This window comes from Tropicimonas sp., assembly GCF_047971885.1.
In the GTDB taxonomy this organism is placed as follows: domain Bacteria; phylum Pseudomonadota; class Alphaproteobacteria; order Rhodobacterales; family Rhodobacteraceae; genus Tropicimonas.
Map to the genome: position 1 here is coordinate 1 of NZ_JBKEAE010000062.1, position 56,985 is coordinate 56,985.

Genomic DNA, 56,985 nt, shown 5'->3' on the forward strand with positions numbered 1-56,985 from the left:
TCCATCGACTGCCCGACGCTGGTCGAGCTCGAGGACCAGCCGGACCGCTGGGTCGATCTTCACTGGCATTCCGGCCTTCATCCGGCGATCTACACCGTCACGCTGGAAATGACGATTTCAAACGACGCGGGCGTTCTCGGGCGCATTTGCACATTGATCGGAGAGCAGAAGGCCAATATCTCCGACTTACATTTTATTGACCGGAAACCGGACTATTATCGCCTCGAAATCGACGTCGACCTGCGCGATGTGGAGCATCTGCACATGGTTCTGACGGCGCTGGAGGCAGACAATGACGTTGCCCAGGTCGCACGGGTTCGCAGGGCCGCACGAAAACCGGCTGACGCGGCCTGAAACCTTTGGGAGGTCTTGAAGCGTGGTCTTCAAGCGAAGAGACAGGCGGAGCTGGTCGCGCATTGTCGCCGAAACGATCTGGCCGCGCGGCGGGTGGGGGCGTGCGGCGCTCTACATCAAGCACCGCATCCGCCGTCTTCCCGACACGCCGCACCGCATCGCGCGCGGCATCTTTTCGGGGGTCTTCGTCTCGTTCACGCCCTTCTACGGCCTGCACTTCCTGACCGCTTTCCTTGTTGCCCGTCTGATCGGCGGCAACGCTCTTGCTGCAATGCTGGCGACATTCGTCGGCAATCCGGTCACCTTCCCCTTCATAGCCGCGATCTCGCTCAAGCTCGGCTACTGGCTCCTGGGGCTGAAGCCGGATTCGAAATTCCAGCACGAGCTACAGGCGCATCTTGGATCGGACCGGTTTCAGGAGCACATGAACTCCAACCTGATGACCAAGTTCTCGGGTGCCTTCGCCGATCTGTGGAACAATTTCGAGGCGCTGTTCACCGACGACTTCGCCAACTGGCATCGCCTGTATATCTTCTATCACGAAGTGTTCCTGCCGTTCCTCGTCGGCGGGATCATCCCGGGCATCATTGCCGGGCTGATTGCCTATTACCTCACCCTGCCGGTGATCGCCGCCTACCAGAACCGGCGGCAGAAACGGTTGCGGCGCAAGGCGGAAAAGCTGCGGGCGGCGAAGCAGAACCTGCCACACCCACGCTGAGCGATTGTATCAGGTAAAGCGGTTGTCGCGCGGGAAACCGTGCGGCGGCTGGCGGCCGACGCCGGCGCGCTTGCCGATCCACTGGCTCAGGTTCCGCTCGTGGCGCGTCTGGCCGTTCGGCATCAGCCATTTCAGCCCCTCGCCCAGATCGAAGGTGGTGATATCCGACAACCCGCCGTCAAGCTCCAGCATGCCCTGCTTGCCGCGTGCCTGGTTGTATTTCTGGATGCGAACCCCCTTGCCGCGCCCCATTTCAGGCAGTTCCCCGACCGGAAAAATCAGGAACTTGCGGTTCTGGCTGATGACGGCCACATGATCGCCCTCCACCCGCTTGCAGATAACGGCACGCCCGTCGTCGCGAACGTTGAGCACCTGCTTGCCGGCGCGGGTCTGGGCCAGAACCTCGTCGCTCGGCACAACGAACCCGTCGCCCGCGGCCGAGGCGACCAGCAGCTTTTCACCCGGGCGGTAAATCAGCAGCGCCACGATCTCGGCTTCGTTGGGCAGATCGACCATCAGCCGGACCGGCTCGCCCATGCCACGCCCGCCAGGTAATGCCGCCGCCGACAGGGTATAGAAGCGCCCGTTCGTGCCGAAGACCAGCAGTCTGTCGGTGGTTTCGGCGTGAATCTGGAACCGCCCCTCGTCGCCGTCCTTGAACTTGAGCGCGGTGTCGGGCGCGATATGCCCCTTCATCGCCCGGATCCAGCCCATCTTCGAACAGACGACGGTGAGCGGCTCGCGGTCGATCATCGCCTCCAGCGGCACCTCCTCGACCTCGACCGCCTCGGCGAAGCGGGTCCGCCGTGCGCCGCCCTCGGCCTTCTTGCCGAACCGGGTGCGGATATCCTTCAACTCGTCGGCGATCCGTTCCCATTGCAGGCGGCGGTCGTCGAGCAGGTCCTGCAGGCCGGCGCGCTCTTCCATCAGCGCGGATTGCTCGGCAAGCAGCTCCATTTCCTCCAGCCGGCGCAGGCTGCGCAGCCGCATGTTGAGGATCGCCTCGGCCTGAACCTCGGAAAGCGAGCCCTCCTCGCCCTCGGCCAGCCGCGCCGGCGGCCGGTAATCTGCCTCGGATGTCGCGCGGACGAAATCCTGCCCCCAGGCCTCGCGCATCAGCGCATCCCTGGGTGCCTGATCGTAGCGGATGATATCGATTACCCGGTCGAGGTTCAGGAAGGCGATGATGAATCCTTCCAGCACCTCGAGCCGGTGGTCGATCTTCTCCATCCGGTGCTGGGACCGGCGAAGCAGAACCTCCTGCCGGTGGTCGAGGAAGGCGCGCAGCACCTCCTTGAGCGAGCAGACCCTGGGTGTGCGCCCGTCGATCAGCACGTTCATGTTCATCGAAAACCGGGTCTCCAGTTCGGAGTTCCGGTAAAGCATGTTCATCAGCACGTCGGGGTCGACATTGCGCGAGCGCGGCTCGAGCACGATGCGGATATCTTCGGCGCTCTCGTCGCGGACATCGGCGAGGATCGGCACCTTCTTGGTCTGGATCGTCTCGGCGAGCTTCTCGATCAGCTTCGATTTCTGGACCTGATAGGGGATCTCGGTCACCACGACCTGCCACTGGCCGCGCCCCAGATCCTCGACCCACCAGCGGCAGCGCAGACGGAACGCCCCGCGCCCGGTGCGATAGGTTTCCGCGATGCTCTCGGGCGGCTCGACGATCACCCCGCCGGTGGGAAAATCGGGGCCGGGAATATAATTCAGCAGCGTGTCGTCGCGTGCGTCGGGTGTCCTGATCAGGTGCAGACAGGCACCGACAAGCTCGTCGATATTGTGTGGCGGGATATTGGTCGCCATTCCCACCGCGATACCGCTCGCCCCGTTGGCCAGAAGGTTGGGAAAGGCCGCCGGCAGGACCACCGGTTCGGTCAGCGTGCCGTCGTAATTGTCGCGGAAATCGACCGAATCCTCGGCCAGCCCCTCCATCAGCGCCTCGGCGGCGGCGGTCAGGCGCGCCTCGGTATAGCGCGGGGCGGCCGGATTGTCGCCGTCGATATTGCCGAAGTTGCCCTGTCCGTCGACCAGCGGGTAGCGGATGACGAAATCCTGCGCCAGGCGTGCCATCGCGTCATAGATCGCGGCATCGCCGTGGGGGTGGTAATTGCCCATCACATCGCCCGAGATCTTGGCCGATTTGCGATAGGCGCCGGTCGAGGTCAGGCGAAGTTCGCGCATCGCATAGAGGATGCGGCGATGCACCGGCTTCAGCCCGTCGCGCGCATCTGGCAGCGCCCGGTGCATGATGGTCGAAAGCGCATAGGTCAGATAGCGCTCGCCAATGGCGCGCCGCAACGGCTCGGCACTCGTCTGATGCCCGATGTTGGGGTTGTCTGCCTCTTCGCTCATACATGCTGTGTACCGAAGGCGCGCCTGAGGAACAAGCGCAACGATCACCCGCAGGCGGCCCGCTATGCGCGGGCCTCTGCCAGGCGATCGTGCTAGATTGCAGCCCCAAATGGATTTTACCGATTCTCTTTTTTGGGGACAGACCTGAATGCTTGGACGATATGTGGCCGGAACCCTGCTGATTCTCGGTGTTGCCATGCTGGTTGTTCCGGACCGGCCGAGGCAGGCACCGCCACAGACGGCACGCGCCAATCCGGCACCGCCACCGCCCGCACCACAGGCCCCGGCCGCGCCGCAGGAAGTAGCCCCGCTGGCGACAGACAGCGCCGCCGCCGCAGAGCCGCAGACCCCGGAAGCGCCGGAAGCGCAGCAACCTTCCGGTATCGAGGCGGCGGTGGCCGCGGCCATGCAATCCGATACCGGCGATTTTTCCCCGGGCAGCGCCACGGTGCCGGCCGGTGACCCGGCGAGCGATGACGCGCCGGCCACCCGTGTCTGGCAGGGTCTCAGTTCGATCTCGGAAAGCATCACGGACCCCGATCTGCTTTCACCGGGCGAGACGGATCTGTTCTACGTCACCGGAGCCGAGGTCAACCTGCGTGCCGGCCCCTCCACCGATTACGGCGTGGTGACCACCCTGACGCGCGGCGAACCAGTGGAACTGTTGTCGGACCCGGGCGGCAACTGGGCCGAGATCCGCATTGCCGCCACCGGTGAGACCGGCTTCATGTCGCGCCGGTTCCTTTCCGCCTCGCCCGGCGGCTAGGCTCTTGCGTCGGCCCGGCCAGCTTGCCATGAGGCTGCGCAGGACAGGAGCGGGCGATGACACGGAAAACGATCCTGATAACGGGCTGTTCCTCGGGCATCGGCCATGCGGCGGCGCACGGGCTCGGGGCGCGGGGCTGGCGGGTTTTCGCCACCTGCCGCCAGCAGAAGGATGTCGACCGGCTGCGGCTGGAGGGGCTGGAGTGCCTGCGGCTCGACTATGCCGATCATGACAGCATGACCGCCGCCGTGGGCGAGATATTCAACCGCACCGGCGGGCGGCTGGACGCGCTGTTCAACAACGGCGCCTTCGGGCTGCCAGGCGCTGTCGAGGACCTGCCGACCGACGGGCTCAGGGCGATCTTCGAGGTCTACCTGTTCGGCTGGCACGAACTGGTCCTGCTGGTGATTCAGATGGTGCGCGCGCAGGGAGCGGTGCGCATCGTGCAGTGTTCCTCGGTTCTGGGCCTGGTTCCGATGAAATGGCGCGGGGCCTACGTCGCGACCAAATATGCGCTTGAAGGTCTGACCGACGTTCTGCGGCTCGAAATGGCCGATACCGGCATCCGGGTGATCCTGATCGAACCGGGGCCGGTGACCTCGCGCATCCGGGTCAACTCCATCCCCCATTTCGAACGCTGGATCGACTGGCGCGCCTCGCCGCGCGCGGCGCAATACGAGGCCAGCCTGCTGAAGCGGCTCTACGAGGATCGCGGGCGCGACCCGTTCGAGCTTCCGCCCGAGGCGGTGGTGCAAAAGCTGCTGCGCGCGCTGGAATCGCCCAATCCGCGCCCCCGGTATTACGTGACCACCGCCACCCACATCATGAGCGCCCTGCGGCGGCTGCTTCCGACACGCGCACTCGATGCCATCATCCAGCGGGGCTGAAACGGGGTTCGCAAAGCGCGGCGCAGGCGGTATGCCTTCGGACAGCCCCGGGAGAATGCCATGTTCAACGATCCGCTGTTCATTCTGGTCGCGATCGCGCTGCTGATCGTTCTGCTGATCCTGCTGACGGGGATCGGCGGCTTTGCCCGCGGGGGAGAGTTCAACCGCAGGCACGGCAACCGGATCATGCGCTACCGCATCGTCGCGCAGTTCGTCGCGATCCTGCTGGTGCTGCTTTTCGTCTTCATCCGCCGAGGAGGCTGACATGGTCGTGCTGAACAAGATCTACACCCGTACCGGTGATGCGGGCGACACCGCGCTCGGCAACGGAAATCGCGTGCCCAAACATGCGCCACGGGTCGAGGCCTATGGCTCGGTCGACGAATGCAACGCTACCGTCGGACTGGCCCGGCTTCATGCCAGCCCGATACTGGATGCGCGGCTGGCCGCCATCCAGAACGACCTGTTCGATCTGGGCGCCGATCTCTGCCGTCCCGAGACGGAACAGGATGCAGGGGCGGAATACCCGCCGCTGCGCATCGTGCCGGCACAGGTCGCACGGCTGGAAGCCGAGATCGACGGGATGAACGCCGCGCTTGCCGCGCTGCGCAGCTTCATCCTGCCCGGCGGCTCGCCGCTGGCGGCGCATCTGCACCTTTGCCGGACCGTCGCGCGACGCACCGAACGGCGCGCGGTCGAACTGGCCGGCAGCGAACCCATCAACGAAAACGCGGTGAAATACCTCAATCGCCTGTCGGACTGGTTCTTCGTCGCGGCGCGGGTCGCCAACGAGAACGGCGCGGCCGATGTCCTCTGGGTTCCGGGCGCAAACAGATAGATTGCGGGTACGCGCGACAAAAACGCGGCGTCCGCATCCCGTTGCAGGTCGCTTTTTGGCTGTTGCAGCGCGGAGCGCTCCGTTAAGCACATTCCCGATGCAACCGCAACGAAACCGCCGGCCCCCCGGGTTGGCCCAAAGGGAGACACGTGAATGAAGGTGCTTGTACCGGTCAAGCGCGTGATCGACTACAATGTGAAGGTCCGCGTCAAGGCGGACGGGAGCGGCGTCGATCTTGCGAATGTGAAGATGTCGATGAACCCCTTCGACGAAATCGCCGTCGAAGAGGCGATCCGGCTGAAGGAGAAGGGCGTTGCAAGCGAAGTCGTTGCCGTTTCGGTCGGCGTCAGGCAGGCGCAGGAAACGCTGCGGACCGCGCTCGCCATGGGGGCGGACCGCGCCATCCTGATCGAGGCGGCCGATGACGTGAACACTGATATCGAACCGCTTGCGGTTGCCAAGATCCTCAAGGCGGTCGTCGACGAGGAGCAGCCCGGGCTGGTTCTCTGCGGCAAGCAATCGATCGACAACGACATGAACGCCACCGGCCAGATGCTGGCCGCGCTGCTGGGATGGTCGCAGGCGACCTTTGCCTCCGAACTGGAAATCGAAGGCGACAGCGCGCAGGTCACGCGCGAGGTCGATGGCGGATTGCAGATCATCCGGGTCAAGCTGCCGACGGTGGCGACCGTGGATCTGCGCATGAACGAGCCGCGCTATGCCTCGCTGCCCAATATCATGAAGGCGAAGAAGAAGCCGCTCGATATCAGGACCGCCGCCGATCTCGGCATCGACACCGCGCCGCGCCTCGAAATACTCAAAACCTCCGAGCCCGACGAGCGCAAGGCGGGTGTGATCGTCGGCTCGGTCGACGAGCTTCTGGTGAAACTCAGGGACGACACGGGGATTATCTGATGGCGGTTCTTCTTCTTGCCGAGGTGACAAATGGCGAACTGGCGCTGGACGCCACCTCGAAGGCCCTGACGGCGGCAAAACAGCTTGGCGATGTCACCGTGCTCTGTGCCGGTGCCTCGGCTGCGGCGGCGGGCGATGCAGCGGCGAAGCTCGACGGTGTGACCAGGGTCCTGGTCGCCGAGGACGCCTCGCTCGGCCATCGCCTGGCGGAACCCACGGCGGCGCTGATCGTCGGGATCGCGGGCGATTACAGCCATATCGTCGCCCCGGCGACGACCGACGCCAAGAACGTGATGCCGCGCGTGGCCGCGCTGCTCGACGTGATGGTGATCCCCGATGTCGTCTCGATTACCGATGCCGAGACCTTCGAGCGCCCGATCTATGCGGGCAACGCGCTCGAAACCGTGCGTTCGAAGGACGCGACCAGGGTCCTGACGATTCGCACTTCGGTCTTCGAGGCGACGGGCGACGGCGGCTCCGCCCCGGTCGAGGCAATCCCAGCGGCAGCCAATCCCGGCGTTTCGGAATGGATCGAAGACAAGGTCGCCGCCTCCGACCGACCGGAACTGACCTCGGCGCGGATCGTCGTTTCGGGCGGGCGCGGTGTCGGCTCGGAAGCGGATTTCAAGCTGATCGAACAGCTTGCCGACAAGCTCGGCGGCGCCGTCGGCGCCTCGCGCGCCGCGGTCGATTCCGGCTATGCCCCCAACGACTGGCAGGTCGGCCAGACCGGCAAGGTCGTGGCGCCCGTCCTTTACATCGCGGTCGGCATTTCGGGAGCGATCCAGCACCTTGCCGGCATGAAGGACAGCAAGGTGATCGTCGCCATCAACAAAGACGAGGAGGCGCCGATCTTCCAGGTTGCCGATTACGGGCTGGTCGCCGACCTGTTCGATGCCGTCCCCGAGATGATCGAAAAGCTCTGAACCCGCGCGCCGGAGCGGCGACACATACCCAGGACTTCGCCGGGGCCGGCAATGCCGGCCCCGCATCATTCGAGAATACGTGCGACGACCGGTGACAGCGACGCCGTGACCTGCCGGTGCAGCGGCACATTGGCGGCGCGCGCCGCAGCCGGCGCCTCGATGTCGGCATAGCCCAGGCCGGCAAGCGCGTCGTCGCGGGTTTCGGCGCCGGCCACCCCAATGACCCAGTCATCGACAAGCGGGCGAAGCTCGTCGATCATGTAGCGGTCGACGAATGCCGGGCCGCTCAGCGGGTCGGGTAAGCCGCAGCCGCCGGCCGTCGGCGCCGAAGTGCCGATCCACAACAGGACAATCGGGCCGTGGATCTGATCGATCAACTGCCTCATCCGCGCCAGCCATGCCGATTTCAGCTCGTCGACGATCAGGTCGAACTGCGCCGGGCATTGCCGGAGCAACGACGCGAGAAGATGTCCGGTAAAGGCGAAATCGGTGAAATCGACCGCCGGAAAGGCGGATTTCATCGCCGGCGATACACCGATGAAACGGTCGTTGCGTCGCGGATGCACGGTATAGAACCGGTTGGACAGGTTCTGCGCCCCCATCGCCTGAATGACCGTAAGCCGGGCGCCCGTGGCAATACCCAGAAGCTCCGGGTCCTGCACATAGAGATCGATCCCGCCGTTCACGCAGCCGAGATTCACCGCCCGGTATCCGGTTGCCCTTTCGGTCAGTTCGGGGAACGGAACCTCGACGAACCGGCCGTAGGTTTCCGTGCCGCCGAGAAATGCCACATAGGGCGCATCCAGCGCCTTCCGTGGCCCGCGAAAGCTCTGTTTCGATCTGCCATACCGGCATGGACAATAGTCAAGGGCACCATCGCCCGGATGCTCGAAAGCCATCCTGCCACCTCACACGTCTAGACTCACCCGGAATCGAGCATGCGGCCTGCCGATTTCCATTTTGCTAAGTTGACAGATTGAGACTTTTTCTATCGTTTGGGCGGATGCCGGCGGGCTTGGCTATTTTGCGCTTGCAGAATATTCTCCGCACAAACCGACATTCTCGGCAGGTGGAAAGATGGACATCAAGACCGTTGGCGTGATCGGCGCCGGACAGATGGGTAACGGCATCGCGCATGTGTTTTCGCTGGCCGGGTACGAGGTGCGCCTGAACGATATCAGTCAGGAGGCGCTCGACCGGGGCCTGGAGACAATCCGCAAGAACATGGACCGGCAGGTAGCGCGCGAGAAGATTACCGCCGGAGAGCGCGACGCCGCCCTTGGCCGTATCCATGTCACGCAGAAGCTGACCGATCTCGGGCCCACCGACCTGATCGTCGAGGCCGCTTCGGAACGCGAAACGATCAAGGCCGCGATCTTCGAGGATATACAGCCGCACCTGAAGCCCGGAACCATCCTGACCTCGAATACCTCGTCGATCTCGATCACGCGGCTGGCCAGCCGGACCGACCGGCCCGAACGTTTCATGGGCCTGCATTTCATGAACCCGGTTCCGGTGATGAAGCTGGTGGAACTGATCCGCGGCATCGCAACCGACGACGCGACCTATCAGACGATGCTGAAGGTCGTCGACAGTCTGGACAAGACCGCCGCAAGCTCCGAGGATTTCCCCGCCTTCATCGTCAACCGCATCCTGCTGCCGATGATCAACGAGGCGGTCTATACCCTCTACGAGGGCGTGGGCAACGTGCAGTCCATCGACACCGCGCTCAAGCTCGGCGCCGGACACCCGATGGGGCCGCTGGAACTGGCCGATTTCATCGGGCTCGACATCTGTCTTGCGGTGATGAACGTGCTGCACGACGGGCTGGCCGATACCAAGTACCGCCCCTGCCCGCTGCTGACCAAATATGTCGAAGCCGGCTGGCTGGGCCGCAAGACGGGCCGTGGTTTCTACGATTACCGGGGCGAGACGCCGGTTCCGACCCGGTAGAGGTCAGCGCGCGCCAAGAGCCAGGGTCCGCGCGCGCAGCCATGCCATGAAGCCGCGCGGATCGTCCCACCGGGCGGCGATTTCGGCACGGTCGATAACCGGGCCGACGATAGGCGCCTGCGGCCGGTTCAGCGCATGGACCACCTCGTAGAGAAGCAGCCCCTGCCGCAGGACCGGCGACAGGCGATTGGCTATCTGGTACCAGCGCGAGTTGCTTCCGGGAAAGAAGATCGGCTGGACATCGGCACCCGATCGTCTGATCAGCTTGGCGGTGAACGGGGTCCATTCGCGTTCGACCGCCGGGCCGAAGAAATTGTCCGACGAGGCAACGACCCCCGAAGGAAAGAGCACGATGCAGCCGCCCTTGCCGAGATGCTCCATCGCCTGATGGCGCATCTCCAGATTCTGTTGCAGCGCGTCGGCCTCGTGCGGAAAGGGAACCGGGATCATGAACCGGTCGATCTCACCCACCCCGGTCAGCAGCGAGCGCGTCAGGATCTTGTAATCGGTGCGCCGCCGCCCGATCAACTCGGCCAGAACCATTCCGTCGACCAGCCCGTGCGGATGGTTGGCGACAATCACCAGCGGGCCCTGTTGGGGAATCCGCGCGATCTGCCCGGCGGGCGTTCTGAGCGCGATCCCCATCACTCCCAGCGCCTGCTTCCAGAACGGCTGACCAGACGGCACGCCCATCGCCTCGAACTGCCGGATCAGGCGCAGCAGCCGCATCTTTCCGGTCAGAAATTCGAGCACATGGATGGTCCCGACCTGAAACCGGTTTTCGAAGGTGTTGGCATAGGACAGGCGCCGGCGGTCATAGGGCTGGTCGGCAAGGTTCTCACCGGTGCCCTGCCTGCCCGGACGGGCAGGATGCCGGTGCAGGATCACACCACTGCGTTGTGTCGATTCTTCCACGACGTCCCGCTTTCCCCGGCGAAAGCCCTAGATGCGCTCGCCGAACCTGCCGGCGACAAGATCGGCCAGGGCCCGCGCAAGCTCGCCCGCCTGCGGGCCGCTGGTCTCCACCTCAATAGTTGTTCCCTTCGATGCCGCCAACATCAAAAGGCCCATGATACTGTCGCCCGACGCGCCCAGCCCGTCCTTTCGCACCTCGGCGCTGGCGTCGAAGGCCTCGACCGTCTCGACGAATTTTGCCGATGCGCGGGCATGCAGACCCTTTTCGTTGATGATGTTCAACACCTGGATGATGGATTTCGTCATTCAGTCGCAGGTCCCGCCATTGCCGCCGAAGCTGTTGATGTATTTTCGTCCGGCATTGATCGCCGTGGCCACCGCATCGTCCACCGACATGAACCGGGATTTCGCCAGCTTGATCAGCATCGGCAGATTGGCACCGTAGAGGATCTTGCGGTCGCATTCGTTGCAGGCCTGCAACGACAGGTTGGACGGCGAACCGCCGAACATGTCGGTCACAATCACCACGCCGTCGCCCTGATCCACCTCCTCGGCGGCATCGTGGATTTCCTTCTGCTTGCTCTTGCGGTCGTGTTCGGGGGCAACGGATATGGCGCGCATGTTATCCTGCTTGCCGACGACATGTTCGACCGCGGCAAGATATTCCTTTGCCAGGCCGCCATGCGCGACAATCACGATGCCGATCAAGCTTTCGTCCCCGGTTGCACTTGCAGACCGCCGGCAGAGGCCCGGCGCTCCAGTTCCCGGTGCCTAATTGACACCTGCCACCCCGCTTCCGCAAGCGTCTTTCCAAGCCGCTCGGCCAGGGTCACGGAACGGTGTTGCCCCCCGGTACAACCGAACCCGATGGACAGGTGCGACTTGCCCTCGTCCACATAGGCCGGCAGAAGCAACTCGGTCAGGTCGCGTATCCGGCCAAAGAAATCGTCGAACCTCGGATCCCCGAGAACGAAGCGCGCAACCTCGGGCGAAAGGCCGTCGAGCCCGCGCAGGTCCGGCTCCCAGTAGGGGTTGCGCAGAAACCTGCAATCGAACACCATGTCGAGCCCGCGCGGCAAGCCGCGCTTGTACGAGAACGAATGCACCGACAGCGCAAGGCGATGCTTCGAGGGGCCGCCGAACCAGCGGTCGATCTCGGCCCGCAGGTCGTGAACCGTCAGTTCCGACGTGTCGATCACGATGTCTGCCCGCACCTGGATCGGGCGGAGCAGGTCGAACTCCCGCGCGATCCCTGTGGCCGGGCTTTCGGCCGGCGCCAGCGGATGGCGGCGGCGGGTTTCGGAATAGCGGCGCAGCAGGATTTCCGGCTGACAGTCGAGATACAGCAGTTCCACCCCGCGATCACCGAGCCGGTCGATCAGTTCGAGAAAGGCCCCGGTCGAGAAATCGCGGTTGCGCGCGTCGATTCCAAGCGCCAGCGCCGGGCCGTGCGGCGGCCCTTCCAGAAGACGCGGCACCAGAGACAGCGGCAGATTGTCGATGACCTCGTATCCCAGATCCTCCAGCGCCCGCACCGCGGTGCTGCGCCCGGCACCGGACGGCCCCGTCACCAGCACGATCCGCGCGGCGGGCGCGTCGGATTCGTATTGTGCCGGCGGGTACTGGTTCATGGATCGACGCGCCTCATCGTCAGGCATTGCAGCAGTGCTGACGCTGAATGCCCGGCAGAGGGGCGGAAAAGCAAGGTCACCTTTTGGTTCAGGATGAATATGTTGCGCAGCGGCGGCAGGCGCGCGGGCTCGGTCTGGTCGAGATCGACGGCAAGCCCGATCCGCGCCGCAGGCGTGAAGGGTAGCGCCAGAAGACCGACATGACGCGCCTCGATCCGGCCGGCGATCGCGCCGGGCGCACAGGCGATCAGAGCATCGCCGCTGCGGCGGACGATCGTCCGGTCATCCGCGACCAGCCGGGCGCCGAGCGCGATCAGATCGAGCGCGAGTTGCGATTTGCCGCTGCCCGAGGCGCCCAGGATCAGAAGCGCGGTTCCCCCGACCTCGACCGCCGACGCATGCAGGATGACATGTCCGGCAGCGTCGTCGACAGGTTCCCGGCGTTTCATCGCGGCCTGACCTTCAGACCGGAAGTCCGACGACGAAGCGCGCACCCAGCGGTTCCGAGGCGAGATCGATCTCGGTGGGCCGGACGTTCTCAGCCCAGATGACACCGCCATGCGCCTCGACGATCTGCCGGGAAATGGCCAGCCCCAGCCCCGAATGGTCGCCGAACTGGCCGGCGGGACGTTCGGAATAGAAGCGCTGGAAAATCCGCGCCAAAGCCTGTTCCGGGATGCCGGGACCGGTATCCTCGACCACGACCAGCACCCGGTTGGCGCGCCGGCGCACCCAGACGCGCACGGCATCGCCACCTTCGCAGAAACTGATCGCGTTGGTGATCAGGTTGACGAAGACCTGCGCCAGCCGTGCCTCTAGGCCGACGATTTCGATCGCGGTATCCGGAAGGTCGGTAACGAAGACGATCTCCTTTTCCTCCGCCTGGGCGCCGAAATACCCGGTCAGGTTTGCCAGCGTGCGGACCAGATCGAACCGCTCCTCGTCTTCCTTCACGAGTTCGCTGTCGAGCCGCGACGCATTGGAAATGTCGCTAACGAGCCTGTCAAGGCGCCGCACGTCATGATCGATGACATCGAGGAGCTTCTCCCGCTGGTCGCTTCGCCGGGACAGGCGCATCGCACCAACCGCCGAGCGCAGCGAGGCGAGTGGATTCTTGATTTCATGCGCCACATCGGCGGCGAACTGTTCGTTGGCGTCGATGCGGTCGTAGAGCGCGGCGACCATGCCCCGCAACGAACCCGAGAGCCTCCCGATCTCGTCGGGCCGCCCGGTCAGGTCGGGAATGCGCACCCGCCCCGGCCGGATTGTCGGGCTGTGATTGTCGCGTCCCGTCTCGGCCGCCGTGGCCAGATCGGACAGCGGATTGGCAATGGTCGAGGCGAGAAGCAGGCTGAGCCCGATCGAGACGAGAATGGCGACGACAAACATCTGCAGAATCTGCTCGCGCTCGTTGCGGACCAGAAGGTCGATCTCGCCCGCTGCCGAGGACATGGCGACAACGCCGATCGTCCTTGCACCGTCGCGGACGGCCGTGGCAACCGAAAACAGCGTCCTGCCGTCCGCGTCGTTCGCGATGCGCGTCGGAGTTTCGCCGGCGACCGCCGCACCGACCAGCCCGCCGGCCAGAGCCGCACCGTCCGCAGTCGCCTCTTCGGGAATCGTGGCCGAGAATACCCGCGCCAGGGCGACCCAGGCCGCGTTCAGGCCATCGGTTATCAGGGTCGAACGTTCCTGCGACAGAAGCGGATCGGCGGCAGCCGAACGCGCGGCGAGCCGCCGGCCCGCCGTGTCGAAGACAAAGACATCGACCCCCCGCGACAGATGGATCGCATCGAGTGTCCGCTGCGGATCGTGCCAGCCCGTATCGCCGGCCTCCGCCGGCATCGTGGCCTCGAACAGGTCGGCGATGAGCATGACCTCCGAGCGGATGGCGCTGACGTGCTGTCGCGCGATGGTGTCCTGAAACGGGTTCAGGCAGAACACCCCGCCCATCAGCACCAGAAGACCGATCAGATTGAACCCGATGATCCGGCGCGCCAGCGGCGAGCGGTTGAGCGTGAACCGCCGCAGGGCACCGCCGCGCGACCGAAGCGCCACCAGCATTTCCGGGCGCGCGCGAGGCGGCTTTCCGGCGCGGCCGTGACCTGTTTCCCCCAACGGGATTCTCCCATGTCGAACCGGCTCAATCCTCGTTGTAGCGGTAGCCGATACCGTAGAGCGTTTCGATGGCCGAAAAATCGTCATCCACCGCGCGCATCTTCTTCCTGAGCCGCTTGATATGGCTGTCGATGGTCCTGTCGTCGACATAGACCTGTTCGTCATAGGCCACATCCATGAGTTGGTCGCGGCTCTTCACGAAACCCGGCCGTTGCGCCAGCGCCTGAAGCAACAGGAATTCCGTTACCGTCAGCGACACGTCGCACCCCTTCCAGGTGACGGAATGGCGCATCGGGTCCATGACCAGATCGCCGCATTGCAGGATCCGGGCCGTCTCGCCGCCGTCGGCCGGGTCGCTGGCCGACAGATCCTGACGCCGCAGCAGGGCGCGGATACGTTCGACGAGAAGCCGTTGCGAAAACGGCTTTCTCACGTAATCGTCCGCCCCCAGGCGCAGGCCGAGCACCTCGTCGATCTCGTCGTCCTTGGAGGTCAGGAAGATCACCGGAATCGCCGATTTCTGGCGCAGCCGCTGGAGCAAGTCCATCCCGTCCATGCGCGGCATCTTGATGTCGAGCACGGCCATGTCCGGCATCTTCCGGCTGAACGCATCGAGCGCCGACTGGCCGTCGTTGTAGGTTTCGACCTCGAACCCCTCAGCCTCGAGCGTCATGGAGACGGAGGTCAGAATGTTCCTGTCGTCGTCGACAAGCGCGATGTGCGACATGGGCGTAGTCCTCGTTCGCCGCCGGAGCGGCACTGGCGATATTCGCGAAGTCCGGCCGGGGATAGGCAGAGATGCGAATCACGACCGGAATCGCAGCCAACAGAACGCGCATTTGGGAAAGGAATGATTAAATCGGGCCACACCTGCGTTTTTCGGATGCCGGTCCGATATGCAACCAACGAAAACCCGCCATTCAAAGCGCCAAAGTTATCGATGTTAGCGATAACATGAAGGTCTTGTCGCAGTCCAAAACCGATCGCGTGCTGCTATAGGGACCTCGCCGGACCAAGGGGGTTCAGGCTGGCAGGCAAGCGCCCGCCATCTGTCAAGAACAGAATGACTGCACTCAAGCGGTCCTTAGGAGCGATCAGATGACCATTGGACGTGTGAACCCGGCCCAACGCCTGGAAGATCAGGGAATCAACGGCCTCGGCAACGTATATTACAACTTCGTCGTTTCGAAGCTGATGGAAAAGGCCATCGAGAAGGGCGAAGGCCATATCGGTCTGGGCGGCACCATGCTGGTCGATACCGGCAAGTTCACGGGCAGATCGCCCCAGGACAAGCATGTCGTGCGTGACGATTTCACCGAAGGGACGATCTGGTGGGAAAACAACCGCCCGATGACGCCCGAAGGGTTCGCCAACCTCAAGGCGGACATGCTCGAACACATGAAGGGCGGGGATTACTATGTCGAGGATCTCTATGCAGATGCCGACCCCGAGCATCGCCTGAACGTCCGTATGGTGACGGAATTCGCCTGGCACGGCATCTTCATGCGTCACATGCTGCGCCGTCCGGCACGGGTCGAGCTCGACAGCTTCGTGCCCCAGCTCACCGTCATCAACTGCCCGTCGTTCAAGGCGAACCCCGAACGCCACAATTGCCGCACCGAAACGGTAATCGCGCTGAACCTCAAGGAAATGACGATCCTGATCGGCGGCACCTAATATGCCGGCGAAAACAAGAAATCCGTCTTCACCACGCTCAACTACCTGCTGCCGGGCAAGGGCGTGATGGCGATGCACTGCTCCGCCAACCACGCCTTCGGCAACCCGAACGACGCCGCGGTCTTCTTCGGCCTGTCGGGCACCGGCAAGACCACGCTGTCGGCCGACCCGAACCGCGTGCTGATCGGCGACGACGAGCACGGCTGGGATCACAAGGGTGTCTTCAACTTCGAGGGCGGCTGCTACGCCAAGACGATCAACCTCTCGCCCGAGGCCGAACCGGAAATCTATGCCACCACGCGCATGTTCGGCACCGTGATCGAGAACATGGTCTATGACGAGGATTCGCTGAAACTCGACTTCGACGACGACAGCCTGACGCCCAACATGCGCTGCGCCTATCCGTTGTTCTACATCGACAATGCCTCGGCGACCGGCGTGGCGGGCCACCCCAGGAACGTCATCATGCTGACCTGCGACGCCTTTGGTGTGCTGCCGCCGATCGCGCGGCTGTCGCCGGAGCAGGCCCAGTACCACTTCCTGTCAGGCTTCACATCGAAGGTGGCCGGCACCGAGCGGGGCGTGACCGAACCGCAGCCGACCTTCTCGACCTGCTTTGGCGCCCCCTTCATGCCGCGCCGCCCCGAGGTCTATGGCGACCTGCTGATGAAGCAGGTGAACGAGCACAAGTCGACCTGCTGGCTGGTCAACACCGGCTGGTCGGGCGGCGCCTACGGTACCGGCTCGCGGATGCCGATCAAGGCGACCCGCGGACTGCTTTCGGCCGCGCTCGACGGCTCGCTGCGCTCGGTCGCCTTCCAGAAGGATCCGTTCTTCGGCTTCGAGGTTCCGGTCGAGGTGCCCGGCATCGAAACCGACCTTCTGCACCCGCGCGACACCTGGAAGGACAAGTCGGCCTATGACGCGCAGGCCAAAAAACTGGTCGACATGTTCGCCAAGAACTTCCAGCAGTACATGCCCTACGTCTCCGACGCGGTGAAGGCGATCGCCATCGGCTGATGCTGTCGGCAGACGAAAGTCAGGTGCGGCCCGGGGTTTCCCGGGCCGTTGCCTTTACGGCAGGGCCGGACACCCCTTGCCACCCGCGACAGCCGGGATAGACTCCGGCGGATGCCGACAGAGGAGCCCAGCACGATGACAGCCGCGCGAACTGCCGCGTTTGCCGCATCTCCGTCGCGCTTGCCACCCGCAGCGCCGGGGCCAGCGCCGGGGCTCGCGACCGCGCTTTCAGCCAGAGGAGCGGGGTGAGCCAGATGTTCCTGGGACTGACCCCCGACGCCTGGCAAGCCGTCCTTCTGTCGTTGCGGGTATCGTTCTTCGCAACCGTCGTCAGCCTGCCGCTGGGGATCCTCGTCGCCCATGTGCTGGCGCGCAAGAGCTTCCCGGGCAAGCAATTGCTGAACGGCATCGTCCACCTGCCGCTGATCCTTCCGCCGGTGGTCACCGGGTATCTTCTGCTGCTGACCTTCGGCCGCCGCGGGCCGGTCGGCGCTGTTCTTGACAGGATCTTCGGCTTCACCTTCGCCTTCAACTGGACCGGCGCGGCACTGGCCGCCGGCGGCATGGCCTTTCCGCTGATGGTGCGGGCGATCCGCCTGTCGATCGAGGCGGTCGATCCGGGGCTGGAACAGGCCGCCGCCACGCTGGGCGCCTCGCGTGTCCGGGTGTTCGCGACCATTACGCTGCCGCTGGTCGTGCCGGGGATCATCACCGGCGCGATCCTCGCCTTTGCCAAGGGGATGGGCGAATTCGGCGCGACCATCACGTTCGTGTCGAACATTCCCGGCCGCACCCAGACCCTGCCGTCGGCGGTCTATGCCTTTCTCCAGGTGCCGGGCGCCGAATCCTCGGCCGCGCGGCTGGTGGTGATTTCGATCACCATCGCCATGGGGGCGCTTCTGGCGTCCGAAATCCTCGCCCGGCGGGTCGCAAGACGGATCGGCAGCCGATGACGCTCACCGTTTCGCTCGACCATCACCTGCCCGGCTTCACCCTCGACGCCAGCTTCGAGGCGCCGCCGGGGATCACTGCGCTGTTCGGTCATTCCGGCGCTGGAAAAACCACCATCGTTCAGGCGGTTTCGGGCCTGCTGCGCCCCGACCGGGGGCGGATCGCGGTGGGCGACTGGGTGGTGCTCGACACGAGCCGGGGCATCTGCCTGCCGCCGCATCGGCGCCGCGTGGGCTATGTTTTTCAGGACGGGCGGCTTTTTCCGCACATGAACGTCCGGCGCAACCTGCATTACGGGGTCAGGTTCTCGGGGCATCCGCACAACCCGGCACAGACCGACCGTATCGTCGGCATGCTGGGTATCGGCGATCTGCTCGACCGTTACCCGGCGGGGCTGTCGGGCGGCGAAAAGCAGCGTGTCGCCATCGGGCGGGCGCTGCTGGCAAACCCGCGGCTGCTGCTGCTCGACGAGCCGCTCGCCGCGCTCGACGAGGCCCGCAAGGCCGAGATCATGCCCTATCTGGAACGGATGCGCGACGAGGCCGGGGTGCCGATCCTCTATGTCAGCCATTCCGCGGCCGAGGTGGCACGGCTTGCCACCACGGTTGTCGTGCTCGACCACGGCCGGGTGGTCAACGCCGGCCCGGCCATCGAGGTCATGGCCGATCCCGCATCCGCTTCCGCCTTCGGTCCGCGCGAGACCGGTGCCCTGCTTGCGGCGCGGATCGTCGCCCGGGCCGACGACGGGCTGACCGAGCTTGCCACCTCGTCCGGGCGGCTCCATCTGCCCGGTGTCGAGGGGGCGCCGGGAACGGTGCTGCGCATCCGCATTCCGGCCCACGAGGTGATCATCGCGCGCGACCGTCCCGAGGGGCTTTCGGCGCTCAACATCCTGCCCGCGACGATCCGTGCGCTGCGGCACGGCGAAGGGCCGGGCGTCATGGTCCAGCTCGAATGCGGCAACGATCTGCTGTTGGCGAGGATCACCCGAAGATCGGCCAATGCGCTGTTACTGGAACCCGGAATGCCCTGCCATGCGATCATCAAGTCGGTCGCGGTCGCGCGCAGCGACATCGGTGGTCTCTGACCTCAGAAAGCGGCCCGCCGCAGCAGGTTCAGTCCGGCGACGATCAGCACCAGCAGCGTCAGGCGGCGGAACCGCGCCTGATCCAGACGGTCGTGCAGCCGCAGCCCGAAATACACCCCACCCATCGCCGGAACCGCCATCGCGGCGGAAAACGGCAGTGTCGCGCGGTTCAGAACCCCGGTCTGAAGATGGGTCGCCAGCAGCAGGACCGCCCCCAGCGCAAAGGCGACACCCAATGTCCGCAACTGCTCGGTCTTGGGCGTGTCGACCGAGGTCAGATACAGCACCAGCGGCGGCCCCCAGACGCCGGAGATACCGCCGACGACCCCCGAGACCGCGCCAAGCCCGACCTCGGCCGCGAACCGGTAGCGGGGCGGAACGCGCGGATGGAACCCCGCCAGTTGAATCAGCCCGAAAACCGTAACCGGCAGGCCGATCAGCAGATAGAGGAACCGCTCGTCGACGCTGCGCACCAGCTGCGCCGAGGCGATCAGCAGCACGCCACCGACGATCAGGTAAACGCGGATTGCCCGCACCGCGCGCCACGCCGCAGCAATCCCGCCGCGAAACGCCTGCAACAGGTTGCTCAGCACCGTCGGCAGGATCAGACCGGCAAGGGCAAGCTCGGGCGCCATAAATGACGCCAGACCCGAGATCATGATCATCGGCATGGCAAAACCGACGGCACCCTTGACGAAACCGCCCAGAAAAGCCACCGCAAAGGCCAATGCGAATACCGGCAGCGACAGTCCGGCGAAAACAGAAATACTATCCATCAGCGCGGTCTAGCCGATTCTCCGCCACCCCGCATCGGAAAAGCAGAAGACAGATTGATTGCAATTGTTGTGCGATATTGAAATTATGTTGCGCTGCACCTGCAAACACCCTATCCGGTAGCAAACCAAACGCAGAGGATTCGAGACATGCCGCACGATGGACAGGACCGGCCGGTTTCCCAGTTGAAAGATCCGATTCTGGACAACCTGCTGAAGCTGACGGAACTGTCGCTGCCTCCGGTCGACCGGCTGGTCGGGCGTGCGCGCGAGGCGGTGCGCGAAAAGGTCACCGAAGACGGGCGGGTTTCCGGCGCACTCATCGAGGCGCACCAGACCGCCGCACATGCGCTGGCCTGGCTTGCGACCTATTCACAGTCTCTGCACCAGATGCAGGCATGGGCCGAACGCCTGAGCGCCGATGGCCGGTTCGGCGAGATCGAGCAACTGATCCACCAGATCGCCTTTGGCGAATATCTGTTGCAGATTCAGGGTGGCATCCCGATGAGCCAGAACGAGATCGTGCGCGTCCGCGACATGGGTCTGGACGAGCGCGAGCACCTGAAACTGCTCGACACGCCCGAGATCGCGGCGCTGTGCCAGAACGGCAACAGCCAGCGCGCGCGGACACGGCTGGTCGAACTGATGCAGCAGCAATCGGCCAATATCACCGTCGGGGCCACCGGACTCGACGACGAACTGGAGATGATCCGCGAGCAGTTCCGCCGCTACGCGCTCGACCGGGTGGAGCCCAACGCCCACGAATGGCACATGAAGGACGAACTGATCCCGATGGAGATCATCGGCGAACTGGCCGAAATGGGGGTTTTCGGACTGACCATCCCCGAGGAATACGGCGGCTTCGGGCTGTCGAAAGCCTCGATGGTCGTGGTGTCGGAGGAGCTTTCGCGCGGCTATATCGGGGTGGGATCGCTCGGCACCCGCTCCGAGATTGCCGCCGAACTGATCCTCGCCGGCGGCACCGATGCGCAGAAAGCCGAATGGCTGCCGCGTATCGCCAGCGCCGAAATCCTGCCCACGGCGGTTTTCACCGAACCCAACACCGGATCGGATCTGGGGGCGCTGCGGACCCGTGCCGTGCGGGACGGAAACGGCGACTGGCGCATCACCGGCAACAAGACATGGATCACCCATGCGGGCCGTGCCCATGTCATGACGCTGCTGGCCCGCACCGATCCCGCAACCACCGATCATCGCGGCCTGTCGATGTTTCTGGCCGAAAAGGCACCGGGCACCGGGGAAGACACCTTTCCCACCCCCGGCATGACCGGCAGCGAAATCGAGGTGCTGGGTTATCGCGGCATGAAGGAATATGAACTCGGCTTCGATAATTTCCGGGTGAGGGGCGAAAACCTGCTCGGCGGCGAGGCGGGCCAGGGCTTCAAGCAGTTGATGAAGACCTTCGAGGCCGCCCGTATCCAGACCGCCGCCCGCGCCATCGGCGTCGCCCAGTCGGCGCTCGATATCGGTATGCGCTATGCCGGGGACCGCAAGCAGTTCGGCAAGCCGCTGATCGCCTTTCCCCGGGTTTCCGGCAAGTTGGCGATGATGGCGGTCGAGATCATGGTCGCCCGCCAGCTTACCTATTTCGCCGCCTGGGAGAAGGACCACGACCAGCGCTGCGATCTGGAGGCCGGCATGGCCAAGCTGCTGGGCGCCCGGGTCGCCTGGGCGGCGGCGGACAATGCGCTGCAGATACATGGCGGCAACGGCTTTGCGCTGGAATACGCGATCAGCCGGGTTCTCTGCGACGCGCGCATTCTCAACATCTTCGAAGGCGCGGCCGAGATTCAGGCGCAGGTGATCGCCCGGCGGCTGCTGGCCTGAGCGGACGGCCCTTGTGCCGGCGGGCCGGCGGGCTTGCCCTGAACCCTGCGTCACTATAAGTATCCGCCTCGGCGCCCGGGCCAGGGCGGTCGTTACGCGCACTCCACATCGCGCGCCGTGGATTCACGGGCACCGGGGGGGAATCAGGCCATGCTCGATCAGGCGACCATCCGCAACGAACTCGCCTCGCTGTACGATCTTGCGCCGTCGGTCGGTCTGGCAGCGGAAATGGGCGATATCTATGCGCGGATGGACCGCGTGGTTTCGCCGCCGGACTTCGCCATCCATGCGCCCTATATCGCCGCGATCGACCGGCTGAAGCGCGAACGCAACGCGGTGATCCTGGCGCATAACTACATGACGCCGCAGATCTATCACGGTATCGCGGATTTTGTCGGCGACAGTCTTCAGCTTGCCGTGAGGGCGACCGAGGTCGAGGCCGCGGTCATCGTCCAGTGCGGCGTGCATTTCATGGCCGAAACCTCGAAAATCCTCAACCCGTCCAAAACGGTGCTGATCCCCGACGCAGCAGCCGGCTGTTCGCTGGCCGAGAGCATAACCGCCGAAGGGATCGCCGAGATGCGGCAGCGATATCCCGGCGCGCCGGTTGTCAGCTACGTGAACACCACCGCCGAGGTAAAGGCCGCCTCCGATATCTGCTGCACCTCGTCGAACGCGGCGCAGATCGTCGCCGCGATGGAAGGCGACACCGTCATCATGACGCCGGACCGCTATCTGGCGCAGAACGTCGCCCGTCAGGTGCCGCAAAAGCGCGTCGTGTGGTGGGAGGGGTCGTGCATCGTTCACGAGCAGTATACGGTCGGCGACCTGCGCGAGTTCCGCGAATGGAACCCCGGAACCCGTATCATCGCACATCCCGAATGCCCGCCCGATGTGGTGGCCGAGGCCGATTTCTCCGGCTCGACCAGCGGGATCATCGACTATGTCCACCGCGAACGGCCGGAAAAGGCGATGCTGGTCACCGAATGCTCGATGGCCTCGAACATTGCCGACGAACTGCCCGAGGTGAATTTCGTCGGCCCCTGCAACATGTGCCCCTATATGAAGAAGATCACGCTGGAAAAGGTGCTGTGGTCACTGCACGGCATGCACGGCGCGGTCGAGGTCGACGCCGAGGTGGCCGCGCAGGCACGCGTCGCGGTCCAGCGCATGATCGACCTGTCGCGCAAGCTCTCCGGCTGAAGGGCGCCGAAGGGATGGACGAAATCTCTACCGAGCGCGTGATCATTGTCGGCGCGGGGCTGGGGGCGCTCTATGCGGCGCTGAAGCTGGCGCCGCACCCGGTGCTGGTCCTCTCGCCCGAACCGCTCGGCGCCGGGGCAAGCTCCGCCTGGGCGCAGGGCGGTGTCGCCGCGGCGATGAGCGCGGCCGACAGCGCCGAGGCCCACGCGGCCGATACGCTGCGCGCCGGCGCCGGCACGGTCGACCCCGGCGTCGCAACCGCTGTTACCGCCGAAGCACGGGCACATATCCTCGATCTGACCCGGCTTGGCACACCGTTCGACCGCACGCCCGATGGCGGCTACGTGATGTCGCGCGAGGCCGCGCACAGCTTTGCCCGCGTCGTCCGGGTACGCGGCGATCAGGCCGGCGCCGAGATCATGAAATCCCTGATTGCCGAGGTGCGCGGCACGCCGTCGATTCAGGTGCTCGAAGGGGTGATGGCGACGGGGCTGCGCACCGAAGGCGGCAGGGTCACCGGTATCACGGTCGCCCTTTCACGGCCCGAGGGGTCGCCGCCGGTGCTGCTGCGCGGCACCGCCTGCCTGCTCGCCGGCGGCGGGTCGGGCGGGCTTTTTGCCCTGACAACCAACCCGCCGCGCATTCGCGGGCAGGTGATCGGGATGGCGGCGCGCGCCGGGGCGCTGATCGCCGACGCGGAATTCGTGCAGTTCCACCCGACCGCCATAGATTGCAGCGCCGACCCCGCCCCGCTTGCCACCGAGGCGCTGCGCGGCGAAGGAGCGATACTGCTCAACCGCAACGGCGAACGGTTCATGACCACCGTTCATCCCGACGCGGAGCTGGCTCCGCGCGACATCGTGGCCCGGGCCATCTATGCCCAGACGCAGGCCGGCCTGCGCCCGGTGCTGGATACACGCGATGCCATCGGGCCACGGATCGCAACCGATTTTCCCGCCGTCACCGAGGCCTGTGCCCGCGCCGGGATCGACCCTGCGACCGACCCGATCCCGGTCGCTGCCGCCGCACATTACCATATGGGCGGGATCGACACCGATGCCCGGGGCCGCGCCAGCCTCGGCAATCTCTGGGTCTGCGGCGAGGCATCTTCGACCGGGCTGCACGGCGCCAACCGGCTCGCCTCGAACGGGCTGCTCGAGGCGCTGGTCTATGCCCGCCGGGCGGCGCTGGGGATCGCCGCGGCGCTTGGCGATACAGGCAGGCCTGCCGCTGCGATCGAACTTCCCGATCTGCCGTCCGGCATTGTTCCCGACCCGGCGCTGGTCTCGCGTCTTCGCCGGGCGATGACCGATCATGTGGGCGTCATCCGCGATGCGCGGGGTCTGCGCCATGCGCTGCGCGAGATCGCCGCGATCGAGGCCGCGCAACCCGAGTGCGACACGCTGTGCAACATGACCGCCACCGCGACGCTGATCGCCGCCGCCGCGCTTCTGCGCGAGGAAAGCCGCGGCGCCCATTTTCGCGCCGATTTTCCCGAATCCGACAATGCCGCGGCACAACGCCGCCGCATGTCGCTGGCCGAGGCGTGCGCCCTGCGCGCCGGCCTGCAACCGGAGCCCACGAAATGACATTGCCGCCCCTGCCCGACATGATCCTCGAACCCATGGTCCGGGCTGCACTGATGGAGGATCTGGGCACCATGGGCGATATCACGACCCGAACCGTGATTCCGCAGGGCATGACCCATACGGCACATCTCAGGGCGCGCGAGGGCGGCGTCGTCTCGGGCATGCAGATCGCCCGCATCGCATTTCTGCTGATCGACCCGTCCGTTGCCGTACGCACGCTTGCGGGGGATGGCGACCGCATCGCCGAAGGCGAGGTGCTGATGGAAATCCACGGCGCTGCCGCCGCGATATTGTCCGCCGAACGCGTGGCGCTCAATTTCGCCGGCCGGCTGAGCGGGATCGCCACGCTGACCGCCGCCCATGTTGCCGAAACGACGGGAACGCGCGCGCGGATCACCTGCACCCGCAAGACCACGCCGGGCCTGAGACTGGCCGAGAAACAGGCGGTACTGCACGGCGGCGGTTTCAACCACCGCTTCTCGCTGTCCGACGCCATCCTGATCAAGGACAACCACATCGCCGCCGCCGGCGGCATCCGGCCGGTGCTGCGGGCGGTCAGGGCGAACGCCTCGCACATGATGCGGGTCGAGATCGAGGTGGACCGGCTCGACCAGCTGGCCGAGGTGCTGGACGAAGGCGGGGCGGATGTCGTGCTGCTCGACAACATGGACACCGCGACGCTGCGCGAGGCCGTGTCCATGGCCGCCGGGCGCGTGGTGCTCGAAGCCTCGGGTAACATGCGGCTGGGCCGCATCGCCGAGGTCGCGGCGACCGGCGTCGATTATATCTCGTCTGGTTCACTGACCCATTCGGCGCGGACGCTCGACCTCGGGCTCGATTTCTGAGCCGAAAACGCGCATCGGCGCGCGGAATCCGGCTCGACGATTGACCGGGCGTTCCGGCGCGCGCAGGCTGGAGACGGCCCTTGTGCCGCAAAAAGCCGCAGGCCCTGAAACGCCACGGGATTCATCATGACCGACCGCTTCGTGCCACCGACGATCGCCCCTCCCGGCAAGCCGCTGGGTATTCTGGCGAGCGTGCGCGCGGCGCGGCGGAACGTGCTGGGGATTCTGCCGGCGATCTCCTTCACCCAGCCCATCGTGACCGGCACCACCGGGCCGGCCCGCTGGCACATGGTGCAGGGCCCCGAGGGCCTGCGGCGGATCTTTCTCGACAACGTGGCCAACTACCCCAAGTCCGAGGTGATGCTCAGGATGCTGCGACCGGCGGTCGGCACCAGTCTTTTCACCTCCGAAGGCGATGCGTGGCGCTGGCAGCGCCGCGCCATCGCGCCGGTCTTTGCGGCGCGCAACATCGACAGCCTCGCCCCCTTCATGACCCGCACGGCGGAACGCACCGCCGAGCGGCTGTCGGCGGCGCGCGAGCCCGTGGAAATGGTGCGCGAGATGCTGACAGCCACCTTCGACGTGATCTGCGAGGTTGCCCTGTCGGGCCGGGCCCATTTCGATGCCGATATCTACAGTGCAGCGCTCACCCGCTATTTCCTGACCATCGGGCGCGCCTCGCTGCTCGATTTCCTCGACCTGCCGCCATGGATGCCCCGTCCGGCCGATATCCTCGGGCGCGGCGCGGTGAAAACCATGCACCGCATGGTCGCCAGCGCCATCGAGGCACGGCGCGCCTCGGGTCCGTGCGACGGCGACGACCTGCTGGATTACATGCTGACGGCGCGCGATCCGCAGACCGGGCGGCGGATGACTCCGGCCGAACTGCTGCGCAACATGCAGTTCTTCATCGTCGCCGGGCACGAGACCACCGCGCTGGCGCTGTCATGGTCGTTGCTGATGCTGGCACACGACAGCGCGGCGCAGGATCATGCCCATGCCGAGGCGCGCGCGGCGCTGGGGGAACGCCCGGCGGAAGCGGGTGATCTGGACAACCTGCCCTATATCCTGAGCGTCCTTGAAGAGACGATGCGTCTCTATCCGCCGGTGGGTCTGCTTGCGCGCAACGTTCTGGCCGAGGACAGGCTCTACGACCGCCCCGTCCGGCCGAAGGACACGGTGTTCCTGAACATCTACGCCCTGCATCGCAGCCGGTTGCTCTGGCAGCGGCCCGACGCCTTCGACCCCGGCAACTTCGCCCCCGGGGCGGTGGCCGCGCGCGACCGTTACGAATACCTGCCCTTCGGCGCCGGGCCACGCGTCTGCGTGGGATCGAATTTCGCCATGATGCAGGCCCGGATCATCCTGTCGACGCTGCTTGCGCGCTACCGCTTCACGCCTGCCGGCGGCGCCTTGCCGGTGCCAGTGATGCACATGACGGTGCGCCCCGATCCGGGGATCACGCTGCGGGTGACGCGGTATATCGATGGGATGTGACCGGCCCGGCAAATTTCGTGCCGGCAGGGCAGGCCCCCCGGCACGAATGCGTAGCCGATACGCGGTGCCAGACGCAGAGTCGAAACGCACTATCCGGCCGGATAGCCGCCGACCGCCTTGACCTCGAGAAAGTCGTCGAGCCCGAACTTGCCACCCTCGCGCCCGTTGCCCGACTGCCTGATGCCGCCGAAGGGCGAGCCCTGCGAGCGCGACTGGCCGTTCAGTTCCACCATCCCGGCGCGAAGCCGGCGGGCCATGCGGCGCAACCGGTCGGGGTCCTGCGTCTGGGCATAGTTGGTCAGGCCATAGACCGTGTCGTTGGCGATGCGTACCGCCTCGTCTTCCGTGTCGAAGGGCATGATCGACAGCACCGGGCCAAAGATCTCCTCGCGCGCGATGGTCATTCCGGGTGTGACATCGGCAAAGACAGTCGGCCGGGCGAAGTAGCCACGATTCAGCCCCTCGGGCCGGCCGGGGCCGCCGCTCACCAGGCGGGCGCCTTCATCGATTCCCTTCTGGATCAGGCCCTGCACCTTGTCCCACTGCATCCGGCTGACCAGCGGCCCGATGTGGCGCCCCTCCTCGTGGGCGCTGGCGACGCGAACGCCCTCGGCCGCCACGCGCGCCGCCTCGACCGTGCGCTCGTAGACGGAACGTTCGACCAGCATCCGGGTCGGTGCGTTGCACGACTGGCCGGTGTTCTGCATGCAATGGGCGACGCCGCGCCGGACCGCATCCTCGCCGGCATCGGCAAAGATCAGGTTCGCCCCCTTGCCGCCCAGTTCGAGGCTCACCCGCTTCAGCGTATCCGCCGCCGCCTTCGAGATGGCAATGCCGGCGCGGGTCGAACCGGTGAAGCTGACCATGTCGATACCGGGATGCGCCGAAAGCTGGCTGCCGACACCCGGTCCATCGCCGTTTACCATGTTGTAGACACCGGCCGGAACGCCGGCCTCGTCGACGATCTCGCTGAACAGGACCGATGAAAGCGGCGCGATCTCGGACGGTTTCAGCACCATGGTGCAGCCGGTCAGCAATGCCGGGATCACCTTGAGCGTCACCTGATTCATCGGCCAGTTCCACGGCGTTATCATGGCGACCGTGCCGATGGGGTCCATGACGATGCGGTCATTGGGCGAATGATCGTTCAGCGGGCGGACAAATTCGAAATCGCGGATCGCTTCGAGGAAGCCCTCGATATGCCACGATCCGGCAGTCACCTGGCTGGCACGCGACAGCCGGATCGGCGCCCCCATCTCCAGCGTCATCGCCTGCGCCATTTCCTCGGCGCGCCGGTTGTAGATTTCGAGAATCCGCTCGACGCAGGCGATCCGCTCGGCCGGGTCTGTCTGCGACCAGGCCGGAAACGCCGCATTGGCTGCGGCCACCGCCGCGTCGGTATCGGCCTGATCGCCGAGCGATATCAGCGCGACCTCTTCCTCGGTCGAGGGGTCGATCACGGGAAAATCGCGCGCCGCGGCAGGGCCGACCCAGGCGCCGTTGATGTAGAACTGACGTTTTTCGATCATCGGGTTCCCTCCCGCCGGACAATTTGCGACAGAGTGTCACCGCTCGACCGAGGCCGCAAGGTGGTGTTCATTTCGCGTCCGCAGCATATCAGAGAGTTCAACGGTTATCGGGGCGCGTGGCGCGCACCCGCACCAGACCAGGAAGGCAACCCGATCATGGCATTGCGCATCAACGATACCTTTCCCGATCTCAGGCTCGAAACCAGCCAGGGCGAGATCGCATCCTTTCACGACTGGATCGGCGACGGCTGGGCGATCCTGTTTTCGCACCCCAAGGATTTCACCCCCGTCTGCACGACCGAGTTCGGCGCGGTGGCGCAGCTTGCCGACGAATGGGCAAAGCGGAACACCAGGGTGATCGGCCTGTCGGTGGATGGCGTGGACGAACACAGGCGGTGGATCGGCGATATCGAGAAGATCGCCGGGGGCGACGTGACCTTTCCGATCATCGCCGACGAGGATCTGGCAATCTCCAAGCAACTCGACATGCTGCCGGCCGGTGCCTACCTGCCCGACGGCCGCACCGCCGCCGACAGCGCCTCGGTCCGCTCGGTCTTCATCATCTCGCCGGACAGGAAGCTCCAGCTTTCGATGACCTACCCGATGTCGGTCGGTCGCAACTTTGCCGAGGTGCTGCGGGCGCTCGATGCGCTTCAGGCCACCTACCAGACCCCGGTCGCGACGCCCGCCAACTGGACCGGCGGTCAGGATGTCATTGTCGCGCTGTCGCTCGACGACGACGCGGCGCGGGCGAGATTCGGCGAGATCGACACCGTTCTGCCCTATCTGCGCAAGGCGAAGCAGCCTGCCTGAGCGGCAGGTTCCCGCCATTTCCGGCCGCCTTGCGGGCATTTCGTGGGGCGGCCGCATCAGACCGGCGTTAATCGGCACCACCGGCTTGCTCACCCAGAGCCGGCATGGCAGGTTTTTCGTGAATTGCATTGCCCGGCAGCTACGCCCGGAGCACAGGGGGATTACAAGCCATGTTCAGCCGTCGCGATATTGTTCTGGGAACCGCCGCCCTTCTGGCCACGCCGTCGGTCGCACGCGCCGCGGATCAGGAAACCTATGAACTGCCCAAGCAGTTCCGGACCTATATCGTCCGCGCCAAACCCGAGTTCCGGCCGGGCGAGATCATCATCCTGACCAGGCAGCACTTTCTCTATTTCATCCTGCCGGATGAAAAGGCCATCCGCTACGGCGTTGCCGTCGGAAGCGAGGGGCGGAACCTGTCGGGTTCGGCGGTGGTCAGGCGCAAGGCCGAATGGCCAAGCTGGACGCCGACAGCGAACATGATCCGCCGCGAACCGCAGGTTTACCGGAAATTCGCCGGGGGCATGCCGGGCGGGCCGGAAAATCCGCTCGGCGCGCGCGCGCTCTATCTCTATCGCGGCGGTCGCGACACGCGCTACCGCATCCACGGCACGCCGCAGCCGTGGACAATCGGGCGTTCGGTGTCCTCGGGCTGCATCCGGCTGCACAACGACGCGATCATCGATCTCTACAACCGCGCTCCGGTCGGAACCCGCGTCACTGTCTATTGACCGGCGCGCAGCGCCGGTTTCGGATGCCGCTGAAACCGGCCGCACCCCGTGGCGAAGACGCGCGGGATTTGAACTGATCGCCATGAGGACGGACAGTTCGCGAAAGTCGGCTTTGCGGACGAAGCTGCCGTTCTTCTTTCGCCCGGAACAGCCGCTTCAGCGGCCCGGGCGGCGCCCGTCCGCCCCCTCGGGCGGGCGCCTTGCGACTTCACCGCGCGCGCAAACGTTGGAGGTTCGTGGCAGGCATGAAGTGAAGACCAAAAGCGTTGAACGCCCACCCGGCAGGCAGGCCACCAGCCGCGCCGCGGGATTGCGGTGCCTCAGGCACGACCCTTCCACGGCACCGTCAGACGCTCGGCCATGCGCATCGCCATGTCGATGCCGTAGCCCACAATGCCGATCAGGATGATCCCCATGATGACGATATCGGTAAGCTGGAACTTGGACGCGGCGATGATCATCATCCCCACCCCTTTCTGGGCCGCCACCAGTTCGGCGGCGACGACGGTGCTCCAGCAGACCCCCATCGCCACCCGTGCGCCGGTGAAGATCTCGGGCAGGGAGTTGGGTACGATCACATGGGCCAGCACCTGCCGACGGGAAGCGCCCAGCGAATAGGCGGCGTGCACCTTGCTGATATTCACCCCCGAAACCCCGGCACGCGCCGCGATGGTCATGATCCACAGCGCGGCAAGAAACAGCAGCACGATCTTGCCCGTTTCCCAGATACCGAACCAGATGATGACCAGCGGAATCAGCGCCAGCGGTGGCACCGGCCGCATGAACTCGACGATCGGGTCGAACCAGCCGCGCACCCAGCCCGACAGCCCCATGGCATAGCCGAGCGGGATGCCGATGAGCGAGCCGAGCAGGAAGCCGGCGAAAACGCGCAGCAGCGACCAGCCGATGTGCTGCCACAGGGTCGCGTTCTGATAACCGCCGGAAACGATCTCGACAAACCGCTGTGCCACCGCCTCGGGCGAGGGCATCCAGACCGGTTCCATCTGCAACCCCTTCGCCGGCGCAAAGCTGAGCGAGCCCCGCAGCGTCAGGGTTACCCGGCCATCGGTCACCCGAACGGTCTCGCCCGGCTCTATGAACTTGTCATCGACGGTAACGATACGAAACCCCGGCGAGGCAGCCCCCGGATCGTTGTCGGCAACCCTGATCAGCACCGACCGCCAGGCACCGACCACCGCGGCATCGTCCTGCACGAAGGCGCCACCGCCGGATACCCCGGGCGGGTCGATATCGGCGCCGACCTCGTGCACGCGAATGGCGACCCGGGCGGTACCGCTCCGGCCCGCGCTGTCGCGGGCGCTGTAGCTGAACGCCGTCTCGCCGACGAACGGCGCCGGTACGTGGAACGGAACCCATTTCGACCCGGTGAAGGCGCCCCATATAAGAAAGATCACCAGCACCGACAGCACCGAGGCCGCCCTGTCGGGCCGGACCGCGCTTTCATCGCCGAAGGCGATCGTCTTCCCGCCGGCCGGCCGAGGCGCCTTTCCGCCCAGCGAACGGATGAAATGCACCGCAAAATAGCTGCCGAGGAAAAGCGCGGCATAGATCAGCAGAAGCACGAGCCCCGTCATGCCGAAACCCCGGTACGACCCATGATCTCTTCTTCCATTTCCCAGATCATCGACAGAATCTCGTCGCGGGTCGCGGCAAAACCCCCGCTGTTCCTGATTTCCCGCAGATCGGCGTTCACGCCGCAGCTCGCAAAGGGAAGCCGGTATTCGCGAAAGACCGTCCCCGGACGGGGCGCCAGGACCACCAGCCGCTCGCCCAGAAGCAGCGCCTCCTCCACCGAATGGGTGACCAGAATCACCGTCTTGCCGGTTTCCTTCCAAAGCCGCAGGATGAGACCCTGCATCTTCTCGCGCGTCAGCGCATCGAGCGCGCCGAGCGGCTCGTCCATCAGGATCACATCGGGGTCGTTGGCCAGGCAGCGCGCCAGCGCCACCCGCTGCTGCATGCCGCCCGACAGTTCGTAGACCGCCTTGTCCTTGAATTCGCGCAGCCCGACCGTATCGAGCAGATGATCGACGATTTCGTCACGCGCCCGTCTGGGCATGTGCTTCATCCGGGGGCCGAAGGCGACGTTCTTGCGCACATTCATCCATTCGAACAGCGCGCCCTGCTGGAACACCATTCCACGCTCCGCCCCGGGCCCGGTCACCGCGCGCCCGTTCAGGCGGACCAGCCCCCTGCTCGGCGCAAGAAATCCGGCGACGACATTCAGCAGTGTCGTCTTCCCGCAGCCCGACGGCCCGAGGATCGTCACGATCTCGCCCGTCGCAACGGAAAGCGTGATGTCGCGCAACGCCTGCACATGCGTTCCGTCCGGCAGGGCGAAACACATGGACAGATTCCGGATCTCAAGGCCAGCCATGGCCGGCGGTACCCCGCTGTTCAGTTGCGGGGCGAAAGATCACATTTCACCGGCAGCCTGCAAGTAGGTCGTGTCGACCGCCGCGTTGTAGCTGTCGAGCGCCCTGGGGATCGAGCCCGTTTCCTCGAACACGCGGGCAACGCCGAGCATGTAATCCTGCATCCCGCCACCAAGCCATCGCGCCTCGAGCTGCTCGGCGACCGGCGGGAAAACGAAGGTGTCGATGGTGGCGGCAGCCGCATCGAGGTCCATCCCGGCATCTTTGGCGATGACCGCCAGCATCTCGTCGCGCCTGTCGCCGGCGTTCCACATCGCGTTCGCCTCGGCCGTGACGGCGAGGAACCTACTCAGCAACTCGCCGTTGGCGGCGGCAAACTCCGCCGGCACCGAGGTCACGTCGAAGACGAGGATGCCGAGCGCTTCCTTCTCCGCCCCCGAGAGCAGCACGTTGCCGTGCTCCTTCATCCGCAGCAGCGCACCGCCCCAGCCGCAGACCATGTCGAGGTTGCCCTGGGCAAAGGCCGCCGCGCCCTCTGGCGGCGACATGTCGACGATATCGAGGGTCGATGTATCGATGCCGAAGTGTCTCATCTGGGCGAGAAAACCGAAATGCGCCGCCGTCCCGAGCGGCACGCCCACCTTTCTGCCCTCAAGCTCCCGCGCGTTCTTCTGATCGATCTCGAGGGTTTCGGCGACGACGCAATTGTCGTTCTCCGAATAGGTCATGGTGATATCGACCGCCTTGAGATCCTGCCCGGCAGAAACGGCCACCACGAAGGGCGGAACGCCCTGGCTGAGCGAGATCTGCACCCCGCCCGACGCCATCGCCGCCGACATTGCGGTTCCGGTCTCGAACGCGACCCAGTTGACCTCGGTTCCCAGCGCCTCGTCGTACATGCCGGTCGCCTTGGCGTATTGATAGGGCATGGGCAGTTCGAGGAAATAGCCGACGGTCAACGGCTCTGCGGCCAGAGCCGGATGAATACCGCCCAGGGCCGCAAGGCCCGCCATTGCGCTGCGGAAGCCGGTCTTGAGGATCATGCGTTCTCTCCAGTTTGTTAAGAAGCGACAGGTATACAAGAAAGCGGGTCAGTTGCCCGACCCGCCGGAATGGGCAGACTGTACGGCGAAATTCGCGATCGGCAACCGCGCGCTGCCGCGACGGGCCCGAAACCGGATTCTGCACCTTCCCCAAACCCGGTTTCCGTGCACAGTAGTGGGGACCGCGCCGGCAACCCGACCCTGCCGGCGCCGGACGCACGCCCATGGCCGAAGGAGCCGCCCGATGAACCAGAACCTTGCCGCAAACGACATTTCGCAGGTGATCGAAGCCGACCGCGCCCATGTCTGGCATCACCTGCTGCAACACAAGCCGCTGGAAACCGCCGACCCGAGGATCATGGTCGAAGGCAAGGGCATGCGGCTGTGGGACGCAGCCGGCAGGGAATACCTCGATGCGGTATCGGGCGGCGTGTGGACGGTGAACGTCGGCTACGGGCGCGAATCGATTGCCAACGCGGTGCGCGATCAGTTGATCCGGCTGAACTATTTTGCCCAGTCGGCCGGTTCCATCCCCGGCTCGCGCTTTGCCGAGAAGCTGATCTCGAAAATGCCGGGGCTGAGCCGGGTCTATTACTGCAACTCGGGCACCGAGGCGAACGAGAAGGTCTTCAAGATGGTGCGCCAGATCGCGCACAAGCGCCACGGCGGGCGCAAGTACAAGATCCTCTATCGCGAGCGCGACTATCACGGTTCCTCGCTTGCCGCGATGTCGGCGGGCGGCCAGCCCGAGCGCAACGCCCAGTACGGCCCCTTCGCACCGGGTTTCGTCGAGGTTCCGCATTGTCTCGAATACCGCGCCCAGTGGGATGTGGAAAATTACGGCGAACGCGCCGCCGACGCGATCGAGGAGGTTATCCTGCGCGAAGGCCCCGACACCATCGGCGCGCTCTGTCTGGAGCCGGTCACGGCGGGCGGCGGGGTCATCACCCCCCCCGAGGGGTACTGGCAGCGCGTGCAGGAGATCTGCCGCAGGCACGACATCCTGCTGCATATCGACGAGGTCGTCTGCGGCATCGGCCGCACCGGAACATGGTTCGGCTATCAGCAATACGGGGTCGAACCCGATTTCGTCACCATGGCCAAGGGCGTTGCCTCGGGCTATGCCGCCATCGCCTGCACTGTGACGACCGAGCGGGTCTTCGAGATGTTCAAGGACAATCCGGGCGATCCGCTGGACTACTTCCGCGATATCTCGACCTTCGGCGGCTGCACCGCCGGCCCGGCAGCGGCGCTGGAGAACATGCGCATCATCGAGGACGAGGGTCTGCTGGAAAACACTACCGCCATGGGCGAGCGGCTGATGGACAACCTGCGCGGCCTGAAGGAAAGGCACGCCGCGGTCGGCGATGTGCGCGGCAAGGGGCTGTTCTGCGGTGCCGAGCTTGTCGCGAACCGCACCACCAGGGAGCCGGTCGACGAAAAGCAGGCGCAGGCGGTGGTGGCGGATTGCTACGCGCAGGGCGTCATCATCGGCGCGACCAACCGGTCGCTGCCGGGGCTCAACACCACGCTCTGCCTGTCGCCCGCCCTGATCGCGACACCCGACGATATCGACCGGATCACCGAAGCGATGGATGGTGCGCTCGGCCGCGTCTTCGGCTGAGCGGCACGGCCGAAGGCACGGGCACCGGCAGGGGGTGCATGACACCCATTCGGGATCGCCCGGTGAAATCCGGCATCCGCCGCCTTATATTACCGGTGTGCGAACGGGCCGAAACAGGAAGGATCTTCCATGGCACGCAGCGGATTTCTCGGCGATTTTCTGGGCAATCTCTATGGCCGCGCGCGCTGGCCCATCGGCGGGTCCGACCGGCGCCCGATCAGCGACCTGTGCCTTGCGCTGCTGTCGGCGGCGGGCGAGGTTTCGGGGATGCGGCTGGCATCGGTCATTTTCGACAAGTATCGCAAGCTGACGTCTGGACAGAAGCTCGCCTTCTTCACCTTCCTCAACGACGCGCTCGACGTGGACGGGGCAAGGGTCGCCGCGCTGGGGCGGGCCTATGCCGCCGACCCGTCGCCCGGGAATTTCCGCGCATTGGTGCACGAAGCCGAGCCGAAGCGGCAGGAACTGTTCCGCAGGCTGCATCAGGCGCCCGGCGCGACCGCCGAAATCGTCGCGGCGCGTGTCGACCTGCTGGGAATGCTCAAGGAGCATCCCGAGCTTCAGCGCACCGACATGGATTTTGTCCATCTGCTGCGAAGCTGGTTCAACCGCGGCTTCCTGCGGATCGAACAGATCGACTGGAACACCTCGGCCACCCTGCTTGAAAAGATCGTCGCCTACGAGGCGGTGCACGAAATTCACGACTGGGACGAGTTGCGCCGGCGGCTTCACCCGTCCGACCGGCGCTGCTTCGCCTTTTTTCATCCCTCGATGCCGGGCGAACCGCTGATCTTTGTCGAGGTGGCGCTGACGCAGGGCGTTCCGGGCTCGATCCAGGCGCTGCTGGAGGAAAACCGGGCGGTCCTGCGCGCCGACGAGGCCGATACCGCCGTCTTCTATTCGATCTCGAACTGTCAGCGCGGACTCAAGGGTATCTCCTTCGGCAATTTCCTGATCAAGCAGGTTGTATCGCAACTCAGCCGCGAACTGCCGAAGCTCGACACCTTCGTCACCCTGTCGCCGATGCCCGGCCTCAACCGCTGGCTCGAATCCCTGCCGGCGGACAATGCCGCCCGGCGCCTTCTGGCGGGCAAGGCGAACCCCGCCGAGGCCGAGGCGCTGGCCGCACGCTATCTGCTCGAAGCGCGGCGGAGCGACGGTTTCCCGCAGGACCCGGTCGCCCGTTTCCATCTTGGCAACGGGGCAATCGTTCACAAGGTTCATGCCGGCGCGGATACCAGCGAGCACGGCATGCACCAGTCCAGCGGCATGATGGTGAACTACCTCTACGATCGGGCACAGACCGAAAGAAACCACGAATCCTTCACCGCCGAACAGAAGATCGCCGCCAGCCGCGCTGTCCGGGCAAAGCTCAGGGCCGACCGCGCCGCCGGCACCGCCAAGGCAGCGCCCAAGGCCGCCGCCGAGGCGCCGGGAGGCTGACAGCCGAGGCGCGCCGCCCGGATGGCGAAGGCGCGCGAATTTTGCCACGCCGGCACATATTGCGGCCCGCTTCGTCTCAGCGACACAGCGGCAGGTGGACCTTCGCCACGGGCGCGGCTAGAGGATTCCAACGATACTCATTCCGGGGAGGTCACCGAATGATCCTGTGTGCCGGCGAGGCCCTGATCGACATGCTGCCGCGCATGTCCACCGCAAACGAACATGCCTTTGCCCCGGTGGCCGGGGGGTCCGTCTTCAACACGGCAATCGCGCTGGGGCGTCTGGGGGCGCCGGTGAAGTTCTTCACCGGCCTGTCGACCGATCTGTTCGGGCGCAAGCTGGAAGGCGCGCTGCTGGCAAGCGGTGTCGACTACACGCTCTGCGCCCGCTCCGACAGGGCCACGACACTCGCCTTCGTCGAACTGACCGACGGGCACGCCAAATACGCCTTCTACGACGAGGGCACCGCCGGCCGCAGGCTGACCGCCGCCGACCTGCCCGATCCCGCCGCGCTGGCCAATGTGACGGCCCTGTTTGTCGGTGGCATTTCGCTGATGGTCGAACCCTGCGGCGCGGCCTACGAGGCGCTTGCGCTGCGCGAGGCGGCCAGACGCATCGTGATGATCGACCCCAACATCCGCCCCAGCTTCATCAAGGACGAGGCCGCCTATCGCACACGGATCAACCGCCTGATCGCCGCAGCGGATATCGTGAAGGTTTCGGACGAGGACCTGCGCTGGCTGGCCGGCGACGGATCGCTGAGCGAACTGGCGGCACGCATGCTGGAAAAGGGTCCGACGATCGTCTGTGTGACCGCAGGCTCCGACGGGGTGACAGCGCACCTGAAGGACCGGGCCTATACCGCAACCGGCAGGGCCGTCGAGGTGGTGGATACCGTCGGAGCGGGCGATACGTTCAACGCCGGTTTCCTCGCCGGACTGGAACGGGCCGGAAGGCTCGACAAGAAGAAACTTGCCGACATCACCAGGAAGGATCTGTTGTCCGCCCTGACGCTGGGCAACGCCGCCGCAGCGGTCACCGTAAGCCGCGCCGGTGCCAACCCGCCGACAGCCGAGGAACTTGGCCTGTGAGAGCACTGATCCAGCGCGTGACGCGCGCTTCGGTCACGGTGGACGGCGAGATCGTCGGACAGATCGGCGCCGGGGTTCTGGCGCTGGTCTGCGCGATGCGGGGCGACAGCGAGGCCGAGGCCGAAAAGCTCGCCGGAAAGCTCGCCAGACTGCGGATATTCCATGACGAGGCGGGCAAGATGAACCGTTCGCTGCAGGACACGGACGGCGCGGCGCTAGTGGTCAGCCAGTTCACCCTTGCCGCCGACACCAGCCGTGGCAACCGTCCGGGGTTCTCGGCCGCCGCCGACCCCGCCGATGGCGAGCGTCTCGTCCGCCATTTCGCCGCGACCCTCGCCGCGCTCGGACCCGAGGTCGCAACCGGCCGCTTTGCCGCCGAAATGGCCGTCGAACTGGTGAACGACGGCCCGGTCACGATCTGGCTCGAGATCCCGCCGGCAAGTGCCTAGATTCTCAGCGTTTTGCCCGCGTTCTATGCAGAGGCAGCCGCGTCTGCCCGGGTTCCACGCACCAACCGGTATTTTTCGCTTAACTTCGCGTCAAGATTTGTTGCAGTGTCTCAATCCTCTCTGCAAGGTGGTGCCATGAGCGAAAAGGCCAGATTTTTTGACGAGTTGCTGGGGCATGACGAGACACCGCGTTCGCCCTACGGCACCTATCACGCGTGGTTTGCCGCCGAGGACATCGGCCGCCTGCGCAAGAAATCATCGGATGCCGAAACCTTCTTCCGGCGCACGGGCATCACCTTCAACGTTTACGGGCAGGAAGAGGCCGACGAGCGGCTGATCCCCTTCGACATCGTTCCGCGCATCATTTCTGCGCGCGAATGGCACAGGCTGAGCCGCGGCATCGAACAGCGGGTCCGGGCGATCAATGCCTTTCTGCACGATATCTATCACCGTCAGGAGATCATCCGCGCCGGCCGCGTCCCTGCCGAACTGATCGCGCGAAACGAAGCGTTCCTGCCGCAGATGATCGGTGTCACCCCGCCGGGCGGTGTCTATACCCATATTGTCGGAACCGACCTCGTGCGCACTGGCGAAGACGAGTTCTATGTGCTGGAGGACAACGCCCGCACCCCGTCCGGCGTATCCTATATGCTGGAAAACCGCGAAACCATGCTGAACATGTTCCCCGAGCTTTTCAGCAGGATACGCGTCCAGCCGGTACAGGATTATCCGACGCGCCTGCGCCGGTCGCTCACCGCCAGCGCGCCGCCAGCCTGTTCCGACCGGCCGGTGGTGGCGGTGCTGACGCCGGGCATTCACAACTCGGCCTATTTCGAACATTCGTTCCTGGCCGACAACATGGGCGCCGAACTGGTCGAGGGCAGCGACTTGCGGGTGGTGGACGGGCGCATCGCCATGCGCACCACCGAAGGATACCGGGCCATCGATGTACTGTACCGACGGGTCGATGACGATTTCCTCGACCCGCTCAACTTCAATCCCGATTCGGTTCTGGGCGTTCCCGGCATCATGGACGTCTACCGCGCCGGCGGCATCACCATCGCCAACGCGCCGGGCACCGGCATCGCCGACGACAAGGCGATCTATTCCTACATGCCCGATATCGTCGAATTCTATACCGGCGAAAAGGCGCTGCTTTCCAATGTGCCCACGTGGCGCTGCTCGGAACCCGACAGTCTGGCCTATGTGCTCGACCACCTGTCGGAACTGGTGGTGAAGGAGGTGCACGGCTCGGGCGGCTACGGCATGCTTGTCGGGCCTGCCGCGTCGAAGCGGGAAATCGCCGGCTTCCGCGAAAAGCTGGTCGCGCGGCCCGGCAATTACATCGCGCAACCGACGCTGGCGCTTTCGACGGTGCCGATCCTGACCAAGGCCGGGCTTGCTCCGCGCCATGTCGATCTGCGGCCTTTCGTGCTGGTGTCACCCAACGGGGTCGACCTGACGCCGGGCGGGCTGACACGGGTCGCGCTGAAGAAGGGATCGCTTGTGGTGAACTCCAGCCAAGGCGGAGGCACCAAGGACACCTGGGTGCTGGAGGACTGACAGTATGCTCGGCAAGACCGCTGGCGGCCTTTACTGGATGTACCGCTATCTTGAGCGCAGCGAGAATATCTCGCGCCTGATCGAGGCCGGGTTCCGCAACGCCCTGACCCGCCCGTCGACGATGGATGACGAATGGGCGGCAGTGCTGGACGCGGCGGGGGCGCGGAATGCCTATCTCGACCGGCACGACGCCTTCGAACATGCGAAGGTGGTCGATTTCCTGCTGCGCGACCGCAACAACCCGTCGAGCGTGATGAACTGCGTCGAACATGCCCGGAACAACGCCCGGCTGGTGCGCACTGCACTGTCGCGCGAGGTCTGGGAGGCGACCAACGAATGCTGGATGTCGCTGCGCAGCGCGCTTGCCCGGCAGGTCCGCGACCGCGACCTGCCCGAGGTGCTGGCGATGATCCGCCAGCAGAACGCGCTGGTGCGCGGCGCCACCCACGGCACGATGCTGCGCAATGACGTGTTCAATTTCGCCCGCACCGGCACATTCCTCGAACGCGCCGACAGCACGGCGCGCATCCTCGATGTGAAATACTACGTGCTGCTGCCATCGATCAGCTATATCGGCTCCGCGCTCGACAATGTGCAGTGGGAGAACATCCTGCGCTCGGTCGGGGCGCAGTCGTCGTTTCGCTGGCTTCACGGCGCCGATATCTCGGCCATCGAAATCGCGGATTTCCTGATTTTCGATCCGCGCATGCCGCGCTCTCTGGCCTTCTGCGCCGGGAAGGCGGCGGCAAACCTCGGCTATCTGGAACGCGAATACGGAACCCGGAAGCCCTGCCACGACAAGGCCGAGGCCCTTGTCGGCCGGCTGGCCTCCTCGGGCATCGAAAGCATCTTCGAATCCGGTCTCCACGAGTTCATTCTCGATTTCCTCAACGACACCTCAGAACTCGGGTCGATGATCGAAACCGACTACCGATTTTACGGGTAACACATGCGCTTGAAAATCCTGCACCGGACAACCTACAGCTACACCGAGCCTGCGGCATATGCGCTGCAACAGCTTCGGCTGACGCCGAAAAGCCGCATCGGGCAATCCGTCCTGACATGGCAGACCCGGATCGACGGCGGCCAGAAGGAACTGGAATTCGACGACCACAACATGAACCGTGTCATGCTGATCTCCTTTGCCGGAGATGGCCACGAGATCATGGTGACCAGCGAGGGCGAGGTCGAGACGGCCGATACCAGCGGCGTGGTCGGAAAACACGCCGGCTTCGCCCCGCTGTGGTATTTCCAGCGCCAGACGCCGCGCACGCGGCAGGGGGCGGGTGTCCGATCGCTGGTGAAGGGGCTGACGGCGGATTACGACGATCCGATCATGCGCTTTCATGCGCTTTCGGCCCGCGTGCTCGACGCGGTGCCCTACACGCTGGGCGTGACCGATGCCGAAACCAGCGCCGAGGACGCACTGAACGGCGACGGCGGCGTTTGCCAGGATCACGCCCATGTCTTCATCGCCGCCGCGCGCCAACTCGGCTTTCCGGCGCGCTACGTCTCGGGCTATCTGCTGATGGACGGGCAGGAGCAGCAGGAAGCCAGCCACGCCTGGGCCGAGGTCCATATCGAACCGCTGGGCTGGGTCGGGTTCGACGTGGCGAACGGCATCAGCCCCGACGAAAGATATGTCCGCGTCGCCACCGGGCTGGATTACGCCGAGGCCGCACCAATCTCCGGCCTGCATTTCGGCGAATCGGCGGGCGAGACGCTGGCCGTTGACATCCAGGTCCAACAATAGGCCTATGTAGCCAGTATTTTTCGGGAAAAACACGATGACCTATTGTGTCGGCCTGCGGCTTAACCGGGGCCTTGTGTTCATGTCCGACACCCGTACCAATGCGGGTGTCGACAACATTTCGACCTTTCGCAAGATGCACTCCTGGTGCGTGCCGGGCGAGCGTTTCATCACGCTTCTGACCGCCGGCAACCTCGCCACCACGCAGGCCGTGGTCAGCCTGCTGGAGGAGCGCAGCAAGGCGCAGGAGGAACGCAACCCCTCGATCCTCGAACAGCCATCCATGTTTCAGGTGGCGACGCTGGTGGGCCAGACGCTGCGCGAGGTCATCGCGCACCAGTCGCAGAACGGCCAGCAGGCCGACGGGCCGTTTCGGGCCACGCTCATCCTCGGCGGCCAGATCGACCCAGGCCCGACCCGGCTTTTCATGATCTATCCCGAAGGCAACTTCATCGAGGCAAGCGACGACACGCCCTTCTTCCAGATCGGCGAGACGAAGTACGGCCGGCCGATTCTGATCCGTGCCTACGATCCCGACATGGATTTTCCGGAAGCGATCAAGCTTCTGCTCGTTAGTTTCGATTCGACGGTCAAGGCCAACCTGTCGGTCGGCCTCCCCTTCGATGTGCAGACCTACGCGGCCGACAGTCTCGATTACGGATTCCAGACCAGAATCGAAGCGAACGACCCGTATTTTCACCTGATTTCAGATGGATGGGGCGATGCGCTGCGCGACGCATTCGCCAGTCTTCCCCGATTCGACAGCGGCGGCTGACGGGTGGCCGGCAACCGGTCACGGATGTGAAGGACGACCTATTTCTGAGCGTTTTATTCTGGATTGACAAAACTTAGTTTTTTTGTTGGGTATTGCCCTGTGCAGAACGTTCCGGGGGTTCCCCCGAAACCGCTCGAGTTGGACAGGATCGAAACCCATGACGATGATGAACCACACCGGACTGAACGACAGCCCACTCCTTCAGGGGCACCCGGCCTACGACGCGCGCACCATGACCGGTGACGACGGGCTCGCCCAGATCGTGCTGGACGAAAAGGTCTATACGCTGCGCATCACCAAGGCCGGGAAACTGATTCTGACCAAATAGGCACCTGCCGGCTGTAGCGCCTATTCGACCAGGCCTGCGGCAGAAAAATCGATGCCGATGGTGGCGCGGATCATGTCGAGCGTCGCTATCGTGTCGAGCGTCGCATCGAGCGGCCGGCAGGGCGTTTCCGTCTTTCCGGCGGAAATGCAGCGCGCAACCTCGGCAGCCTCGTAGAACAGCCCGTCGAAATGCCTGCCGACCGGTTCGTCGTGGCGCAGGACCACGCCTCCGTCCGGCGAGCGCAGTTCGAACGGGCCGGGCAGATTGAATTCGCTGCCGAAGCGCAGGCTGCCACCGGTGCCGACAATCGCGGCATTGGTCGGGCTGAAACCATAGGGCGTGGTGGCCATGGTGCCGATATTGCCCGCGGCATCGGCCATCACCACCGCCAGTTGCCCGTTCACGCCGCTCGGGTCGACCTGACCGAGCCCGACCATCCGGTCGGGTACGCCCATGAGCTTCACGATCAGCGAGACCGGATATGTCCCCAGATCGAGCAGCGGCCCGCCCGCCAGCGCCGGATCGAACAGGCGGTGCGTTGGCGGCAGGTACTCGCCGTATTCGGTATAGACCGAGCGGATTTCACCGAGCATCCCCGAGGCGAGAATCTGGTCGATCACGTCGAATTTCGGCAGGAAACAGCTCCAGAGCGCCTCGGCAAGAAACAGCCCGCGCGCACGCGCCAGCACCACCATTTCGGCCGCCTGCGCGCGGTTGAGCGCCATCGGCTTTTCCACCAGCACATGTTTGCCGGCGTTCAGTGCCAGCAGCACATGCTCGTGATGCAGGTTGTGCGGGGTGGCAACGTAGATCACATCGACCCCGGGGTCGGACACCAGCGCGTCATAGCTGCCATGGGCATGTGCGATGCCGTTCCTCGCGGCGAAGCCCCGCGCCCCGTCGATGCTGCGCGAGCCGACCGCCGCGACGATCTGCCGGGTGTGCGCCGTCACGCTGGCGGTGAACTGCGCCGCGATCCAGCCGGTGCCGAGAACGCCCCAGCGCAACGCCGGCGCCTCCATCGGCGGGGCGATGCGTGATTTTGGCATGCTCAGCGCGGCGCCCGGCGCGACGGTGCCCTTGGTCGGTTCAGTAGTGCGGGTCATGGTCTGCCTCACGGTTGCCAGTCGGGGGAAAGGGCAACGGGCGCACCCGTTGCGATGGAGACAAGCGCGGCCTCGGCCAGGCGCTGCGCCTCGAGGCCGTCGCGGATGCCGGCAAGCGGCGGAGTGCCATTGCGGATCATCTCGACAAAGGCGATCATCTCGTTGCGGTAGGCGGCTTCGAAACGGGCGATGAAATAGTCCATCGGCGGGGCGCTCAGCGCCCCTTCGGGCCCGGCGATACGCAGATCGTTCTGCGGGCGGTTGTCGATGAACAGAACCTCGCGCGCGCAATGTGCCTCGAGCCGCTGATCGTAGCCCAGAGGCCCGCGCCGGTTATTCGACATCTGCACCATCCGGCCCGAGGCGGTCAGCATCGTCACCATCAGGCTGTCGATATCGCCTGCCGCCCCGATATCGGGGTCAATCTGGCAATTGCCTATTGCATAGAGCGAGGCGATCTCCTCGCCGGTCATGTAGCGCGCCTGGTCGAAATCGTGAACCGCCTGATCGCGCAGCATCCCGCCCGAAACCCTGACATAGGAAACCGGCGGCGGGCCCGGATCGCGGGTATGCATGACAAGCTGCTCCAGCCGCCCGGAGGTGCCTGCCGCGATGCGGTCGCGTACGGTGCGAAAGTTCGGGTCGTAGCGGCGCTGAAACCCCAGCATCACCGGTACGCCCGATGCCTCGACCTGCGTCGTGACACCGGCGACGGTCGGAAAATCGAGGCTGACCGGCTTCTCGCAGAAGACTGCCATCTTTGCCGTCACCGCGTCCAGGAGCAGGCCGGCGTGCGTGTCGGTCGGGCTGGCGATCACCACGCCGTCCACATCGGGGTCGGCGAACACCGTATCGGGCGCGGCCACCTGCGCCCCCAGGCCGGCCGCCAGTTCGTCCCGCGCGGCGCTGGCGACCGGATCGACAACATATTTCAGCCGGACCCCCGGCAGCGCCGCGATATTCCGCGCGTGAACCTGCCCGATCCGCCCCGTTCCGAAAACGGCCAACGCAATCATCTGTTTCCTCCCCGCGAGGTATTCTCGCTGGCAGACGATACGCCGACAGGCAGCGGCGCCAAACGGCAACCTTGACGGGATCTCGTCAAGGTCCGGCCCCGTTCCGGGCCGACACGCGCCGGCCGGTGACGGACACACCGGCGCGGGATCAACCGCGCCTGAGCGCCGGTTCGGCGCGGTCGCGCGTCTGTTCCTCAAACGACCGGCGAAACGCCTCGATCATCAGATAGCTCGACGCGGAGCCGGGATCGATATGACCGAACGAGCGCTCGCCCAGCCGTGCCGTTCGCCCCTTGCGGGCGGCGATGTTCGCCGTCGCCTTCATGCCGTGCAGCGCACCGCGCGCGGCGGCGCGCAGACAACCGGCAACATCGGCACCTTCATCCAGCGCCAGCCGCGCCGCGTCGATCCCCGGCCAACAGGCATCAAGCATGGTCTTGTCGCCGCGCACCGCCCCGCCGCGCTGCTCGATCCCCCGGGCGGCTGCCTCGAAAAAGGCCACCAGCGCCGCTGCGTCGAGCCCGTCCCGCCCCGCCGCCGAAACACCCGCCGCCAGAAAGGCCGAGGCGTAAAGCGGCCCGGTCGAGGCGCCGACGGCATTGAGAAAGGTCGTCGCGATGCGGGCGCAGATCGCCTCGATATCGTCATCGGGCATGCGCTCTGCCATCGCCCTGCGCACCGCACGCCACCCGAGGCCCATCGTCACACCGTGATCGCCGTCCCCCACCACCCCGTCGAGTTCCGAAAGCCAGTCGGCGTGGTCCTCGACCGCGAACGAGGCGGCGACAATCATGTTGGCGAAGATGTCGGGGGTGATCTCGCCACCGGGGCGGTGCGTGCCGTCATGCCGCGTCACGGATCTGGCGGCGACGGGTGGCGCCGGCGCAGCGACGGGCGCCAGACGATCCGCCACGGAAACCGGCGCGGGTGGCGCGCCGACCTTCAGTGTAACCGAGTGGCAGGGATGATCGAGCAGCGCGGCGAGTTCGTCGTCGAGCCGGATGAGCGAAATCGACGCGCCCGCCATTTCGAGCGAGGTCGCATATTCCCCGACATACGAGCAATGGATCGATACCCCCAGATCGCCGAGGATCTGCCGGGTCCGGCGATGCAGCAGGTAGAGTTCCATCAGCGTCGTTGATCCCAGGCTGTTGACCAGTACCCCAACCCGGTCGCCGGCCGTCAGGTGAAGCTCGCCCAGCACATGCTCCAGCAGGATATCTGTCACCTCATCGGCGCTTTCCACCCGCGCGCGGCGGATGCCGGGCTCGCCATGCAGCCCCATGCCGATTTCCATCTCGTCATGGCCAAGATCGAAATTCGGCTTGCGCGTCTGCGGCAGGGAGCACGAGCTGAGCGCAACCCCCATCGTCGCCGTCGATGCGTTCGCCTTGCGCGCCAGGCGCTCCACCTCGTCGAGGGCCGCCATCCGGTCCGCCGCCGCACCCGCCACCTTGAAGACAAAGAAGTCGCCGGCGATACCGCGCCGCTGGCTGCGGCACTCGGCCGGCGCCGAGGTCACATCGTCGGTCACGCGAACCGAGCGGACATCTATCCCCGCCGAAATGGCCTCGTCGGCGGCCATGTCGAAATTCATCGTGTCGCCGGTGTAGTTGCCATAAAGGTAAAGCACACCGGCGCCACCGTTCACTGCCCTCGTGGCCTCGACTATCGGTTCGGGAGAGGGCGAGGCGAAGACGTTGCCGATGGCGGCCGCATCCGCCAGCCCGCGCCCGACATATCCGCAAAATGCCGGCTCGTGGCCCGAACCACCGCCGACGACGATCCCCACCTTGCCCAGGCGCGGCCCGTTCACCGCGCGCACCACACGGCCGGTACTGCCCGCCGGTTCGAGAATCCCGGGATGCGCGCCGAGAAGCCCGTCGATCATCTCGTCGACGATCGCCTCGGACGTGTTCATCAGCTTCTTGGTTCTGTTCACGCCGTTTCTCCATCAACCGGTTGTCCGCGCCCCGTCGGCCGGGCGCCACGCACCTATGCCGACGCACTCGCGTATCCGTCAGACCGCGGTCGCAAAGGCCGGCGATCACCTGCCGGAACACACACCGCCCCAGACGTTCGGTCCAGGCGGAATCAACCTAGCCGCATATCGTACATCGTGCCACCGCGGAACCGCCGACATCGTGCCACAGCGTGTGGCCGCGCATCCTGTCTGCGCCGCAATCGCCCTGCTTCAGATGGACAGCTTTACGGCGCCGGGCAAATCGCCTTATCTGGGTGTGGTATTACAGGTTCGTGAATTCCCTGAAGCTACGTGGACAGAATGTGAAACACTCCAACCAATCCCGGATGACGGCCGGATATTCCCCGGCGTCGGAAGAAGAACACCTGAAGGCCCGGATCGCCTGGTTCTATTTCGTCGGCGGCATGACACAACAGCAGATCGCCGATCAGATGGGTGTGACCAGATTGCGCGTCAATCGCACAATAGGGCAGGTTCGGGCCGAGGGATCGGTCTATATCGACCTGCGGCTGCCGCTGGCCGATTGCGTCATGCTGGAGGAGGAGATCAGGAAGCGCTACGATCTGGAGCAGGTGCTGGTGGTTCCGACGATGGACGGCTACGGCAAGATGCAGCGCACGATCGGCGAGGCGGCAGGCCAGATGCTTCAGGCCCACCTGCCGCGCCATCGCGGGCTTGGCGTGGGATGGGGACAGACGCTCAGCCATTCGGTGCGCCGTATCTGCGGGCAGAAGGGCAATCTCGATCACGTCGTCGGGCTGATGGGGGCAATTCCGCACGGCTCGGGCAGCAACACGATCGAGGTGGCGACCGCGATGGCGCGCAGGCTCGATGTGGAATGCTACTACCTTACCGCGCCGATCTTCTGTCGTTCTGCCGAAATCCGCGAGGCGCTGCTGGGAGACGAGGATCTGGCCGATGCCATGACAAAGGCGGACGCGGCCGAGGTTGCCCTCGTCACCTGCGGAGATCTGTCGCATCACTCGTCGGTCATGTCGCTGACCATGGTGCGCAAGGCGCTGCCCGAGCTTGAGGAACTGGAAACGGTGGGCGATATCCTCGGCTGTTTTCTCAGTGCGGACGGCGAGATTATCGACCATCCGCTGAACCGGTCGATCATCGCGCTTTCGCCCGAACTGTTGCGAAACAAGCCGGTGTCGATACTTGCATCCGGCGGGCGGAACAAGCTGCCGATCACCCGCGCCATCCTGCGTGGCGGCTATGTGAACCGGCTCGTCACCGACGAGAGCGTCGCCCGGGCACTGATCTACGAAACCTGACGCGGCCGCACAGGGCGCCGGTCAGTGCGGTGCGGCACCGGGCAGCGCACCCTTCAGTTCCGCTTCATCGCATCCAGCAGGGCGGCGCCAAAAGAGCCGGTGTCGACGGCCGGCGCACCGCCCTTTTGCCCACTCTTCGCAGTACCGCCCCGGCCGGCGCGCCCCTTGTGCGGCGGTGCGGCCGTGGCGGGTTTCTCCGGTCTGTCGGGCGAGGTCTTCATCGACAGGCCGATACGCTTGCGCGGCACGTCGATCTCTACCACCCGGACCCTGACCACATCGCCCGCCTTCACCACATCGTGCGGGTCCTTCACGAACCGGTCGGCCAGTTGCGAGATATGGACCAGCCCGTCCTGATGCACACCGACATCGACAAAGGCACCGAAAGCCGCGACATTGGTCACGGTCCCCTCCAGCAGCATTCCCGGCCGCAGGTCGGTGATCTCCTCCACCCCGTCGGCGAAACTGGCGGTGACGAATTCGGGGCGCGGATCGCGGCCGGGCTTGGCAAGTTCGGACAGGATGTCGCGCACGGTGGGCAGGCCGAATGTGGGGTCGACGAAATCCTCGGCCCGCAGCCCGGTCAGCCGCGCCTCGTCGCCCATCAGGGCGCGCAGGTCGCGCCCGCAGGCGGCGACGATCCGGCGGGCGACCTCGTAGGCCTCGGGATGGACCGCCGAGGCATCGAGCGGTTCGTCCCCTCCGTTGATGCGCAGAAAGCCGGCGCATTGCTCGAAGGCGCGCGGGCCAAGCCGCGCCACCTTGAGAAGCTGCCTGCGGCTGGCGAACGGGCCATTCCGGTCGCGATGTGCAACGATGGAATCGGCCAGCGACGGGCCGAGGCCGGACACCCGCGCCAGCAGCGGCGCCGAGGCCATGTTGAGATCGACGCCAACCGCGTTCACCGCATCCTCGACCACCGCATCGAGCGCCCGGACCAGCCGGAACTGGTCGACATCGTGCTGGTACTGGCCGACGCCGATGGCCTTGGGCTCGATCTTGACCAGTTCGGCCAGCGGATCCTGAAGCCGGCGCGCAATGGAAACCGCGCCGCGCAGCGATACGTCGAGGCCGGGAAACTCCCGCGCCGCCAGTTCCGACGCCGAATAGACCGAGGCGCCGGCCTCGGACACCACCACCTTCCGGGGTTTGGGCGCGGGCAGATCGCCGATCAGTTCGGCCACCATGCGCTCGGTCTCGCGGCTGGCGGTGCCGTTGCCGATGGCGATCAGTTCCACCCCGTGCCGACGTATCAGCGCAGCGAGCGCCACCTGCGCACCGCGCAGGTCGTTTCTCGGCTGGAAGGGATAGACCGTGGCGGTATCCAGCAGCCTGCCCGTCGCATCGACCACCGCAACCTTGACCCCGGTCCTGATGCCGGGATCGAGCCCCATCGTCACCCGGTTGCCTGCCGGGGCGGCCAGCAGCAGATCCTTCAGGTTGCGGGCAAAGACGCGGATCGCCTCTTCCTGCGCCCGCTCGCGCAGATCGCCCTGAAGGTCGAGCAGCATGGTCAGGCTCAGCTTCACCCGCCACGCCCAGCCTGCCACGGATCGCAGCCACGAATCGCCCGGCCCGTCGCCGCGGGTGTCGAGCGCGGCGCAGATCATCGCCTCGACCGCCGGCAGGTCTGCATCCGCGTCGGGCTGGATGTCCAGCCGCAGGATACCCTCGTTGCTGCCGCGGAACATCGCCAGCGCGCGGTGGCCGGGCACATCGGCCCAGCGTTCGCGATGGTCGAAATAATCGGCAAACTTGGCTCCCCTGACCTCCTCGCCTTCGTTGACGCGGGCCGACATGAAGGCGCGTTCGCGCATGAACCCGCGCAGCCGCCCGACCAGATCGGCATTTTCGGAAAGCTGCTCGACCACGATATCGCGCGCGCCGTTCAGTGCCTCTTTCGTGTCGGCGACCTCCCGGGTCAGAAAGCGCTCGGCCAGCTTTTCGGGCGGCGTGGCGCGGTCGGCCAGGATGGCATCGACCAGCCCGCCCAGCCCCCGTTCGCGGGCGATCATCGCGCGTGTGCGCCGCCTGGGTTTGTAGGGCAGGTACAGATCCTCGAGCACGGCCTTGGTTTCGGCCCCCAGCAGGCGCGCTTCCAGATCGCCGGTCAGCTTGCCCTGCTCGCGGATCGACTCGACGATCACCTTCCGCCGTGCCTCCATCTCGGTCAGATAGGCGAAACGTTCGTCAAGATCGCGAAGCTGACCATCGTCGAGCCCGCCCGTCGCCTCTTTCCGGTAGCGCGCGATGAAGGGAACGGTGGCCCCCTCGTCCAGCAACCTGACGGCGGCGGCAACCTGTTCGGGCCGGGCACTGATTTCTGTCGCGATGGTACGAACGATACGGTCTGGATCGGCTGTCATGGAACCCCGTCGAACTGTTGGAGGCCCGGTCTACAATCACCGCCAATGGCGGCCAAGCAAAATCGGCGACGGCCTCAGACTCCGACGGGCGCAAGCGCGACGCGCAGATCGAGCGGCTGGTCGGCCGGGATCAGGAATTGCGCATGCACCGGCGCGCCCCAGCTGTCGTCCCCGCCGACCCCCAATTGCCGCGCTGCAAGGGTCACGACGGTACGGCAGACCGGCGGCAGTTCCTCAGGGTGGAGGGCACTTTCCAGTTCGAAGGCGTTCCACGGCAGAACACCCAGTTCGAACGGTGCGGCCTCGGCAGCAAAACGCAGGCCACGCCCGCCCGCATCCGTTACCGCGGCCCAGCGGACCCCCGTCCGGTTGCCGCATTCCTGCGGCACCGGATAAGGCGACAGGTTTCCCGCCACGGTGCCGTCATAAACTCCCAGTCGTGCGCCACGGCAGCGGTCGGAGTAGTTTTCATCGGGTCCGAGCCCGTAATAGCGGAAGCGGTCGAATTCGGGCGGCAGGGTGAATTGCAGGCCGAAGACCGGCAGATCCGGCAGCCCCGCCGCGCCGGGATAGGAGGCCGCGACATGGATCAGGCCGTCGCGGCCCACGCGGTAGGAAACGGCAGGCTGTACCCCGATGCCCGGAAGCGCGAAGCGATAGAGAATCGCGGGTTCGTCCGCATCCGCATCGACCTCGACCTTTGCGATCTTCTGATAGCGCGTTGCCGTCGCCCACAGGCCGTGATCGAATCCATGGTGGCGCCCGCGGTCGTTGTCGGTCATCGCCCGCCAGAAAGTCAGGCGCGGCGGGCGGCGGATGAACTCGGTTCCCCCGGCCACAACCGAACCGAGCCCGCCGAAGACCCGGGCGAACATCGCGCGATAGCCCGGCGCCTCGACCCCGAGGTTGAGATCGCCCCGGATCACATGCAGATTGACCGGTGGGATGGCGGCCGTATCGCCCGCGACCGTCCAGACGTTCTCGCCAAAGGCAACCTCGTGCCCGGCGTCGGCCCAGAGGGTCGGCGCCGCCAGCCGCAGCGAACATTGCAGCGCGTATTCGCCCGGCACATCGCATTCGGGCAGATCGAGCGGAACGCGCCGTGCCCCGCCCGGCGGCACGTCGGCCATCGTCTCGGCGGCGAACACCTCGGCGCCGTCACGCAGCAGGCTGTAGCGCAGCACATACCCCGCTGTCGAAACGAAGAGATTGCGGTTGCGCAACACGACATCGCCCGTGCCGGGGCGCAGATCGACCGTCTGATACAGCGCCCTGACCTCCTGCACCTTGGGCGTCGCCTCGCGAAAGGCGGTCACGATCCCGTCGGCGCAGAACTCGTAATCGCTGGGCCGGTCGTCGAAATCGCCGCCATAGGCCAGATGGCGCCGGCCGTCTTCCCCGCCGGTCGCGATCGCCTGATCGATATAGTCCCAGATGAAGCCGCCCTGATACATCTCGTACCTTTCGGCAAGATCGGTGTAGAGGCACATGCCGCCACAGGAATTGCCCATCGCATGCGTGTATTCGCACAGAATGAAGGGCTTTTTCGGATCGTCCTCCAGATAGGCCGCAACCTCCTGCGGTCTGGCGTACATCCGGCTTTCCATGTCCGATGTGTCGTCATGGCGCCGGTCGCGGAATACCCCCTCGTAATGGACCAGCCGCGAAGGGTCGCGGGTGCGGAAATACTCCGACATCTCGAAGATGTTCCTGCCACCGTAGCTTTCGTTACCGCAGGACCAGATCAGGATCGACGGATGGTTCTTGTCGCGCTCGAGCATGGATTTCGCCCGGTCGATCACGCAATCGCGCCATTCCGGGTGCCCGTCGGGCACCACCCAGTCCGGCCTGACCGCGCCGCCCTTCTGCCACGAGCCGTGCGATTCGAGGTTTGCCTCATCGATCACGTAAAGCCCGTATTCGTCGCACAGCCGGTAGAAGACGCTCTGGTTCGGATAGTGGCAGGTGCGCACGGCGTTGATGTTGTTCCGCTTGAAAAACAGCACATCCCACAGCATCTGTTCATGGGTAACGGCCCGCCCGCGACGGGCATCGAAATCGTGGCGGTTGATGCCGTTGAAGACGATGCGCTTGCCGTTGATCTTCATCACCTTGCCGTCCATCGCGAAACGGCGGAAGCCGACCTTTTCGGCAATAGCCTCCACCTCGCAGCCGTCCGCATCCCTCAGCACGATCAGCAGGTTGTAAAGGTTCGGCGCCTCGGCGCTCCACAGCGCCGGCGCGGCGACCGGCAGGTGCAGGTCGAGCGTGTCCGCCGCGCTGGCGCTGGTCCGGGCGACGATCCCGCCACCCGGCCCCGCGAGCGATACATCGACCGAGCCGCCACCCGCCGGCAGGCACAGTTTCATCCGCAGGCGCAGAACGGCCGCCGCAAAATCGTCTTCGAGATCGGTGGTTACGAACAGATCGGACAGATGCAGCGCCGGTTGCACCTCCAGCCAGACATCGCGGAAAATGCCGGTCAGCCGCCAGAAATCCTGATCCTCGATCCAGCTTGCCGAAGATCTCTGGAAGACCTGAACCGCCAGACGGTTGGTGCCCAGCGCTATCGTACCGGTCACATCGAAGCGCGCGGGGGTGAAGCTGTCTTCGCTGTAGCCCACGAAAACCCCGTTGAGCCAGACGAGAAAGGCCGTCTCGACCCCGTCGAACGTCAGCACCACACGCCCGCCCCCGGGCGCCCCGGAAAAATCGAACCCGCGCAGGTAGGAACCGACAAGGTTGTTTTCCGGCACCTGCGGCGGACGAAGCTCCTCCACCCCGTCCCATGGATATTGCGTGTTGACATACTGGTTGGTGCCGAACCCCTGCAACTGCATGTGACCGGGCACTTCGATCTGATCCCAGCCCGAGGCGTCGAACCCGGCGGCATGAAAGCCCTCGGGCCGGGCGGCAACCCGGGCGGCGAGCGAGAAGCGCCACATTCCGTTCAGCGACTGGCGAAACGCGCTCGGCCCGCCGGCAAGCGCCGCCGTCGCATCGGCATGGATGACATGATCCGAACAGGCCTCCATCCGGTTCACCGCGAAAACACGCGGATCGCCCAGCCAGCCGATATCGGGTTGTTCGGTCATGGTGATACCCCCCACAGGAACGGCGGGGCCGGGTGCTGCGCGCCGGTCCGGCCCCTCGCGCCGACCATACGAAACGGAATGGCGGGGTACAGGGCAAATCCGAACCGGACCCGCGACGGGAAAGCCGGCGGCGGCGCAGACCGCAAAGCTCCTTCGGTGTGGCAAAAGACCCCGTACCGGACGGGGCGCTTGCCTTTGCAATCCGCATGCCAATACCCAGATAGCAACCGAAGACTTGCAAGGAGCATGACATGAGTCGCGATCCCTATGACGCGCTCGGTGTATCCAGGACCGCGACGGACGACGAAATCCGCAAGGCCTATCGCAAGATCGCCAAGACCAGCCACCCCGACCTCAACCCGGGGGACACGTCGGCCGAAGCGCGCTTCAAGGAAGCCGCCGCCGCCTATGACCTGCTCAGGGACCCTGAGACCAGGGCACGCTATGACAAGGGCGAGATCGACGCGACCGGAGCGGAGCGGCCGGAAAGACGCTTCTATCGCGAATACACCGAGCAGCCCGGCAACACCTATTATTCCTCGCGCGGGTTCGAGGATTTCGGTGACGCCAACGATATTTTTGCCGAAATCCTGCGCCAGCGCGGAACGCGCGGCGACAGCCGTCAGTGGGCTGGCGGCTTTGGCGGCGAGATCCGGCAGAAGGGTCAGGATGCGCGCTATACGCTGGATGTGAGCTTTCTCGATGCCACCCGTGGCAGCAAGCAGCGCATCACGCTTCCTGGCGGCGACGCGCTCGAAGTCACCATTCCCGAAGGGGCAAAGGACGGTCAGACGATCCGCCTGCGCGGCAAGGGCGGCGAAGGGATCGGTGGTGGCGCGCGCGGCGACGCGCTGATCACGCTGAATGTCCGCCCCGACAGGATATTCCGCCGCGACGGCGACGATATCGTGATGACGCTGCCGGTCACGCCCTACGAGGCGGTGCTGGGCGCCCGCATCCCGGCGCCCACCATCGACGGCATGGTCGCGCTCAAGGTTCCGCCGGGATCGTCGGGCGGCAAGGTGCTGCGCCTGCGCGGCCGCGGCGCCAGAGGCAGGAACGGCAAGGGGGATGCGCTGTTCGAACTGCGCATCGCCCTGCCCGACAAGATCGACGAGACGCTGAAGAAGGACATGGAGGCGTGGCGCGACGCCCACCCATACGATCCGCGGAAGGGGGTGACGGAATGAGCCTGTTCTACTCGGAAAAGGAAACCGTCGAGACCGTCGGCGGCCTGACGAAACGGCGCCTGACGAGCTATGTGAGCGCCGACCTCGTGCGCCCGGCCCATTCCGACGCTGGCCCGCGCTACACCGGTATGGACCTTGCCCGGCTCGAACTGATCTGCGAGTTGAGCGACACGTTCGGAATGCAGGACGAGGCGCTGGAACTGGTCATGTCGCTGCTCGACCAGCTTCACGGCATGCGGGCCGAAATGCGCGCACTGGCCAGCGCGCTCGACCGCGAACCCGACGAGGTGCGCGCGCGCATCACCGAAGCGGTGAAGGCGGTCGGCTAAGCGAATACCAATCCGTCCTGCGGAACAGATCATCGCCGGCCGCAAAATAGTTCTGTCCAACAGCAGGAGGTTAGGGCATAGATATGGGCGACCCATACCTTGAACGTGCCGTCCGGAGCATAAGGGCGCCTGAATGAAGTAAAGACTTGGAAACAAGAGTAATTCGTTGGCGCCAACATGATCCAATGGAAATTTTTTTGCACCCTGCGTTCACAATGTGCTTTCGGGCAAAAGCGCTAGAATAGGATCCGTTGATGTATTAACCATGATCCTGGGTAGGTTTCGAAAGGATGACATACGCGACGCGCCAGCTTGTTATGAAGCAAAACGGGGTTGACATGGATACCGAACGCGTACTTTCTCCCTACTCAAATCTACCTTCAAGAGCATTTTGGAGAAGCGCGGTTTCTGAAAGATCTCCCTTAGATCCGGGAGATATCTATCACCCTCGCTTCCCTATTAGCAAAAATATGAAAATTGCAACAGCGGGAAGCTGCTTCGCTCAGCATGTCGGCCGGGCACTAAAAGGAGCAAATTTCGAGATAATCGATACCGAAAGAATGCCAAATTTTGTTCCCGACAAGATAGCAAACCGCTTCGGTTATCGACTTTACTCTGCAAGATACGGAAATATATATACATCAAGACAGCTGCTTCAGCTTTGGCTAGAATCCAATGGGAAACTGTCGCCATCGTTACCCGTATGGGAAAGGAATGGGCATTACTTCGATGCGCAGCGGCCAGGGGTTGAGCCGGACGGCCTTCCGTCACGCGAGCTGGTAATGGAACACCGCAAGTGTCACTTAAAAAATGTGATAGACGCCTTCCGTCAGGCGGACCTGTTTATATTTACATTCGGATTAACAGAGTGCTGGCTACATAGAGAAACCAGAACGGTTTATCCCACCGCGCCAGGCACAATAGCCGGATGTTATGATCCAAGGATATTCGAATTTGAAAACCTTGATGTCCTTCAGGTCGTAGAGGATTTTGAGCGTTTTCGGAGCGAACTTCAGTCCGTGAACCCGGAGGTTCGGTTCCTGATTACCGTTTCCCCCGTCCCGCTCACAGCAACTGCTTCTGATCAACATGTCGAACTCGCAACCTGTTATTCCAAGTCCGTTCTTCGCGCGGCCTGTGGAATGCTGACCAAGAGATATGACGACATTGACTATTTTCCATCTTTCGAGGTCATTACTTCTCTGAATTCTCGGGGTGTTTATTATGAAAACAACCAGCGAAGCGTATCACCGGCCGGCGTCAGCGCGGCCATGACGTTGTTTATGACTTCTCACGGGGTAATGCCCCCGGAGGGTCAGGAGCATTCCGAAAGGTGCAGTTCACGAAGAGCCACGAATGTAGGGACTGACAGAAACCTTGTGTGCGAGGAAGCGCTTCTGGAGGCGTTTGAGAAATGACCGAAATTCTGGTTATTGGAAATTCTCATGTTGCCTCAATGAAGACCGGGTGGGATCTCATTAAGCTCGAATATCCGAGTGTCAGGATGGAGTTTTTTGCAGCCCCGGTTCCGCATTTTGGAAAATTGCAGCTCACTAATGATGGGCACTTCGGTGTCGCTGACGACGACGCGGAAGTAGACGAAGATCTTGCAAAAGTGATGCTCCGGCTGAATAAAAGAACCCGAATTAGCCTTGAGAGTTTCAGCATGGTTTATTGGGCAGGGTATCCTTGGGGGTTGGGGCGCATTATAAGCTCATTGCATGCACTTAATCAGCCGGCAATTGATAAAATTGACGATAGACCTGCTCAAAATCGATTTTCTCTATCAGCCTTTCAGGAGATATGCAGAAGCGCCGCACTACAGAATAAACCATCCAAAATTTGGGGGGAGACTCTCAGCGGAAGGTTAACGCTAATTCCCATGGCGTTGCCGAGCGAAGCCATGATTGGCAACACTGCCCCCAAGGGAATGATGCCTTGGAAGGGCTATGCGGAACGCGGTGCGCCGATCTCGAGGATATTCTGTTACTATGAATCCATATTTAGAGATATGACAAGTGAACACGGAATAAACCTTTCGTCTCGTCCCGATGAGGCAATTGGAGTTTCCGGTCTCACGAAGGCACTATACTCGCAAGGCTCTATTCGGTTGTGGAATGGAGAGCCTCATCAAGAGAACGACTATTCCCACATGAATGGCAAATATGGCGCTTTGGTGTTACGCGATCTCCTTGACGCATCGCGAGGGATGTGA

51 protein-coding genes and 1 pseudogene are annotated in these 56,985 nt (G+C 64.8%); 33 read left to right on the plus strand and 19 right to left on the minus strand.

Annotated elements, in window-relative coordinates; translation table 11 throughout:
• Both ACK5IR_RS05895 and ACK5IR_RS05900 read left to right on the plus strand, forming a co-directional pair.
• Positions 1-354, plus strand: a 354-nt coding sequence (locus tag ACK5IR_RS05895; protein ID WP_416926861.1) for an ACT domain-containing protein, incomplete at its 5' end; no start/stop codon positions are given.
• A gap of 22 nt (positions 355-376) precedes the next feature.
• Positions 377-1,072 carry a DUF2062 domain-containing protein gene (locus ACK5IR_RS05900; protein ID WP_416926863.1) on the plus strand — a complete coding sequence of 232 codons (696 nt, stop codon included), beginning with the start codon at positions 377-379 and terminating at the stop codon, positions 1,070-1,072.
• A 9-nt stretch (positions 1,073-1,081) separates the two neighbouring features.
• Here the strand turns inward: ACK5IR_RS05900 and parC are convergent, their stop codons facing one another.
• On the minus strand, positions 1,082-3,430 hold the full coding sequence (parC, locus tag ACK5IR_RS05905; RefSeq protein ID WP_416926865.1) for a DNA topoisomerase IV subunit A: 2,349 nt from the start codon (positions 3,428-3,430) through the stop codon (positions 1,082-1,084).
• 148 nt (positions 3,431-3,578) lie between these two features.
• Between parC and ACK5IR_RS05910 the strand changes: the two genes are divergently transcribed.
• The 6 genes from ACK5IR_RS05910 (at position 3,579) to ACK5IR_RS05935 (ending at position 7,762) form a co-directional block, all read left to right on the plus strand.
• The gene (locus ACK5IR_RS05910) at positions 3,579-4,196 is read left to right on the plus strand and encodes an SH3 domain-containing protein (RefSeq protein WP_416926867.1); all 618 of its coding nucleotides are present in this window, start codon (positions 3,579-3,581) and stop codon (positions 4,194-4,196) included.
• 56 nt (positions 4,197-4,252) lie between these two features.
• Complete coding sequence (locus ACK5IR_RS05915) at positions 4,253-5,083, plus strand: SDR family NAD(P)-dependent oxidoreductase (protein WP_416926869.1); 831 nt, start codon at positions 4,253-4,255, stop codon at positions 5,081-5,083.
• A 60-nt stretch (positions 5,084-5,143) separates the two neighbouring features.
• Entirely contained in the window at positions 5,144-5,347 is a 204-nt protein-coding gene (locus ACK5IR_RS05920; RefSeq protein ID WP_416926871.1) for a twin transmembrane helix small protein, read from the plus strand.
• Between the two features lies 1 nt (position 5,348).
• A complete protein-coding gene (locus ACK5IR_RS05925) occupies positions 5,349-5,921 on the plus strand; it encodes a cob(I)yrinic acid a,c-diamide adenosyltransferase (protein WP_416926873.1) in 573 nt (190 codons plus the stop codon).
• A 153-nt stretch (positions 5,922-6,074) separates the two neighbouring features.
• Entirely contained in the window at positions 6,075-6,836 is a 762-nt protein-coding gene (locus tag ACK5IR_RS05930; RefSeq protein WP_416926875.1) for an electron transfer flavoprotein subunit beta/FixA family protein, read from the plus strand.
• Positions 6,836-7,762, plus strand: a complete 927-nt coding sequence (locus ACK5IR_RS05935; RefSeq protein ID WP_416926877.1) for an electron transfer flavoprotein subunit alpha/FixB family protein — start codon at positions 6,836-6,838, stop codon at positions 7,760-7,762. Before ACK5IR_RS05930 ends, ACK5IR_RS05935 begins: the two co-directional genes overlap by 1 nt.
• A 65-nt stretch (positions 7,763-7,827) precedes the next feature.
• On the opposite strand, the gene ACK5IR_RS05940 is transcribed toward ACK5IR_RS05935, so the two are convergent.
• Complete coding sequence (locus ACK5IR_RS05940) at positions 7,828-8,661, minus strand: DUF6473 family protein (protein ID WP_416926879.1); 834 nt, start codon at positions 8,659-8,661, stop codon at positions 7,828-7,830.
• Positions 8,662-8,839: 178 nt separating this feature from the next.
• Here ACK5IR_RS05940 and ACK5IR_RS05945 point away from each other — a divergent pair, with 178 nt between their 5' ends.
• Positions 8,840-9,715 carry a 3-hydroxybutyryl-CoA dehydrogenase gene (locus ACK5IR_RS05945; RefSeq protein WP_416926881.1) on the plus strand — a complete coding sequence of 292 codons (876 nt, stop codon included), beginning with the start codon at positions 8,840-8,842 and terminating at the stop codon, positions 9,713-9,715.
• A gap of 3 nt (positions 9,716-9,718) precedes the next feature.
• On the opposite strand, the gene ACK5IR_RS05950 is transcribed toward ACK5IR_RS05945, so the two are convergent.
• The 7 genes from ACK5IR_RS05950 to ACK5IR_RS05980 are packed head-to-tail and all read right to left on the minus strand — an operon-like array spanning position 9,719 to position 15,106.
• Positions 9,719-10,597 carry a lysophospholipid acyltransferase family protein gene (locus ACK5IR_RS05950; protein WP_416926998.1) on the minus strand — a complete coding sequence of 293 codons (879 nt, stop codon included), beginning with the start codon at positions 10,595-10,597 and terminating at the stop codon, positions 9,719-9,721.
• A 60-nt stretch (positions 10,598-10,657) separates the two neighbouring features.
• Positions 10,658-10,936, minus strand: coding sequence for an HPr family phosphocarrier protein (locus ACK5IR_RS05955; protein ID WP_416926883.1), 279 nt, complete (start codon positions 10,934-10,936; stop codon positions 10,658-10,660).
• Entirely contained in the window at positions 10,937-11,338 is a 402-nt protein-coding gene (locus ACK5IR_RS05960) for a PTS sugar transporter subunit IIA (protein ID WP_416926885.1), read from the minus strand. It lies immediately after the preceding gene.
• Positions 11,335-12,261, minus strand: coding sequence for an RNase adapter RapZ (gene rapZ / locus ACK5IR_RS05965; RefSeq protein WP_416926888.1), 927 nt, complete (start codon positions 12,259-12,261; stop codon positions 11,335-11,337). The genes ACK5IR_RS05960 and rapZ overlap by 4 nt, the downstream gene beginning before the upstream one ends.
• Entirely contained in the window at positions 12,258-12,710 is a 453-nt protein-coding gene (locus ACK5IR_RS05970; protein ID WP_416926890.1) for an HPr kinase/phosphorylase, read from the minus strand. Before ACK5IR_RS05970 ends, rapZ begins: the two co-directional genes overlap by 4 nt.
• A 13-nt stretch (positions 12,711-12,723) precedes the next feature.
• Positions 12,724-14,466 carry a sensor histidine kinase gene (locus ACK5IR_RS05975; protein ID WP_416926892.1) on the minus strand — a complete coding sequence of 581 codons (1,743 nt, stop codon included), beginning with the start codon at positions 14,464-14,466 and terminating at the stop codon, positions 12,724-12,726.
• On the minus strand, positions 14,405-15,106 hold the full coding sequence (locus ACK5IR_RS05980) for a response regulator transcription factor (RefSeq protein WP_416926894.1): 702 nt from the start codon (positions 15,104-15,106) through the stop codon (positions 14,405-14,407). Before ACK5IR_RS05980 ends, ACK5IR_RS05975 begins: the two co-directional genes overlap by 62 nt.
• 371 nt (positions 15,107-15,477) lie before the next feature.
• Between ACK5IR_RS05980 and ACK5IR_RS05985 the strand changes: the two are divergent.
• The 3 genes and pseudogenes from ACK5IR_RS05985 (at position 15,478) to modC (ending at position 19,114) form a co-directional block, all read left to right on the plus strand.
• A pseudogene (locus tag ACK5IR_RS05985) lies at positions 15,478-17,076 on the plus strand (phosphoenolpyruvate carboxykinase).
• Between the two features lie 254 nt (positions 17,077-17,330).
• Positions 17,331-18,029: a molybdate ABC transporter permease subunit gene (gene modB / locus ACK5IR_RS05990; RefSeq protein ID WP_416927000.1), complete on the plus strand. Its 699-nt coding sequence runs from the start codon at positions 17,331-17,333 to the stop codon at positions 18,027-18,029.
• The gene (modC, locus tag ACK5IR_RS05995) at positions 18,026-19,114 is read left to right on the plus strand and encodes a molybdenum ABC transporter ATP-binding protein (protein WP_416926897.1); all 1,089 of its coding nucleotides are present in this window, start codon (positions 18,026-18,028) and stop codon (positions 19,112-19,114) included. The genes modB and modC overlap by 4 nt, the downstream gene beginning before the upstream one ends.
• Positions 19,115-19,116: 2 nt before the next feature.
• On the opposite strand, the gene ACK5IR_RS06000 is transcribed toward modC, so the two are convergent.
• Positions 19,117-19,890 (minus strand): sulfite exporter TauE/SafE family protein, encoded by a 774-nt coding sequence (locus ACK5IR_RS06000; RefSeq protein WP_416926899.1) that lies wholly within the window; start codon positions 19,888-19,890, stop codon positions 19,117-19,119.
• Between the two features lie 147 nt (positions 19,891-20,037).
• On the opposite strand from ACK5IR_RS06000, the gene ACK5IR_RS06005 reads away from it, so the two are divergent.
• The 5 genes from ACK5IR_RS06005 to ACK5IR_RS06025 all read left to right on the plus strand — a co-directional run bounded on the left by ACK5IR_RS06005 (position 20,038) and on the right by ACK5IR_RS06025 (position 26,869).
• On the plus strand, positions 20,038-21,735 hold the full coding sequence (locus ACK5IR_RS06005) for an acyl-CoA dehydrogenase family protein (protein WP_416926901.1): 1,698 nt from the start codon (positions 20,038-20,040) through the stop codon (positions 21,733-21,735).
• 150 nt (positions 21,736-21,885) lie between these two features.
• Positions 21,886-22,938: a quinolinate synthase NadA gene (gene nadA / locus ACK5IR_RS06010; protein ID WP_416926903.1), complete on the plus strand. Its 1,053-nt coding sequence runs from the start codon at positions 21,886-21,888 to the stop codon at positions 22,936-22,938.
• A gap of 14 nt (positions 22,939-22,952) precedes the next feature.
• Positions 22,953-24,527 (plus strand): L-aspartate oxidase, encoded by a 1,575-nt coding sequence (locus tag ACK5IR_RS06015; protein ID WP_416926905.1) that lies wholly within the window; start codon positions 22,953-22,955, stop codon positions 24,525-24,527.
• Positions 24,524-25,372 carry a carboxylating nicotinate-nucleotide diphosphorylase gene (gene nadC, locus ACK5IR_RS06020; protein WP_416926907.1) on the plus strand — a complete coding sequence of 283 codons (849 nt, stop codon included), beginning with the start codon at positions 24,524-24,526 and terminating at the stop codon, positions 25,370-25,372. The genes ACK5IR_RS06015 and nadC overlap by 4 nt, the downstream gene beginning before the upstream one ends.
• A 126-nt stretch (positions 25,373-25,498) precedes the next feature.
• Positions 25,499-26,869, plus strand: coding sequence for a cytochrome P450 (locus ACK5IR_RS06025; RefSeq protein WP_416926909.1), 1,371 nt, complete (start codon positions 25,499-25,501; stop codon positions 26,867-26,869).
• Between the two features lie 89 nt (positions 26,870-26,958).
• On the opposite strand, the gene ACK5IR_RS06030 is transcribed toward ACK5IR_RS06025, so the two are convergent.
• Positions 26,959-28,398, minus strand: coding sequence for an aldehyde dehydrogenase family protein (locus ACK5IR_RS06030; RefSeq protein ID WP_416926911.1), 1,440 nt, complete (start codon positions 28,396-28,398; stop codon positions 26,959-26,961).
• 156 nt (positions 28,399-28,554) lie between these two features.
• Between ACK5IR_RS06030 and ACK5IR_RS06035 the strand changes: the two genes are divergently transcribed.
• Positions 28,555-29,211, plus strand: a complete 657-nt coding sequence (locus ACK5IR_RS06035; RefSeq protein ID WP_416926913.1) for a peroxiredoxin — start codon at positions 28,555-28,557, stop codon at positions 29,209-29,211.
• Positions 29,212-29,381: 170 nt separating this feature from the next.
• Positions 29,382-29,942, plus strand: a complete 561-nt coding sequence (locus ACK5IR_RS06040; protein ID WP_416926915.1) for a L,D-transpeptidase — start codon at positions 29,382-29,384, stop codon at positions 29,940-29,942.
• 320 nt (positions 29,943-30,262) lie between these two features.
• Here ACK5IR_RS06040 and ACK5IR_RS06045 read toward each other — a convergent pair whose 3' ends face one another.
• From ACK5IR_RS06045 to ACK5IR_RS06055, 3 genes are read right to left on the minus strand one after another with little or no spacing between them, the layout of a single operon-like run.
• Positions 30,263-31,537: an ABC transporter permease gene (locus ACK5IR_RS06045; protein WP_416926917.1), complete on the minus strand. Its 1,275-nt coding sequence runs from the start codon at positions 31,535-31,537 to the stop codon at positions 30,263-30,265.
• Positions 31,534-32,340: an ABC transporter ATP-binding protein gene (locus ACK5IR_RS06050; protein WP_416926919.1), complete on the minus strand. Its 807-nt coding sequence runs from the start codon at positions 32,338-32,340 to the stop codon at positions 31,534-31,536. The genes ACK5IR_RS06045 and ACK5IR_RS06050 overlap by 4 nt, the downstream gene beginning before the upstream one ends.
• A gap of 39 nt (positions 32,341-32,379) precedes the next feature.
• Positions 32,380-33,381 carry an ABC transporter substrate-binding protein gene (locus ACK5IR_RS06055; RefSeq protein ID WP_416926921.1) on the minus strand — a complete coding sequence of 334 codons (1,002 nt, stop codon included), beginning with the start codon at positions 33,379-33,381 and terminating at the stop codon, positions 32,380-32,382.
• Between the two features lie 244 nt (positions 33,382-33,625).
• Here ACK5IR_RS06055 and ACK5IR_RS06060 point away from each other — a divergent pair, with 244 nt between their 5' ends.
• From ACK5IR_RS06060 to hemP, 9 genes are all read left to right on the plus strand, one after another.
• Positions 33,626-35,005, plus strand: a complete 1,380-nt coding sequence (locus tag ACK5IR_RS06060) for an aspartate aminotransferase family protein (RefSeq protein ID WP_416926924.1) — start codon at positions 33,626-33,628, stop codon at positions 35,003-35,005.
• A gap of 129 nt (positions 35,006-35,134) precedes the next feature.
• Positions 35,135-36,448, plus strand: coding sequence for a malonyl-CoA decarboxylase (locus tag ACK5IR_RS06065; RefSeq protein ID WP_416926926.1), 1,314 nt, complete (start codon positions 35,135-35,137; stop codon positions 36,446-36,448).
• A 158-nt stretch (positions 36,449-36,606) separates the two neighbouring features.
• A complete protein-coding gene (locus tag ACK5IR_RS06070) occupies positions 36,607-37,539 on the plus strand; it encodes a carbohydrate kinase family protein (RefSeq protein WP_416926928.1) in 933 nt (310 codons plus the stop codon).
• Positions 37,536-37,988: a D-aminoacyl-tRNA deacylase gene (gene dtd / locus ACK5IR_RS06075; protein WP_416926930.1), complete on the plus strand. Its 453-nt coding sequence runs from the start codon at positions 37,536-37,538 to the stop codon at positions 37,986-37,988. The genes ACK5IR_RS06070 and dtd overlap by 4 nt, the downstream gene beginning before the upstream one ends.
• Positions 37,989-38,123: 135 nt before the next feature.
• Positions 38,124-39,551 carry a circularly permuted type 2 ATP-grasp protein gene (locus ACK5IR_RS06080; RefSeq protein WP_416926932.1) on the plus strand — a complete coding sequence of 476 codons (1,428 nt, stop codon included), beginning with the start codon at positions 38,124-38,126 and terminating at the stop codon, positions 39,549-39,551.
• Positions 39,552-39,555: 4 nt separating this feature from the next.
• The gene (locus tag ACK5IR_RS06085; protein WP_416926934.1) at positions 39,556-40,497 is read left to right on the plus strand and encodes an alpha-E domain-containing protein; all 942 of its coding nucleotides are present in this window, start codon (positions 39,556-39,558) and stop codon (positions 40,495-40,497) included.
• Between the two features lie 3 nt (positions 40,498-40,500).
• Positions 40,501-41,304 carry a transglutaminase family protein gene (locus ACK5IR_RS06090; RefSeq protein WP_416926936.1) on the plus strand — a complete coding sequence of 268 codons (804 nt, stop codon included), beginning with the start codon at positions 40,501-40,503 and terminating at the stop codon, positions 41,302-41,304.
• Between the two features lie 34 nt (positions 41,305-41,338).
• Positions 41,339-42,076: a peptidase gene (locus ACK5IR_RS06095; RefSeq protein WP_416926938.1), complete on the plus strand. Its 738-nt coding sequence runs from the start codon at positions 41,339-41,341 to the stop codon at positions 42,074-42,076.
• Positions 42,077-42,233: 157 nt separating this feature from the next.
• The gene (gene hemP, locus ACK5IR_RS06100; RefSeq protein WP_416926940.1) at positions 42,234-42,404 is read left to right on the plus strand and encodes a hemin uptake protein HemP; all 171 of its coding nucleotides are present in this window, start codon (positions 42,234-42,236) and stop codon (positions 42,402-42,404) included.
• 20 nt (positions 42,405-42,424) lie between these two features.
• Here hemP and ACK5IR_RS06105 read toward each other — a convergent pair whose 3' ends face one another.
• From ACK5IR_RS06105 to dhaL, 3 genes are all read right to left on the minus strand, one after another.
• Positions 42,425-43,510, minus strand: coding sequence for a Gfo/Idh/MocA family protein (locus ACK5IR_RS06105; protein WP_416926942.1), 1,086 nt, complete (start codon positions 43,508-43,510; stop codon positions 42,425-42,427).
• A gap of 8 nt (positions 43,511-43,518) precedes the next feature.
• Positions 43,519-44,526, minus strand: a complete 1,008-nt coding sequence (locus ACK5IR_RS06110) for a Gfo/Idh/MocA family oxidoreductase (protein WP_416926945.1) — start codon at positions 44,524-44,526, stop codon at positions 43,519-43,521.
• 148 nt (positions 44,527-44,674) lie between these two features.
• The gene (gene dhaL / locus ACK5IR_RS06115) at positions 44,675-46,468 is read right to left on the minus strand and encodes a dihydroxyacetone kinase subunit DhaL (protein WP_416926947.1); all 1,794 of its coding nucleotides are present in this window, start codon (positions 46,466-46,468) and stop codon (positions 44,675-44,677) included.
• Between the two features lie 344 nt (positions 46,469-46,812).
• Between dhaL and ACK5IR_RS06120 the strand changes: the two genes are divergently transcribed.
• Positions 46,813-47,790 carry a sugar-binding transcriptional regulator gene (locus ACK5IR_RS06120; protein ID WP_416926949.1) on the plus strand — a complete coding sequence of 326 codons (978 nt, stop codon included), beginning with the start codon at positions 46,813-46,815 and terminating at the stop codon, positions 47,788-47,790.
• A 53-nt stretch (positions 47,791-47,843) separates the two neighbouring features.
• Here the strand turns inward: ACK5IR_RS06120 and ACK5IR_RS06125 are convergent, their stop codons facing one another.
• A complete protein-coding gene (locus ACK5IR_RS06125; protein ID WP_416926951.1) occupies positions 47,844-50,156 on the minus strand; it encodes a Tex family protein in 2,313 nt (770 codons plus the stop codon).
• A 74-nt stretch (positions 50,157-50,230) separates the two neighbouring features.
• Positions 50,231-53,251, minus strand: coding sequence for a glycoside hydrolase family 2 TIM barrel-domain containing protein (locus tag ACK5IR_RS06130; RefSeq protein ID WP_416926953.1), 3,021 nt, complete (start codon positions 53,249-53,251; stop codon positions 50,231-50,233).
• 251 nt (positions 53,252-53,502) lie between these two features.
• Here ACK5IR_RS06130 and ACK5IR_RS06135 point away from each other — a divergent pair, with 251 nt between their 5' ends.
• The 4 genes from ACK5IR_RS06135 (at position 53,503) to ACK5IR_RS06150 (ending at position 56,985) form a co-directional block, all read left to right on the plus strand.
• Entirely contained in the window at positions 53,503-54,441 is a 939-nt protein-coding gene (locus ACK5IR_RS06135; RefSeq protein WP_416926955.1) for a DnaJ C-terminal domain-containing protein, read from the plus strand.
• Complete coding sequence (locus ACK5IR_RS06140; RefSeq protein ID WP_416926957.1) at positions 54,438-54,770, plus strand: MerR family transcriptional regulator; 333 nt, start codon at positions 54,438-54,440, stop codon at positions 54,768-54,770. Before ACK5IR_RS06135 ends, ACK5IR_RS06140 begins: the two co-directional genes overlap by 4 nt.
• A gap of 338 nt (positions 54,771-55,108) precedes the next feature.
• Entirely contained in the window at positions 55,109-56,188 is a 1,080-nt protein-coding gene (locus ACK5IR_RS06145; protein WP_416926959.1) for a GSCFA domain-containing protein, read from the plus strand.
• Positions 56,185-56,985 carry a hypothetical protein gene (locus ACK5IR_RS06150; protein ID WP_416926961.1) on the plus strand — a complete coding sequence of 267 codons (801 nt, stop codon included), beginning with the start codon at positions 56,185-56,187 and terminating at the stop codon, positions 56,983-56,985. The genes ACK5IR_RS06145 and ACK5IR_RS06150 overlap by 4 nt, the downstream gene beginning before the upstream one ends.

What these genes read in the sequence shown, in the direction of transcription:
- parC (WP_416926865.1), bottom strand. Translation starts at nt 3,430, where the DNA reads ATGAGCGAAGAGGCAGACAACCCCAACATCGGGCATCAGACGAGTGCC.
- ACK5IR_RS05910 (WP_416926867.1), top strand. Translation starts at nt 3,579, where the DNA reads ATGCTTGGACGATATGTGGCCGGAACCCTGCTGATTCTCGGTGTTGCC.
- ACK5IR_RS05915 (WP_416926869.1), top strand. Translation starts at nt 4,253, where the DNA reads ATGACACGGAAAACGATCCTGATAACGGGCTGTTCCTCGGGCATCGGC.
- ACK5IR_RS05920 (WP_416926871.1), top strand. Translation starts at nt 5,144, where the DNA reads ATGTTCAACGATCCGCTGTTCATTCTGGTCGCGATCGCGCTGCTGATC.
- ACK5IR_RS05925 (WP_416926873.1), top strand. Translation starts at nt 5,349, where the DNA reads ATGGTCGTGCTGAACAAGATCTACACCCGTACCGGTGATGCGGGCGAC.
- ACK5IR_RS05930 (WP_416926875.1), top strand. Translation starts at nt 6,075, where the DNA reads ATGAAGGTGCTTGTACCGGTCAAGCGCGTGATCGACTACAATGTGAAG.
- ACK5IR_RS05935 (WP_416926877.1), top strand. Translation starts at nt 6,836, where the DNA reads ATGGCGGTTCTTCTTCTTGCCGAGGTGACAAATGGCGAACTGGCGCTG.
- ACK5IR_RS05940 (WP_416926879.1), bottom strand. Translation starts at nt 8,661, where the DNA reads ATGGCTTTCGAGCATCCGGGCGATGGTGCCCTTGACTATTGTCCATGC.
- ACK5IR_RS05945 (WP_416926881.1), top strand. Translation starts at nt 8,840, where the DNA reads ATGGACATCAAGACCGTTGGCGTGATCGGCGCCGGACAGATGGGTAAC.
- ACK5IR_RS05955 (WP_416926883.1), bottom strand. Translation starts at nt 10,936, where the DNA reads ATGACGAAATCCATCATCCAGGTGTTGAACATCATCAACGAAAAGGGT.
- rapZ (WP_416926888.1), bottom strand. Translation starts at nt 12,261, where the DNA reads ATGAACCAGTACCCGCCGGCACAATACGAATCCGACGCGCCCGCCGCG.
- ACK5IR_RS05970 (WP_416926890.1), bottom strand. Translation starts at nt 12,710, where the DNA reads ATGAAACGCCGGGAACCTGTCGACGACGCTGCCGGACATGTCATCCTG.
- ACK5IR_RS05975 (WP_416926892.1), bottom strand. Translation starts at nt 14,466, where the DNA reads ATGACGATTTTTCGGCCATCGAAACGCTCTACGGTATCGGCTACCGCT.
- ACK5IR_RS05980 (WP_416926894.1), bottom strand. Translation starts at nt 15,106, where the DNA reads ATGTCGCACATCGCGCTTGTCGACGACGACAGGAACATTCTGACCTCC.
- modB (WP_416927000.1), top strand. Translation starts at nt 17,331, where the DNA reads ATGTTCCTGGGACTGACCCCCGACGCCTGGCAAGCCGTCCTTCTGTCG.
- modC (WP_416926897.1), top strand. Translation starts at nt 18,026, where the DNA reads ATGACGCTCACCGTTTCGCTCGACCATCACCTGCCCGGCTTCACCCTC.
- ACK5IR_RS06000 (WP_416926899.1), bottom strand. Translation starts at nt 19,890, where the DNA reads ATGGATAGTATTTCTGTTTTCGCCGGACTGTCGCTGCCGGTATTCGCA.
- ACK5IR_RS06005 (WP_416926901.1), top strand. Translation starts at nt 20,038, where the DNA reads ATGCCGCACGATGGACAGGACCGGCCGGTTTCCCAGTTGAAAGATCCG.
- nadA (WP_416926903.1), top strand. Translation starts at nt 21,886, where the DNA reads ATGCTCGATCAGGCGACCATCCGCAACGAACTCGCCTCGCTGTACGAT.
- ACK5IR_RS06015 (WP_416926905.1), top strand. Translation starts at nt 22,953, where the DNA reads ATGGACGAAATCTCTACCGAGCGCGTGATCATTGTCGGCGCGGGGCTG.
- nadC (WP_416926907.1), top strand. Translation starts at nt 24,524, where the DNA reads ATGACATTGCCGCCCCTGCCCGACATGATCCTCGAACCCATGGTCCGG.
- ACK5IR_RS06025 (WP_416926909.1), top strand. Translation starts at nt 25,499, where the DNA reads ATGACCGACCGCTTCGTGCCACCGACGATCGCCCCTCCCGGCAAGCCG.
- ACK5IR_RS06030 (WP_416926911.1), bottom strand. Translation starts at nt 28,398, where the DNA reads ATGATCGAAAAACGTCAGTTCTACATCAACGGCGCCTGGGTCGGCCCT.
- ACK5IR_RS06035 (WP_416926913.1), top strand. Translation starts at nt 28,555, where the DNA reads ATGGCATTGCGCATCAACGATACCTTTCCCGATCTCAGGCTCGAAACC.
- ACK5IR_RS06040 (WP_416926915.1), top strand. Translation starts at nt 29,382, where the DNA reads ATGTTCAGCCGTCGCGATATTGTTCTGGGAACCGCCGCCCTTCTGGCC.
- ACK5IR_RS06045 (WP_416926917.1), bottom strand. Translation starts at nt 31,537, where the DNA reads ATGACGGGGCTCGTGCTTCTGCTGATCTATGCCGCGCTTTTCCTCGGC.
- ACK5IR_RS06050 (WP_416926919.1), bottom strand. Translation starts at nt 32,340, where the DNA reads ATGGCTGGCCTTGAGATCCGGAATCTGTCCATGTGTTTCGCCCTGCCG.
- ACK5IR_RS06055 (WP_416926921.1), bottom strand. Translation starts at nt 33,381, where the DNA reads ATGATCCTCAAGACCGGCTTCCGCAGCGCAATGGCGGGCCTTGCGGCC.
- ACK5IR_RS06060 (WP_416926924.1), top strand. Translation starts at nt 33,626, where the DNA reads ATGAACCAGAACCTTGCCGCAAACGACATTTCGCAGGTGATCGAAGCC.
- ACK5IR_RS06065 (WP_416926926.1), top strand. Translation starts at nt 35,135, where the DNA reads ATGGCACGCAGCGGATTTCTCGGCGATTTTCTGGGCAATCTCTATGGC.
- ACK5IR_RS06070 (WP_416926928.1), top strand. Translation starts at nt 36,607, where the DNA reads ATGATCCTGTGTGCCGGCGAGGCCCTGATCGACATGCTGCCGCGCATG.
- ACK5IR_RS06080 (WP_416926932.1), top strand. Translation starts at nt 38,124, where the DNA reads ATGAGCGAAAAGGCCAGATTTTTTGACGAGTTGCTGGGGCATGACGAG.
- ACK5IR_RS06085 (WP_416926934.1), top strand. Translation starts at nt 39,556, where the DNA reads ATGCTCGGCAAGACCGCTGGCGGCCTTTACTGGATGTACCGCTATCTT.
- ACK5IR_RS06090 (WP_416926936.1), top strand. Translation starts at nt 40,501, where the DNA reads ATGCGCTTGAAAATCCTGCACCGGACAACCTACAGCTACACCGAGCCT.
- ACK5IR_RS06095 (WP_416926938.1), top strand. Translation starts at nt 41,339, where the DNA reads ATGACCTATTGTGTCGGCCTGCGGCTTAACCGGGGCCTTGTGTTCATG.
- hemP (WP_416926940.1), top strand. Translation starts at nt 42,234, where the DNA reads ATGACGATGATGAACCACACCGGACTGAACGACAGCCCACTCCTTCAG.
- ACK5IR_RS06105 (WP_416926942.1), bottom strand. Translation starts at nt 43,510, where the DNA reads ATGACCCGCACTACTGAACCGACCAAGGGCACCGTCGCGCCGGGCGCC.
- ACK5IR_RS06110 (WP_416926945.1), bottom strand. Translation starts at nt 44,526, where the DNA reads ATGATTGCGTTGGCCGTTTTCGGAACGGGGCGGATCGGGCAGGTTCAC.
- ACK5IR_RS06125 (WP_416926951.1), bottom strand. Translation starts at nt 50,156, where the DNA reads ATGACAGCCGATCCAGACCGTATCGTTCGTACCATCGCGACAGAAATC.
- ACK5IR_RS06130 (WP_416926953.1), bottom strand. Translation starts at nt 53,251, where the DNA reads ATGACCGAACAACCCGATATCGGCTGGCTGGGCGATCCGCGTGTTTTC.
- ACK5IR_RS06135 (WP_416926955.1), top strand. Translation starts at nt 53,503, where the DNA reads ATGAGTCGCGATCCCTATGACGCGCTCGGTGTATCCAGGACCGCGACG.
- ACK5IR_RS06140 (WP_416926957.1), top strand. Translation starts at nt 54,438, where the DNA reads ATGAGCCTGTTCTACTCGGAAAAGGAAACCGTCGAGACCGTCGGCGGC.
- ACK5IR_RS06145 (WP_416926959.1), top strand. Translation starts at nt 55,109, where the DNA reads ATGGATACCGAACGCGTACTTTCTCCCTACTCAAATCTACCTTCAAGA.
- ACK5IR_RS06150 (WP_416926961.1), top strand. Translation starts at nt 56,185, where the DNA reads ATGACCGAAATTCTGGTTATTGGAAATTCTCATGTTGCCTCAATGAAG.